This is a genomic window from Kitasatospora sp. NPDC004531 (assembly GCF_053602195.1).
The window spans coordinates 1-54,493 of the sequence record NZ_JBSGDD010000010.1; the positions used below are offsets into that span (position 1 = coordinate 1).

Genomic DNA, 54,493 nt, shown 5'->3' on the forward strand with positions numbered 1-54,493 from the left:
GGTCTGCCGGGTGCGGCGCAGCGCGCGGCGGACCGGGGCGGGGACCACCGACTCCGGTGGTTCCTGGTGGCCGTCGTGGGGCCGCCCCCCGCCATCGGCCGGACCCTCGGAGCCGGCCGGGCCGTCGGTGGCGGCCCGGGGTCTACCTCTGCTCCCCATGGCCACCGGTCCCCTCAATCGCGGCGAATGCCGCCGGGCGGTCGAGCGAGCTCGTCCGGTCGAGGGGGAACAGCAGCCAGTCGGCGCGTCCGATCACCCGGTCCACGGGGACGGTGCCGCCGCCGGGCTCGCCGAGGTGGTCCCGGGAGTCGCGGGACGCGCTGCGATGGTCGCCCATCACCCACAACTTGCCGGAAGGAACCACGATGTCGAAAGGTACCGCCGAGGGTGCGTCGCCGGGAAGCAGATAGTCGCTCTCGTCCAGCGGCACTCCATTGATCCGGAGTCGGCCGTCGGAGCCGCAGCACGTGACCCGGTCGCCGCCCACCCCGATCACCCGTTTCACGTAGACCGTGTCACCGGCGGGGGCCAGTCCGGCCCTGGTCAGCATGCGCTTCATCCCGGACGGTTCGTCCCGGTACGGCAGGAAGGAGCCGATGCCGTCGAAGACCACCACATCGCCCCGCTGGGGCTGCCCGCCGAAGGCGTAGGCGAGCTGGTTGACCAGGACCCGGTCGCCCGGCTGCAGAGTGCCCTCCATGGAGCCGGACGGCACCGCGAAGGGCCGGGCCACGAAGGCGTTCACCAGCAGCAGCGCGACCACGCACACCGCGCCGATCCACAGCAGGTCGCGCGACCACCGCCGCCCGGATCCGTCGTCGTCGGCGTCCGGGTCATCGCCAGCGTCCCCGGAGGCCCCGGCCACCCCGGTGCCCGGGCCGTCCCCCGCGCTGCCCGCGTCCCCCACGGCACCCGAGTCCGAATCCGCCGCCAGGCCCGAGCCCGCCCCGGAGTCCGCCGCGTCGCCGTTCCCAGCGGCGCCGCCCCCGCTGCCGCCCCCGGCCGCGGGCTCGGAGCCCGGCCCGAAGCCCGGCTCGCAGGTCGGCCCGGAAACGGCAACGGACCGCGCCGGTGTGTCCGTACCCGTGGGTGCGGGACTGCCGTCGCGGTCCGTCGGTGGCTCGTGCGTGCTCATCGGGGGTGAGCTTATCCTCCCGGCCTAAGCCGGTCGGAGGGCCTTCCCCCGTCGAGCCTGCGCGATCACGCGTCGCGCTTCTCCTTGATCTTCGCGGCCTTGCCGCGGAGGTCGCGCAGGTAGTACAGCTTGGCGCGGCGGACCGCACCGCGGGTCACGACCTCGATCTTCTCGACGACCGGGGTGTGCACCGGGAAGGTGCGCTCGACACCGACGTTGAAGCTGACCTTGCGGACGGTGAAGGTCTCACCGATGCCGGCGCCCTGACGACGGATGACGACGCCCTGGAAGACCTGGACGCGCGAGCGGTTGCCTTCGATGACTCGAACGTGCACCTTCAGGGTGTCGCCGGGGCGGAAGGCGGGGATGTCGTTGCGCAGCGAGGCCGCGTCGACAGCAGCGAGCTTGTTGCTCATCGTTGCTCTCCATCGCAGGCGCCACGGGCCGCCCACGGAAATTCGTCTCTACTGGGTGGTGCTGCGGGCCGCTTCGGCTGACGATGAACCCCCCGTGGCGGGGGCACCGGTCCACTGACCCCACGAGGGAGCCGGGCGACAGACAGCAGTCGCCTATTCTTCCACAGGCTCTACCGCAGACCGAAATCGGCCGGCGGCGTCGTCCCAGGCCAGGCCGAGGACGCTGAGCGCTTCGCGTTCCTTCTTGGTGAACGCGTCGCGCTGCCAACGGGCCACCAGGTCGGGCCGGTTGGCGAGGGTGCGGGCGAAGGCCTGCTCGCGCCGCCACTGGGCGATCTTCCCGTGGTGGCCGCTGAGCAGGATGTCCGGCACCTCGCGGCCGCGCCACTCGGCGGGCTTGGTGTACACCGGGCCCTCCAGCAGGTCGGCCATGGCGCCGGGGGCGAAGGAGTCGTCCCGGTGGGACTCGGCGTTGCCGAGCACGCCGGGCAGCAGCCGGGCGATCGCCTCGACCATCACCAGCACGGCGACCTCGCCGCCGGCCAGCACGTAGTCGCCGATGGAGGCTTCGACCACGGGCATCCGGGTCGCGGCTTCCTCGATGACCCGCCGGTCGATGCCCTCGTAGCGGGCGGGCGCGAAGGCCAGCCAGTTGCGGGAGGCCAGGTCCTGGGCGAGTTCCTGGGTGAAGGTCCGGCCGCTGGGGGTGGGCACCACCAGGGTCGGCACCTCGCCCTCGGGGCCGGCCGCGAGGACGGCGTCCAGCGCCGCGCCCCACGGTTCGGGCTTCATCACCATGCCGGGGCCACCGCCGTAGGGGGTGTCGTCCACGGTGCGGTGGATGTCGGTGGTCCACTGCCGCAGGTCGTGCAGGTGCACGTCGAGCTGTCCCCGGGCGCGCGCCTTGCCCACCAGCGAGACGTTCAGCGGCTCCAGGTACTCGGGGAAGATCGTGACGACGTCGATCCGCATGTCGGTCACACCGCACCCCCGGTCGAGCCGTCGGAGCCGTCGGAGCTGTCGGAGCTGTCGGTGCCCTCGGAGTCACCCGGGCCATCGGCATCACCAGAGCCGGCGGAGTCGGCCGCAGCACCCTCGCGCGAGGAGGCGACCACCGCGTCGGCGGGGTCGATCAGGCCGGGCGGCGGGGTGATCACGGCGCGCTGCTCGTCCAGGTCGATGACGGGGACGATCTGCTCGACGAACGGGATGAGCACCTCGGTGCCGTCGGGGCGCTGGACGGTGAGCAGGTCCTGGTAGGGGAGGTGGACCACCTCGGTGAGCTCGCCGATCAGGGTGCCGTCGGTGAGGACGACGTCCAGGCCGATCAGCTGGTGGTCGTAGTACTCGTCGGGGTCCTCGGGGGTCTCCTCCGGGTCGACCTCGGCGATCAGGAAGGTGCCGCGCAGCGCCTCGGCGGCGGTGCGGTCCTTGATGCCGGCGAAGCGCAGCAGCAGTCGGCCGCTGTGCACCTTGCCGGACTCGACGGTCAGCGGTCCGATGCCGGCGGGGTCGGTGAGGAGGACCGCGCCGGGGCCGAGCCGCAGTTCCGGCTCGTCGGTGCGGACCTCGACGCTGACGTCTCCGCGGATGCCGTGGGCGCGGCCGATCTTGCCGACGACGAGCTGCACGGTGATCGTTCTCCTGAGATGGGCCTGGGTGAGGCGAGCGTGGTGGTGGAGTTCAGAAGGACCCGGAAAAACGGGAAGGACCGGCCGGGACGGATGCGTCCCGGCCGGTCCGGAAACCCGGTGGTCGACCTGTCGGTTGACGTTGCCGGTCGAGCGAGGAGGTCAGCGAAGGCTGTCCACGTCGACCAGATCGACCCGGACATTGCGACCGCCGAGGGCGCCGACCACGGTGCGCAGTGCGCGCGCCGTGCGGCCGCCCCGGCCGATCACCTTGCCGAGGTCGTCGGGGTGCACCCGCACCTCGATGGTGTGACCGCGGCGCAGGTTCCGCGAGCGGACCTGCACCTCGTCGGGGTGCTCGACGATGCCCTTCACCAGGTGGTCGAGGGCTTCCTCGATCATGCTCAGGCCTCGGTGGAAGCGGCCTCGGCCTCGTCAGCCTTGTCCGACTTCTTGGCCTTCGGGGTGATGGCGACACCGGTGGTGGCGTCCTCGAAGCCGGCGACGGCCTTGGCGAACAGGTGCGAGAAGTCCTCGACCTTGGGCTCGGCGACCTTCAGCGGCTCCGGAGCCGGCAGGCCCTTGAACTTCTGCCAGTCGCCGGTCAGCTTGAGGATGGCGAGGACCGGCTCGGTCGGCTGGGCGCCGACGGACAGCCAGTACTGGGCGCGGTCGCTGTCGACCTCGATCTTCGAGGGGTTGTAGGTCGGCTGGTAGATGCCGATCTCCTCGATCGCGCGACCGTCACGCTTGGTGCGCGAGTCGGCGACGACGATGCGGTAGTGCGGGGAGCGGATCTTGCCCAGACGCTTCAGCTTGATCTTGACAGCCACGGGTGTGGATTCTCCTGGTTTTGACGTGGGTGAGCAGCGCTCCGCCGCGTGGGGCTGCGGCGCGAGGTGCCGTTCAAGGGACACGCCAGCCGGTTGGGAGAGAGGGTCCTGCCTGGCTGCCGAGTACTCAGCTGTCCATTCTGCCACACCGTGGACGACCCCCCGAACCGGCCCCCGACCGCCCCCGCGCCCCCGTCCGACCCCGGAAATCCCGCCCGCACCCCCGTCCGCCCCCGAAAAAGCCCCGCCCGCACTCCCGCCCGCGCCCGAAAAAAGTGATGTCGACCGCCCCCCGAAGGGGCCGGCCGACTCATGGCCGGTCCGCGGGCACCCCGCCCGCGGTCCGGATCAAGCGATCTTGAACGGCTGCTGGCAGGCTCCGCAGACGATCGAGGCCTGCGCGAGCACCGACGGGACGACGCGGACGTTGCGACCGCAGCCGCACACCGCCTTGACCCGAACGCCGCCGCCCGAGGACCCGTGCCGGGCGGCCGGTCCGCGGAAGGCGCGGTGGTTGCCCTCGCCGGCGACGGCGAGCTGGTGCGCCCCGAGCGCGCGGTCGAGACGCTCGATGGTCTCGGCGTAGCGCTCGCGGGTCTCGTGCCCCATCGTCACCTGGGAGAAGCCGCTGCTGGCGTGCGGCTCGACCGGGTGGGCCAGGCCCAGCTCGGACGCGAGCAGCAGGAAGCGCCGGTTGTGGTACCGCCCGGCCCGCGACGTGTCGCGGATCTCCCGGGCGGCGGCCAGGCCGTGCGCGGCCTCGTGCAGCAGGCGCTCGAAGTTGAGCCGGGTGCCGCAGGCCGACGAGGACTCGCCGATCAGCGCCTCGGGCGACGCCAGGTCGGGCAGATCCCGGTGGTGGGCCTGGATGTCGCTCCAGGCGGCGGCCAGTTCGGCCGCAAGGACGAGGGGCTGTGTCGTGCTCACGCTGTACCAACGATGGGGAGAGAGCCGATGTTCCGCTGCACCCGGTGGTTCGGGAATTCCCAGCGAACTCTCAGGAATACACTTCCGTACGCGAATTGCGCGCTTCCGAACTGACGCAAGACCAACCCCCTGCACGTTTGGGCCCGGCGGGCTCGCCGGGCTTTCGGCACCCGTCGCGGAGCCCAACATCCCCACGGCGGACGGCCCGCGTCCTGTCCGAAAATTGACAGGGCCACGGGCCGTATACCGTACCGCTTGTCAGGTACTGCCGGGAGTTGACTTGGCAGTAGTCTCAACTGCCAAGTTGTGAACCGGCGTTCACGCTTTGACCGGCCTCAACGGGAGCTTCCCAGCTCAGCGCGGTGATCACGCTCCGCAAGCGGTCCCCGGGCGCGGAGCCCGGGGACGCTCGCGGCAATCGGATCAGTAGGCGCGGGCCACCAGGGCGAGGTTGCCCTCCTGGTCGTCGGTGGCCGGCACGGTGCCGTCGGCGGCGACGATGCAGCGCACCGACACGCCCTGCTCGGCCAACTTCGCCTCGCCCTCGGGGCCGAGGTCGGCCCAGGAGATCCGGCCCCAGCCGGTGGCGGCGGCCTCGACGGCCTCGTCGATGGTCTTGACGTCCACGGTGCGGGCCTCGCGGCGCTCGCGGGACTCGCGCAGCAGCTGCGCCTGGTCCTCCTCCAGGATGCCGGGGACGATCGCGGCCAGGGAGTCGACCTGGACCGGCTCCTTGCCGCCGGCGATCCGGCGGGCCAGCATCGCGGTGCCGGCCTCCAGGTCGCGCGGGCCGACCTCGATGCGCAGCGGAACGCCCTTGAGCTCCCAGTCGACGGCGCGGCGGCCGAACGGGGTGTCGGTGCGGTCGTCGACGACCACGCGGACGCCGGCGGCCTCCAGCTGGGCGCCGATCTCTCGGACCTTGGCCAGCACCGCGTCCTCGCCCTTGATGGCCAGCACCACGACCTGGACGGCGGCCAGCCGCGGCGGGACCCGCAGGCCGTTGTCGTCGCCGTGGGACATGATCAGGCCGCCGACCATGCGGGTCGACACGCCCCAGGAGGTCTGCCAGACGAACTCGCGCTCGGCGCCCTGGAGCTGGTAGGTGGTGTTGAAGGCCTTGGCGAAGTTCTGGCCCAGCTCGTGGCTGGTGCCCATCTGCAGGGCCTTGCCGTCACGCATCATGCCTTCGAGCGTGAGGGTGTTGATGGCGCCGGCGAAGCGCTCCTTGGCGGTCTTGCGGCCGAGCACCACGTCGATGCCGAGCACGTTGGTCATGAAGTCGCCGTAGACGTCCGTGTGGATCCGCGAGGCGTAGTCGCGGGCGTCCTCGTAGGTGGCGTGGGCGGTGTGGCCCTCCTGCCAGAGGAACTCGGTGGTGCGCAGGAAGACGCGCGGGCGCAGCTCCCAACGGACCACGTTGGCCCACTGGTTGATCAGCAGCGGCAGGTCGCGGTGGCTCTGCACCCACTTGGAGAAGTACTCGTTGATGATCGTCTCGGAGGTGGGCCGGACGACCACCGGCTCCTCCAGCTCCTTGCCGCCGCCGTGGGTGACCACCGCGAGCTCGGGGGCGAAGCCCTCCACGTGCTCGGCTTCCTTGGTCAGGTACGACTGCGGGATGAACATCGGGAAGTACGCGTTCTGGGCGCCGGCCTTCTTGATCCGGGCGTCCATCTCCTGCTGCATCCGCTCCCACAGGCCGTAGCCGTACGGTCGGATGACCATGGTGCCCCGCACCGGACCGTTGTCGGCCAGCTCTGCCTTGTTGATGAGGTCCTGGTACCAGCGGGGGAAGTCTTCCGCCTGGGGGGTGAGAACGGGTGCCTTAGCCATGGGCCGAATGGTACGGGGAGCGGCGGCCGGACCGTGAATCCGATTCCCCGGCCCGGGCCCGCGGCGGGGTCCGCGGCACGCCCGCGCACACCCCGGGGCGCACACCCGCAGCGCGCGGATGCCTGCTCGCACCCCTCTGGACGACGGCGGCGACCCGCTGTTCGCTGAGAGGGCCGGGGGGTGCCGGGCTGCGGCAGGCGCAGCCGAATCCGAGGACCGACGTGGACCGATTGGGAGGCCCCGATGGCTTCAGCGCAGGTGACCGGCAGCACCGTGGACCGGGTCCGGGCGGACGATCCACCGGAGCGGCGCGGTCGGGCACGGGACTGGGCGGAGATCCAGGAGCGCATGCTCGTCCCCCTCTACCTGGACGTCTACCGGTGCCTGGAGGTCGGCGCGGCGACCAGCCTGCTCGGGGTGGGCTGCCGGTCGGGGCTGGCGCTGCTGCTCGCCGAGGGGCGCGGCGCGCAGGTCGCGGGGGTGGAGTGGGACGGCGAGCTGCGGGAGCTGGCGGCGGCCCGCGGGCTCCAGGTGGCGCCCGGCGGCGGCCTCACCCGTTCGGCGCACCCCCTCCCCCGGCCGGCGCACTCCCTGGTGACGGTTTTCGAGCAGTCGCCGACGCCCGCGCTGGTCGCCTGGTCGGCGCGGCGCACGCTCCCCGGCGGGCTGCTGGTGCTCGCGGACCGGGGCCCGGCGGAGCGCTGCCAGAGCACGGCGGTGCTGGAGGTGGCGCACCGGCACGCGCCGGCGGAGGACGGCGAGCGGCGGCCCGAGCTGGAGTCGCTGCTGGTCTCCGCCGGCCTGCGCCCGTCCGCCGCCGGCCGGGTGGTCTGCCCGTTCGCGTACCCGGGGCTGGACTCGGCGGTCCGCGGGATGCTCGCCACCGGCCTGTTCGACCGGGCGGAGCAGCGGGCCGGGGCGGCGCTGGTGGCCAAGGAGGTGGAGGAGGCGCTGCACCCGTTCCTGCTCCCGGACGGCTCGGTGCGGATGGTGGACGAGTTCCGCTGGGCGGCGGGCGTCCGGCCGGAGGGGGCTACTCGCGGGTGATGCCGGCGGCGGCGTAGGCGGCGTCCTCGTCGAGCGTCTCGGCCTCCAGCAGGGCGGTGGCGAGGGCGTCGAGCCGGTGGCGGTGGCGGTTGAGCAGGACGATCGCCTCCTCCCAGCACTCGGCGACGATCCGGCGGGCCTCCTCGTCGACCGCGTCCAGGGTGGTGGGCGCGGCCGACAGGCCGTACGGGGACTGGCTGTCGTTGGGGATGGCGGTGACCCGGCCGACCAGGCTGCTCATGCCCCAGCGGCCGGCCATCGACCGGGCGATGGTGGTGAGTTGTTCGAGGTCGCTCTCGGCGCCGGTGGTGACGACTCCGTAGACCACCTGCTCGGCCGCCATGCCGCCGAGCGCGCCGATGATCCGGCCGCGCAGGTAGGGCTCGGTGTAGGAGTAGCGGTCGGTGTCGGGGGTGGAGAGGGTGACGCCGAGGGCGCGGCCGCGCGGCACGATGGTGACCTTGCGGACGGGGTCGGCGCCGGGCTGGAGCATGCCGAGCAGGGCGTGCCCGGACTCGTGGTAGGCGGTGCGTTCGCGCTCCTGCTGGGGCATCACCAGGGGCCGCACCGCGCCGAGTTGGACCTTCTCCAGGGCCTCCGAGAGGTTCTCCTGGTCGACCGCGTCCTGCTGGTTCTTGACGGCCAGCAGCGCGGCCTCGTTGACCAGGTTGGCCAGATCGGCGCCGGTCATGCCGGGCGTGGTGCGGGCCACCGCGTCCAGGTCGGTGCCCTTGGCCAGCGGGACTTCGCGGGCGTGGATCCGCAGGATCTGTTCGCGGCCGGCCCGGTCGGGCGGGCTGACGGTGATCCGCCGGTCGAAGCGGCCGGGGCGCAGCAGGGCGGGGTCGAGGATCTCGGCCCGGTTGGTCGCGGCGATCACGATGACGCCCTCGGAGCCGGAGAAGCCGTCCATCTCGGTGAGGATCTGGTTGAGCGTCTGCTCGCGCTCGTCGTGGCCGCCCATGCCGCCACCGCCGCCGCGCTGGCGGCCGATGGTGTCGATCTCGTCGATGAAGATGATCGCGGGGGCGACCTTGCGGGCCTCGGCGAACAGGTCGCGGACCCGGCTGGCGCCGACGCCGACGATCATCTCGATGAACTCGGACGCGGACGCCGAGAAGAACGGGACGTCCGCCTCCCCGGCGACCGCGCGGGCCAGCAGGGTCTTGCCGGTGCCGGGCGGGCCGGACAGCAGGACGCCGCGCGGCATCTTCGCGCCGAGTCGGCGGTAGGCCTGCGGGTTCTTCAGGAAGTCGACCACCTCGCTGAGTTCGGCCTCCACCTCGTCGATGCCGGCCACGTCCTGGAACGTGGTGCGCCGGCCCTGGCTGGTGTCCACCGGCTTGGGCGGGGCCTTGCGGCCGAGTGCGCCGGCGCCCATGCCGCCGGCCATCCGGCGGGCGATGAAGATCCAGACCGCGATCAGCAGCAGCATCGGGGCGAGCGAGATCAGCAGGTTGGCCAGGAAGCTGCGCTGCTGCACCACCGGGCGGGCGGTCACCTCGACGTTCTGCGACTGCAGCGTGCCCCAGAGGTTGTCGGTGGCGAACGCCGGTCGCTGGGTGGTGAATTCGGTGTAGTCGCCCTTCGCGCCGTCCGGCTTGGGCTGCTTGTTCTTCAGGGTGCCCTCGATGGAGTCGCCCTTGGAGTAGATCTTGGTGATGTTGCCGCTGTTCAGCTGCTTGTCGAACTCGGTGTACGAGACGGTGGTGGACCCGCCGCCGCCGAAGAAGCTCAGCAGCAGGTCCGACAGCAGGAACACCACCAGGGCGGTGAGGATCAGGCCCGTCCAGCCGCCCGGCATCTTCTTCTTCGGCGGCGGCGGGGGCGGCGCCCCCTCGGAACGCCAGGGCTGATCGGGGGTCTGACGCGGCGGCACGGGGTTGCTCACCTGCCGGACGATACGGACATTCCGCCTGCCGGTCGGCGCGCAACGCCGCGACACCGGTCGGCGCGGGGGTCAGCGCACGGGGGTCGGCCACTCCTCCGCCGTCAGCGCGAACCGCTCGTGGTCGCGCCAGGCGTCCTGCAGGAACAGCATCCGCGGCGAGAAGCCCTCGTGCCGGAAGCCCAGCCGGCGGGCCATCGCCACCGAACGCTCGTTGTCCGGCTGCACGTTGATCTCCAGCCGGTGCAGCCCGAGGCCGCCCTCCTCGGCCGGCGCGAAGCAGCGCTCCACCACCAGCCGCATGCCCTCCGACATCCGGCCCGTCCCCTCGAACGGCACGTAGGAGTCGTAGCCGAGGACGCCGCAGCGGAACCGGGCCATCACGATGTTCGCCACGTTGCACTTGCCGACCAGGCCGCCGGTCTCCCGGTCCAGGATCAGGAACGTCCGCAGCCCGACCCCCTGACGGCTCAGCAGATCCGGCAGGCCGTCGGGCTCCACGGGGTTCCACCGCCCGATGTGCTCGGCGGAACGCCGCACCGCCTCGGCGTAGGGGACGACGTCATCTGGGCGGGGGGCTCGGATCGTTACGCGCATGCGAGCCATCATCGCGCAAAGGGTGGGACAGGCAGGGCGCGGAAGGGTGCGAAAACGGGGGCGCGGGGAACTGCGCGAAGCGGAAGGCACCCCATCCGCAAGATCGCGACGCAGGACAATGACCTGCACTCGATCGCGACCTTGCGGACAGGCCTTGCGCTTGTCGCGCAGTTCTCCCCCAGCCCTGGCGGGCCGGGAGGTGCCCCCACGCGCCCCCGGTTTCGCGCCCGCCTGCGTTCTCGCGCCCTACAGCAGGTCCTTGAACTCCTTGGGGAGCTCGAAGTCCGCCGCGCCCTTGCCCGCCGGCAGGCCGAACGCGTTGCCGTCCCGGCCCGGGCCGAGGGCCTTGCGCTCGGCGGCCGCCGCCTCTTCCTGCGCGCGCTTGAGCGGGTTGCCGCTCTTGCGCTTGCCCTTCGCGACGGGGGCCTTCTTGCCGGAGCGCTTGCCGCCGCCCCCCATGCCGGGGATGCCGGGCATGCCGGGGATGCCCTTGCCGGAGGCCATCGCGGACATCATCTTGCGGGCCTCGAAGAACCGCTCGACCAGGCTGGAGACCTCGCCGACCTGGACGCCGGCGCCCTTGGCGATGCGCAGCCGGCGCGAGCCGTTGATGAGCTTCGGCTCGCTGCGCTCGGCCGGGGTCATCGACTTGATGATCGCGCCGACCCGGTTGACGTCCTTGTCGTCGATGTTGTTGATCTGGTCGCGGATCTGGCCCATGCCGGGGAGCATGCCGAGGAGCTTGGAGATCGAGCCCATCTTCTGGACCTGCTCCAGCTGCGACAGGAAGTCGTCGAGCGTGAACTCCTTGCCGCCGCCCTGCAGCTTGGCGGCCATCTTCTCGGCCTCGGCCTGCGAGAAGGTCTGTTCGGCCTTCTCGATCAGGGAGAGGACGTCGCCCATGCCGAGGATGCGCGAGGCCATCCGGTCGGGGTGGAAGGCGTCGAAGTCGTCGACCTTCTCGCCGTTGGAGGCGAACATGATCTGGCGGCCGGTGACGTGCGCGACGGAGAGCGCGGCGCCGCCGCGGGCGTCGCCGTCGAGCTTGGAGAGCACGACGCCGGTGAAGTCGACGCCTTCGAGGAAGGCCTGCGCGGTGGTGACCGCGTCCTGGCCGACCATGGCGTCGACCACGAACAGGACTTCGTCGGGGTTGACCGCGGCACGGATGTCCGCGGCCTGCTGCATCAGTTCGGCGTCGATGCCGAGGCGGCCGGCGGTGTCGACGATCACCACGTCGTACTGCTTCTGCTTCGCGTACTCGATGGAGTCGCGGGCGACCTGCACCGGGTCGCCGACGCCGTTGCCGGGCTGCGGGCCGTAGAAGGCGACGCCGGCGCGCTCGGCGACGACGCCGAGCTGGGTGACGGCGTTGGGGCGCTGGAGGTCGCAGGCGACCAGCAGCGGGGTGTGCTTCTGGGCCTTGAGCCAGTGGCCGAGCTTTCCGGCCAGGGTGGTCTTGCCGGCGCCCTGGAGGCCGGCCAGCATGATCACGGTCGGGCCGGTCTTGGCGTACCGCAGGCGGCGGGTCTCGCCACCGAGGATGCCGATCAGCTCCTCGTTGACGATCTTGATGATCTGCTGGGCCGGGTTCAGCGCACCGGAGACCTCCGCGCCGAGGGCGCGCTCCTTGATCTGCTTGATGAACGCCCGGACCACGGGGAGCGCGACATCCGCCTCCAGCAGGGCGATCCGGATCTCGCGCGTGGTGGCGTCGATGTCCGCCTCGCTGAGGCGGCCCTTGCCCCGGAGGTTCTTGAACGTCGCTGCGAGGCGGTCGGAGAGAGTGTCGAACACGTCGGTCGCGGGTCCCTTGCGGCATCGAGTACGGGTACGGTCGTCGCCCCCAAGGGTAGCCGTACGCCCGGTGGACGGTCTGCGCCCCTGCGTGAACGCGCTACCGGGCGGTGTCCAGGGCGTCCTGGACGGCCCGTGCGACCTGCTGCGCGCGGGCCTCGTCGAGCGGTCGGCCGTCCTCGGCGGTCAGGTAGAACGCGTCCACCGCCTCGGCGCCCAGGGTGGAGACGTGCGCGGTGCGGACCCGCACGCCGGCGGTGTCCAGGGCGCGGCCGATCCGGTGCAGCAGGCCGGGTGCGTCGTGGGCGCGGACCTCCAGCACGGTGGCCGAGCGGGACGCGCCAGCGGGGGCGACGGCGACCAGCGGCGGCGGGGTGCGGATGCCGGGGCGGCGCGGTGCGGCGGCGTCGCGTTCGGCGAGCCTGCGGGCCACGTCCAGGGTGCCGTCCAGGGCGCGCCGCAGGTCGGCGCGGAGCCGGGCCGCCTCGGGGACGTCGCCGTACTGGGTGGCCACCGTCCAGTCGATCAGCAGGACGGGGCCGGCGCCGGCCGGGTCGAGTTCGCGGAGCACGGCCCGGCGGACGGTGAGGCGGTGCACGGCGAGCACGCCGGCGACGGTGCCGAGCAGGCCGGGGCGGTCGGGGACGGCGAGGGTCAGTTCGACGCCGACGGGTTCGGTGCCGTCGTCGGGTTCGGCGTGCGCGCGCAGGGTCAGCGCGGGTCCGCCGGTGCGGGCGGCCTCGACGGCGAGGCGTTCCTGCTCGACGGTGGGGGCGGCGTCGACGGCGGGCGGCGGCGAGCCGGCCAGTCGGGCGGCGGTGCGGGCGACCAGCTGGTCGACCAGCGAGGCCCGCCAGGCCGACCAGGCGGCGGGGCCGGTGGCGGTGGCGTCCGCCTCGGTGAGGGCGTGCAGCAGTTCCAGGTGGGTGCGGTCGCCGACCGCCGCGGCGATCAGGTCGGCGGTGGCCGGGTCGTCGGGGTCGCGGCGGGTGGCGGTGTCCACCAGCGTCAGGTGGTGGCGCACCAGCAGTCCGAGGGTGTCGGTGTCCCGCTTGTCGAAGCCCATCCGGGCGGCCAGGTCGCGGACGATCGCCTCGCCGGCCCGGGAGTGGTCGCCGGGCGAGCCCTTGCCGAGGTCGTGCAGCAGGGCGGCGACCAGCAGCAGATCGGGGCGGGCGGTGCGGCGGGTCAGCGCGGCGGCCCGCACCGCGGTCTCGATCAGGTGCCGGTCCACCGTCCAGCGGTGCACGGCGTTGCGCTGCGGGCGGCAGCGGACCCGCTCCCAGTCGGGCAGCAGCCGGCCGATCAGGCCCTCGGCGTCCAGCGCCTCCCACACCGGCAGGCAGGCCTCGCCGGCGCCGAGCAGGGCGACCAGCAGGTCGCGGGCCTCGTCGGGCCAGGGCACCGGCAGCGGCCCGGTCTCGGCGGCCAGCCGGCGGACGGTGGCGTGGGCGACGGGCAGTCCGGCCTGGGCGGCCGCGGCGGCCGCGCGCAGCGGCAGCACCGGGTCGGCGGCGAGCCGGGCGGCCTGGGCGAGCACCGCCTCGCCGTCCTGCTCGACCACGCCCTCGGCCAGCGGCCGGCGGTCGGCCCCGGCCCGGAGCCACCGCCGGCCGCGCCGGGTGCGGGCGGCCAGGACGCGTTCGACGGCCCGCCAGGTGACGTCGGAGGCGTACCCGACGGTGCGGGCGGCGCCGTAGACCCGGCGCAGCAGGGTGTCGGCGTCGGGCAGGCCGAGCTGTTCGGCGACCTGGTCCTGGTCCTGGAGGGCGAGCCGGTCGGTGGCCCGGCCGGCGGTCAGGTGAAGCGCGTCGCGGACGTCGGCGAGGGTGCGGGCGGCGGCGGCCAGGCCGTCCCGGGGGGCGTCGGCGAGCCAGCTGGCGGCGACCGCGTCCAGCGCGACCAGGTCGCGCAGGCCGCCGCGGGCCTCCTTCAGGTCGGGCTCCAGCAGGAACGACAGGTCGCCGTGGCGCTCCGCCCGGGCCCGGCCGAGGGCGCGCAGTTCGGGCAGCCGGGCGGGGGCGGCGGCGCGCCAGTCGGCGAGCACCCGGGTGCGCAGCGCGGCGGTCAGCGCCGGGTCGCCGGCCAGGTGGCGGGCGTCGAGCAGGCCCAGGGCGGCCCTGAGGTCGTCGGCGGCGACCCGGCGGGCCCCGTCGGGGGTGCGGACGGCGTGGTCGAGGGCCAGGCCGCTGTCCCAGACGGGGTACCAGATCCGGTCGGCGAGGCCGGGGGCGAGCGGTCCGTCGTGCAGCAGCAGCACGTCCAGGTCGCTGCGCGGGGAGAGTTCGCCCCGGCCGTAGCCGCCGACCGCGACCAGGGCGGTGCCGGCCGGCGCGCCGGCCGCCCGGTGCAGGCCGGCCAGCCAGTCGTCGGTGAGCCGGGCCAGCGCGGTGCGCCGTTCGCGCCCGGTGCGGGCGGGGTCGGCGAGCAGCCGGGCGCGTTCGGCGAGGTGGCCGCGGTCGGGGCTGGTCACGGCTGCTCCGGGCGGGGTCAGAGGGCGTCGGGGCCGCGTTCGCCGGTGCGGACCCGCACGGCGGTCTCCACCGGGACGGACCACACCTTGCCGTCGCCGATCTTCCCGGTGCGGGCGGCCCGGACCACCACGTCGATCACCTGCTCGGCGTCCTCGTCCTCGACCAGTATTTCCACCCGGGCCTTGGGCACCAGGTCGACGGTGTACTCGGCGCCCCGGTAGACCTCGGTGTGGCCGCGCTGCCGGCCGTAGCCGCTGGCCTCGGTGACGGTCAGTCCGTGCACCCCGAACGCCTGCAGGGCGTCCTTGACCTCGTCCAGGCGGTGGGGCTTGATGACGGCGGTGATGAGCTTCATCGGGCGTCGACCTCGGTCTTGTCTGCGATGGCGGTGGTGTGACTGGGAACGGTACGGCCCGGGCCGCCCCCGAGGGCGGTGAAGTCGTAGGCGGATTCGGCGTGTTCGGCCTGGTCGATGCCGGCGACCTCGACCTCCTCGGCGACCCGGAAGCCGATCGTCCGCTGGATGGCGGTGCCCAGCAGCCAGGAGAGCACGAACGAGTACGCCAGCACCACGACCACGCCGAGCGCCTGCTTGCCGAGCTGTCCGAGGCCGCCGCCGTAGAACAGGCCGGCCGTGCTCTGGCCGACGTGGCCGGTGGCGAACAGGCCGACCAGCAGCGAGCCGATCACGCCGCCGAGCAGGTGGACGCCCACCACGTCGAGCGAATCGTCCAGCCCGAAGCGGTACTTGAGGCCGATCGCGGCGGCGCAGGCGGCGCCCGCGACCAGGCCGACGGCGACCGCGCCGAGCGGCGACACCGAGCCGCAGGCGGGGGTGATGGCGACCAGTCCGGCGACCGCGCCGGAGGCCGCGCCGAGGGTGGTGAACGCGCCGTGCCGCAGCCGCTCGTACGCCAGCCAGCCGATCATCGCGGCGGCGGTGGCGACCTGGGTGTTCAGGAACGCCATGCCCGCGACGCCGTTGGCGGCCAGCGCCGAACCCGCGTTGAAGCCGAACCAGCCGAACCACAGCAGGCCGGAGCCGAGCATCACCAGCGGCAGGCTGTGCGGACGCATCGGGTCCTTGCGGAAGCCGATCCGCCGGCCCAGCACCAGCGCCAGCGCCAGGCCCGCCGCGCCGGCGTTGATGTGCACGGCGGTGCCGCCGGCGAAGTCGATCACGCCGTTGCGGTCGCCGAGCCAGCCGCCGCGGCCGCCGTCGAAGAAGAACACCCAGTGCGCGACCGGGAAGTAGACCACCGTCACCCAGAGCGCCACGAACAGGCTCCAGGACGCGAACCTGGCCCGGTCCGCGATCGCGCCGCTGATCAGCGCCGGGGTGATGACCGCGAACATCAGCTGGAACGCGGCGAACGCGGTGACCGGGATGCTGCCGGTGAGCGCGTTCAGGTCGATGCCGCGCAGGCCGACGAAGTCGAGGTTGCCGATCAGCCCGGCACCGGCGTCCGGCCCGAACGCCAGCGAGTAGCCGTAGAGCACCCAGAGCACGCTGACGATCGCCAGCGAGACGAAGCTCATGGCGAGCATGTTGAGGGTGCTCTTGACCCTGACCATGCCTCCGTAGAAGAAGGCCAGGCCCGGGGTCATCACCATGACCAGGGCCGCACTGATGAGTACGAAGGCGGTGTCGCCCGCGCTGAAGCCGTCCGGCATCGGCGTCTCCTCCGAGGGTGGGAGCCGCTCCATGCCGGGGCGTGCGAGCGGCCCGGCATGTCGGCGTTGGGAGGAGCGTGCCGAAGGCGGGTTTCCGCCGATGTGGCCCGGTGTTTCACCACGATGACGTGGTTCACGCGCCCGTTACGGGCGCGTGAACCCTCGGGGCCGGTCAGACCACCGAGACGAACTCCGGGATGTCCTGGACCACCCGCTCGGCGAGCCGGTCCACCTCGGCGACGCCGCGGAAGTCCCGGGTCGCGGCCTCGGAGGTCTTGCGGACCCGGGTGTTCAGCCGCTCGGAGCGCACCTTGCGGGCGATGTCCACCGCCGCCTCGCAGTACTCGGCGGCCTCCTCCGGCTCGCGCTGGAGCAGCCGCACCGAGGCCATGCCGACCAGGTTGAACGCGTAGGTGCGGACGTGGTCGCCGTCCTCCCGGAACATGTCGACGGCCTTGGTGATCATCGGCTCGGCGGACTTGGCCATCGCGTTGCCCCGGTCCGAGGTGTACGCCAGGTCGCGGAAGGAGTGGCCGTTCTCCGCGTTCAGCTCGGCCTCCGAGAAGAACCGCAGCCAATTCGGCGTCTCGTCACCGGCGTTGATGTCGCTGAAGGTGTCCTCGGCGAGCCGGACCGCCCGGGTGCAGCGGTTGACCTCGCCGATGGTGGCGTACGCGCGGGCCTCCATCGCGTACAGCAGCGACTGCTGGCGGGTGCTGGCGGTGTCCCGACTGCCGTACTGGGCCAGGTGGATCAGCTCCAGCGCGTCCTCGCCGCGGTTCAGGTGGATCATCTGGCGGCACATGTCGGTCAGCACGTGCGCGCCGAACGGCCGGTCCCCGGCCTCCTTGGCGGCGTGCAGCGCCAGCACGTAGTACTTCTGGGCGCTCGGGTGCATGCCCACGTCGTAGGACATGAAGCCGGCCAGGTGGGCCAGCCCGGCGGTGAGCCGGAACAGCCGCTTGGTGGTGCTCTCCGGGTAGGTCTCCTGCAGCAGGTCGGTGACCTCGTGGAGCTGGCCCACCACGGCCTTGCGGCGCAGCCCGCCGCCGTTCTGGGCGTCCCACTTCCGGAACATCTCGGTGGTCTGCTCCAGCAGCTGCATCTCCGGCTCGGACAGCCGGCCGGTGAACTGCTCGCCGTTGTTGGCCGCCGTCAGGATCGGCGTCGGCTCGCCGTTCGGGCCCGGCGTCAGCCAGCGCTGCATCGGCTCGATCAGCGCCGCGCCGGCCGTCAGCGCCAGTGAAGTGCCCAGGAAACCGCGGCGGTTGAGCATCAGGTCGCTGCGCGAGTACTCGCTGATCGCCTGCACCGTCTGCTGCGGGCTCCACGGCAGGTCCACCCCGCCGCCGACGGTGGTCACCGGGATGGCGGCCCGCAGCCCGAGATCCTCGATCGACACCACCGAGCCGAAGCGCTCGGAGAACAGCTCCGACATGATCTTCGGGATCGGCTCGCGCGGCTGCTCGCCGTCCAGCCACCGGCGCACGCGCGAGGTGTCGGTGGAGACGTGGTGCGCGCCGATCTGCCGTGCTCTCCGGTTCACTTGGCGCGCGAGCTCGCCCTTCGACCAGCCGCTGCGCGCGAACCAGGAGCCCAGCTTCTCGTTCGGCTGCTTCTCACCCATGGGACCGTCCCCATCCCGCCCCGAACCGGGGCTCCCGCTCGCCTTGACGACTCGTCATTTCGCCGACCGCTGTGACCGGTCCGCTGCATTCCGTATCCAGAACGTAGCGTCCCTCCGCCATCCGAGGGAGCAACGTCGGGGAAACGCCACCTTTCGCCACCCCCACGAGTGAACTACCGGGCGCGGAGCCGCGCTTCACTATGTGTCAGCTCGGCATGACCCCGGCACATGCCCGGAATCCCGACGGAGGCACGCGTGCGGCAACGACGATCCGGCATCCGAAGCGCGGGTGCAAGGCGCCTGCTCGCCCAGGCGGCCCGAATCGGTGTGCGCCGGTCCGCGCGCGCCTCCGGCGCACCACGCATCACGCGCCCACCAGGCGACGCACCGTCACCATCCCGTAACCAGCGGCAACCGGAACCGGTTGGGGGAGGCATGGACAAGCTGTTCGGCACTCTGCGACTCGCGCCCCTGGGCGCCCGCCGCCGCACCCGGCCCACCGCGCTCCGGACCGCCACCGAGTACTCCGAGCGCTGGGGTTGGACGCTTGCCGCCGGCAGCCCTCCCCCGCACACCTCGACCCGCTGCGACTGCGGCGTTCCGCTGTGCGCCGCGCCCAACCTGCACCACCTGGTCGGCCCGCTCGTCGCGCCCGGCACCGGCGCGGCCGAGATCGCCGCCCGCTGTCCGGCGGACGCCCCGCTGCTGCTGGCGACGGGCCACCAGTTCGACGTGCTGGACGTACCGGCCCAGCCCGGCCTGCAGGCGCTGGTCCGGCTCGAACGGATGGGCACCCAGGTCGGGCCGGTGCTCGCCTCCCCCACCGGCCGGCTGCTGCTCTTCGTCGCGCCCCGCACCGCCGAGCGCCTCCCCGACCTGCTCTACCGCATGGGCTGGGACGACGCCTCCCTCGACCTCGCCTGCCACGGCCTGGGCTCGTACGTCGCCGCCCCGCCGGTCCCGCTCGGCCCCCTCGGCCCGATGCGGTGGCTGCGCCGCCCCACCGCCGACACCCCTCCCCCGGAGGCCCGCCTGCTGCTGGGGACGCTGGCCTACGCCTGCCACCGCACCCGGGACCGCGAGACGTCCCTGGCGGGGTGAGGGGCGCACACACAACGAGGTCCGTCCGAGGAGACTCCTCGGACGGACCTCGCCGACGGACCGATCAACCCAGCAGCGCGTCCACGAACGCCCCCGGCTCGAACGGCGCGAGGTCGTCCGCGCCTTCGCCCAGGCCGATCAGCTTGACCGGGACGCCGAGTTCGCGCTGCACCGAGATGACGATGCCGCCCTTCGCGGTGCCGTCCAGCTTGGTGAGGACGATGCCGGTGATGTCGACGACCTCGGCGAAGACGCGGGCCTGGACGAGCCCGTTCTGACCGGTGGTGGCGTCGAGGACGAGCAGCACCTCGTCGACCGGGCCGTGCTTCTCGACGACGCGCTTGACCTTGCCGAGCTCGTCCATCAGGCCGGTCTTGGTGTGGAGCCGGCCGGCGGTGTCGACCAGGACGGTGTCGGCGCCGTCGGCGATGCCCTGCTTGACGGCGTCGAAGGCGACGGACGCCGGGTCGCCGCCCTCGGGGCCGCGCACGGTGTGGGCGCCGACGCGCTCGCCCCAGGTCTGGAGCTGGTCGGCGGCGGCGGCGCGGAAGGTGTCGGCGGCGCCGAGGACGACCTTGCGGCCGTCGGCGACCAGGACGCGGGCGAGCTTGCCGGTGGTGGTGGTCTTGCCGACGCCGTTGACGCCGACCACCAGGACCACGGCGGGGCCGCCGTCGGACTCGATGGAGTGCACGGTGCGGTCCAGCTCGGGGCCGATCAGCTTGATCAGCTCTTCGCGGAGCAGCCCGCGCAGTTCGTCGGGGGTGCGGGTGCCGAGGACCTTGACGCGGGTGCGCAGGTTGTCGACGAGCTCCTGGGTGGCGCCGACGCCGACGTCGGCGGTGAGGAGGGTCTCCTCGATCTCCTCCCAGGTGTCCTCGTCGAGGCGGTCGCGGGAGAGCAGGGTGAGCAGGCCCTTGCCGAGGGTGGACTGCGAGCGGGAGAGCCGCGAGCGCAGTCGGACCAGGCGTCCGGCGGTGGGTTCGGGGACCTCGATCGCGGGGGCGGCCTCGGCCTCCTCGACCAGCACCTCCTCCACTGCGGGCTGCTCGACCGGGGCCTGCTCGGCGACGGGCTCCTCGACCGCCGGCTTGTCGGCCTCGGGCGTCTCGACCGCGGGCTTCTCGACCGGTGGCGCCGCGGCGGTCCCGGCCGACTCGGCGGGCGCGCCCGGGCGGTCGGCCTTGGGCGGCGCGGTGATCGTCGGGGTCTGGCTCGGCCGGTCCAGTTCTTTGCGTCGTTTGCCGGAAACGACGAGTCCGGTGATCGCGCCGATGGCGACCACCGCGATGACAACGGCAAGGATCACGTATTCCATAACCCGTCCAGTATCACTTAGCGCCTACGCGGGCCCGGGTTGTGCGGGCTCCGGCCTTTCCGTCCTGTGCTGTCGCCGCCGCTCCGGCATCCGCAGGCGCTGGCTGATCACCTGGGAGATGCCGTCGCCCTTCATGGTCACGCCGTACAGGGCGTCGGCGGATTCCATGGTGAGCTTCTGGTGGGTGATGACGATCAGCTGGGAGCTCTCCCGCAGTTCTTCCATGATCGCGATCAGCCGGCGCAGATTGGTCTCGTCCAGCGCGGCCTCGACCTCGTCCATGACGTAGAACGGGCTGGGCCGGGCCTTGAAGATCGCCACCAGCAGGGCGACGGCGGTCAGCGAGCGTTCGCCGCCGGAGAGCAGGGAGAGCCGCTTGACCTTCTTGCCGGGCGGCCGGGCCTCGACCTCGACGCCGGTGGTGAGCATGTTCTCGGGGTCGGTGAGGACGAGCCGGCCCTCGCCGCCGGGGAACAGCCGCGCGAAGACGCCTTCGAACTGGGCGGCGGTGTCCTGGTAGGCGGCGGTGAACAGCTGCTCGACGCGGGCGTCGACGTCGCGGACGATGTCGAGCAGGTCGCGGCGGCTCTTGCGGAGGTCGTCGAGCTGTTCGCCGAGGAACTGGTGGCGGGCCTCCAGCGCGGCGAACTCCTCCAGCGCGAGCGGGTTGACCTTGCCGAGCTGCTGGTAGGCGCGTTCGGCGGCCTTGAGCCGCTTCTCCACCTCCGCCCGGACGTACGGGCGGGGCGCGGCGGGCTCCTCGCCGTCCTGGCCGTCCTCGCGCGGCGGCGCCGGAACGGGCTGGTCGGGGCCGTAGCCGGCCAGCAGCTCGGCGCCCTCGATGCCGAACTCCTCCAGCGCCCTGGCCTCCAACTGCTCGATCCGCAGCCGCTTCTCGGCGCGCAGGACTTCGTCGCGGTGCCCGGCGTCGACCAACCGGTCCAGCTCGGCCTGGAGTTCGCGGCCGTGCTCGCGGAACTGGCGCAGTTCGCTCTCGCGGGCGGCCCGGTCGGCCTCGACGGCGGCGCGTTCGGTCTCGGCGGTGGCGAGGGTCTCCTCGATCCGGCCGAGCAGTTGGCGGGCGGCAGTGGCGACGGCTCCGGCGACGGCGGCTTCCCGGCGGGCGCGGGCGCGGCGTTCGGCGGCGCGGGCCCGGGCTTCGCGTTCGGCGCGGGCGGCGCGGTCCAACTGGTCGGCGCGGCCCGCCAGTCCGCGCACCCGCTCCTCGTGGGTGCGGACGGCGAGGCGGGCTTCCATCTCGGTCTGCCGGGCGGCGGCCGCTGCGGCGGCCAGCCGGTCGCGTTCGGCGCCGTCCGGTTCGTCCTCGCCGCTGTCGGCCAACTCCTGCGCGGTGGCGAGGCGTTCGGCGAGTTCGTCGGCGGCGGCGCGGGCCTCGGCGAGGCCGCTCTCGGCCTTGCCGGCGGCGGTGGCGGTGCGTTCGGCTTCGCCGGCGGCGGCCCGGGCGGCGCCGGCGGACCGGCCGAGCGCACCGGCGAGTTCGGCGCGCCGCTTCTCGCCCTGCCGGCGCAGCGCGGCCAACTGCTCGACCTCGGCGGCGAGTTCGCGGCGCTGTTCCTGTGCCTCGGCCAGCCGTTCGGTCAATTCCTCGCAGCGGCCGTCGAGTTCTTCGATGCCGCGGGCCGCCTCGGCGACGGCGGCCCGGGTCTCCAGCGCGCTGGGGGCGCCGGGCGAGCCGCCGTGCGCGAAGGCGCCGGAGAGCAGGTCGCCGTCGGGGGTGACGGCCGTCCACTGCGGGTGGCGCTCGATCAACTGCCGTGCGGCGTCGAGGTTTTCCACCACGGTGGTGCGGCGCAGCAGGCGGCGGGCGGCCGCGGCCAGCGGGCCGTCGACCAACTGCCCTGCCCAGCGGGCTCCTTCGGGCGGCGGGTCGGCGGTTTCGGTGCCGGCGGCGGCGATCAGCAGGGCGGCCCGGCCGCCGTCCTCGGCGCGCAGGTCGGCGAGTGCGGCGGCGGCGGTGGCCGGGTCCTGGACGGCGACGGCGTCCGCGGCGGCGCCGAGTCCGGCGGTGACGGCGAGTTCGAACCCGGGCTCGATGTGCAGCAGTTCGGCGGCGGGGCCGAGGACGCCGGGGCGGCCGAGCAGGGTGGCGCTGCCGTCCTTGCGGCGCAGGGCGAGGGCGAGGGTGTCGTGCCGGGCGGTGAGTGCGGCGCGTTCCTGCTCGGCGGCGGCGAGTGCCTCGCGGGCGGCGCCGGCGGCCCGTTCGGCGTCGGCCAGGGCGGCGCGGGCCAGGTCGTGGCGGCGCTCGGTCTCCTCGTCGCCGGCTTCGGTCCGCTCGCTGCGTTCGAGGAGTTCCCGGTATTCGGCCTGGGCGGCTTCGGCGCGCAGCTGGGCTTCGTCGCGTGCGGTGGCGAGTCGTTCGATCTCGGCTTCGGCGGCGCCGGCCCGGGAGCGGGCGGCGGCGGCCCGGCCCTGGAGGCGGGCGAGGCCTTCGCGGCGGTCGGCGATCGCCCGGGCGGCCGCCCTGAGGCGCAACTCCTCCTCGGCGTGGGCGCGTTCGAGTGCGGTGCGCTCCTCGACGGTTTCGGCCAGGGCGCCCTGGGCCTGTTCGAGGGCGGCTTCGAGGGCGGCTTCCTGCTCGCGGATCCGGGCGGCTTCGCGTTCCAGCTCCTCGGGGTCGCGGCCGCGCCGTTCGTCCGGCTGTCCGGCGGTGGCGGCGGCGCGGATCCGGGCTTCGGCAAGTCCGACGGTGCCGCGGGTGCGTTCGGCGAGCGCGGACAGCCGGTACCAGGTCTGCCGGGCCTCCTCCAGGGCCGGGCCGAGCTGTTCGACCTGGGCTTCCAGGACGGCTTCGCGCTGGACGGCGGCGGCGAGCTGCTGTTCGACGGTGGTGCGGCGCAGTTTCAGCGCCAACTCGTCGGCGACTTCCGCCTCGACGGCCCGGCGCAGGGCGAGCAGGTCGTCGGCGAGCAGCCGCAGCCGGGCGTCGCGCAGTTCGGCCTGGATGCCGGCGGCCCGCCGGGCGATCTTCGCCTGGCGTCCCAACGGGCCGAGCTGGCGGCGGAGTTCGGCGACCAGGTCCTGCACGCGGTTCAGGTTGGCCTGCATCGCGTCGATCTTCCGCAGCGCCTTCTCCTTGCGCTTGCGGTGCTTGAGGACGCCCGCGGCCTCCTCGATGAAGGCGCGGCGCCCCATCGGGTCGGCGTGCAGCACGGAGTCGAGTTGGCCCTGGCCGACGATGACGTGCATCTCGCGGCCGATGCCGGAGTCGGACAGCAGTTCCTGGATGTCGAGGAGCCGGCAGACGGTGCCGTTGAGCGCGTACTCGCTGCCGCCGTTGCGGAACATCGTCCGGGTGATGGTGACTTCGGTGTAGTCGATGGGCAGCGCGCCGTCGGTGTTGTCGATGGTGAGGCTGACTTCGGCGCGGCCGAGCGGGGGGCGCCCGCTGGTGCCGGCGAAGATGACGTCCTCCATCTTGCCGCCGCGCAGCGACTTGGCGCCCTGTTCGCCCATCACCCAGGACAGCGCGTCGACGACGTTGGACTTTCCCGAGCCGTTGGGGCCGACCACGCAGGTGATGCCGGGTTCGAAGCGCAGGGTGGTCGCCGAGGCGAAGGACTTGAACCCGCGCAGGGTGAGGCTCTTCAGATGCACCCGGCCGTCCTCCTCCGCCCCGCCGTCGTCGCCGTGTTCCGGCGGGCCCGTCCGGTGCGGAGGCCCACCGCTGGCGACTGTATCCGGCCGGGCCGCCCGGCTGCCCCCAGGTGGCGGTTTGGCCACGCCGCGCGCTGGGCATGTTGCCGCACAAGAACGTTTCGGACACGACGAAGGGACGTCCGCCTCGGACGTCCCTTGCAGGCTGCCATCCCCTTGCCGGGGAAGCTCAGTGCGTCACAGCGTCGATCGTGAGGACCACGAGCGATCAGTTGATCAGGTCGATCGGGATCGTTTCGATCAGGTGAGGGCCGGCTCGCGCTGGTCCAGGTCGATGCTGTTGAGCAGCGAGTGCTCGTCAGCGACAGCGATCAGCGCATCATTTTCGGCCTGGAGCTTGATGAGCTCGTTCTCCAGGTCCTGGACGCGCTGCTGCAGCCGTCGCATCTCGGAGAGCATTCGCGGGTCGGGGCCGCCGACGTAACCGAGAAGCGCCTTTGCCATGATGTGTGGTCCTCCACGCTGAGTGACCGAACCGTGTACGGTGTGGGTCTTGGGGGAAGGGGTACGCACGCGCCTGCGCGCCGGACGTGCTGGCTGGGCACTACGGGACTGCCGCTGGTGAGTGGCATGCTCACACGGCGGAGCCTCGCCGGTAAACTCAGACCTGTGCGCGGGTTTCCAGCGTCTCACCAAAGACCGTACGGGTCAACACGATCACCGCACGCTACCGCGCCCCTGTCACCTGCATGGCGGGATCGTCACGCCATCGGCCGGGGTAGTGGATCACTACGCTTGCGGAGTCAACCACGAGTCTGCCCGGATGGCAACCGCATGACACCGGCAGTTGCCGGCGGCTCTCCTCCGACCGGCAACCGCGGTGTGTTCATCGGATCGCGAAGCCCTCGTACCCGTCGCCCACGGCGGTCCAGATTTCCGTGACTCCGCTGACCCGACCTGGCGTTCCGGGCCCGCGCAGCGCGGCGAGCAGCCGCTCGCAGTCCGCGCGCGGCCCCTCGGCGACCACCTGGACACGGCCGTCGCCGAGGTTGCTCGTGTAGCCCGTCAGCCCGATCTCCAGGGCCCTGGCCCTGGTCCACCAGCGGAACCCCACCTGCTGGACACGCCCACGCACCCAGATGGTGGCGCGGACGGGACGGTGACTGTCGTGACCTTGCATGCGTCGACCATAGTCGGGCACTTCAGGGGCGCACGGAACGGGTTTCACGCCCCTTCCACTGTGCCTCCTCACCTGCCCGCGCGCATTCACGCCACCGGCATCGCCCCCTGCACACCGGCCTGGCCCTCAGTGGCGCGGCTCGGCGAGCCGGTGCAGCGTCCAGCCGCGCCCGGCCGGGTCCAGCGGGGCGGTGGCGGCGGTGAACAGCTCGGCGGCGCGGCGGTAGGAGAGGCGGGCCCGGCCGGTGAGCGGGCAGCGGTCGCGCTCCGGGGTGCCGGCCGGGGCGCGGCGGTCGGTGAGGAACAGCGGGCCGGCGCTGCGGCCGGCGATCAGCAGCGGCAGCAGCCGGGCGGTGCCGCCGCGCCAGCGCAGCGGGCGCTCGCCGGCCGCGGGCCGGGCCAGCCGGTCGGCGGGGTCGAGCCGGTCCACGTCCAGCGCCAGCAGCCGTTCGATCGGTGCGCCGGTCTCCCGCACCAGGTGCCACAACACCTTCTCCCGCAGCGGCACCCGCAGCGCGAGGACGGCCCGCACCTGGGCGTCGGTGAGCGCGGGCCCGGGCGCGGCGGCGGGCAGCGGGCGCAGCCCCTCGGCGGGGTCGGCGGCCAGCCAGCCGTGCTCGCACCACCGGCGGGCGGCGGCCCGCAGCACGGACAGTTCGCGGTTGGCGGTGCGCGCGCCGACGGACGCGGCCCGGGCGGCGAACGCCTCGGCCACCCGGCGGGGAGCGTCCGGCCCGTCCAGCAGGGCGAGCGGCACGACCGGCGGCGCGGCCCGCCGCCGGTCGGCTCCGACCGGCGGGGTGCGTCCGACCAGCAGCCAGGCCCAGGTGTGCAGGGCGATCCGGTAGACCCGCCGGGAGCCCTCCGAGAGTCGGGCCTCCGCCAGGTAGTGCTCGGCCGCGACGGCGAACTCCACGGGTGTCATATCCGCAGTAAACCGCCGAGCCGATGCGGCGTCAACATACGCTCCCACAGCGGTAAATGCTCGATTTACTGCGGCCATTTCGAAGCTGCCGAAAATTGATGCCCCCACACTCAACTTTTTCGCCGGAAGCCCTTGTCGCAGGCCTCGGCGGCGGGGCACTCTGCCGTCCATGACGCTGACCTCACGGCGGCTCGCCGTCCTGCGCGGGCGGGAGTTCCGCCTCTTCTTCATCGGCTTCGCCGTCTCGCTGTTCGGATCGTCGATGGCCTCGGTGGCCGTGGCGTTCGCCGTGCTCGACGGCGGGGGCGGCGGCTCCGGGCTCGGCGTGGTGATGACCGCGCGGATCCTGCCGATCGTGCTGCTGCTGGTGCTCGGCGGCGCGGCCGCGGACCGGCTGGGCCCGCGCCCGGTGATGCTCGGCTCGGACGGGCTGCGCTTCGCGACCCAGGCGGCGATGGCGGTGCTGATGTTCACCGCGCACGCCGGGGTGTGGACGATGGCCGCGCTGATGGCGCTCTGGGGGCTGGCCGAGGCGGTCTTCATGCCGGCCCAGGACGCACTGCTGCCCCGGCTCGTCCCGGCCGGTCGACTCTCCGACGCCAACGCCCTGGTGGGGATCGCCCGGAACGGCGCCGCGGTGGCCGGGCCGGCCGTCGCCGGTGCGCTGACCGCCGTCGCGGGCCCCGGCTGGGTCCTGCTCGTGGACGCCCTCAGCTACGCGGTCGGCGGCGTGGCGCTCGCCCTGCTCCGGCTGCCCGCCGTCTCCCGCACGAACCTCGGCGAGCCCTCGCTGCTGGCCGAACTGCGGGCCGGCTGGGGCGAGTTCAGCTCCCGCCGGTGGCAGTGGGTGAGCACCGTGCAGGCCTGCCTGTTCAACCTGCTGGTCTGGGCGCCGTTCCTGATCCTCGGCCCGGTGGTCGCCGACCGGCGCCTCGGCGGGGCCGGCGGCTGGGGCGTGGTGATGGGCGCGTACGGGGCGGGCGCGGTGCTCGGCGGGCTGCTGCTGCTCGGCCGCCGGCCCGCCCGGCCGCTGCGCACGGCGGTCGCGGTGACGGCGGGCTGGGCACTGCCCTCGGGTGCGCTGGCGCTGGGCTGGCCGCTGCCGGCGGTGGCGCTCGCGGCGGCCGGCGCGGGGGTGACGTCGATCGTCTGCGGCACGCTGTTCGCCACCCTGACCCAGCGCCACGTCCCGCCGGAGGCGCTGGGCCGGGTCAGCGCGTACGGGACGCTCGGCGCGTTCGCCTTCGGGCCGGTCGGGCTGGCCCTGGCCGGGCCGATCGCGGACCGGGTCGGCGCCGGGTCGGTGCTGGGCTTCGGCGCGCTCTGGCAGCTGGCGTCCTGCGCGCTGACCCTGCTCGTCCTGGGCCGCCGCGAGCCCGCCGAGCCCGCCGCCGTCGGGGCCGCCGCCGAAGCGCCCGCCGCCGCCCGGGCATGACAGCGGCCCCCGGTCCGCAGACGGGACCGGGGGCCGGGCAGCCGGGAGGCGGGGCGTCAGTCGCCGAAGCCACCGCCGAAGTCGCCGCCACCGAAATCGCCGCCGCCGAAGTCCCCGCCGCCGAAGTCGCCGGAGAAGTCGGAGGAGTTGAAGTCGCCGCCCGAGTACTCGCCGGCGTCCGCGCCGCCGTTGTAGTCGCCGCCGCCGTAGCCGTGGTGGTCGGCCGCGTACGCGTAGCTCGGGGTGGACAGCATCGAGCCCAGCATGGTGCCGACCAGCAGGCCGGGGAGCATGCCGCCGCCGAAGTAGCCGCCCGCCCAGGGGCTGTAGGCCGGGCCGGCGTTCCAGTACGGCTGGTGGCCGTGCTCGGTCTGCACGGTGCGGATGTACGGGTCCTGGCCGACGGCCAGCCGGGACGCGTCGTCGGCGCAGGCCGGAACGGTGCGCGGCGCACCGCCGGGCGGCGCCCACTGGACGTCGACGGTGGAGGGGCCGTGCCGCGGGTCGAAGAAGCACGGCACCCGGCGCTCGGGCAGCGGGCGGCCCTCGCGGCGGGCGGCGAGGGTGGCCAGCGCGAACCGGCCGTCCTCCAGCGCCTCGGTGACCGGGCGGACGTCGTCGGGCTTGGTGGCCTCGTCCATGGTCCGCTTGGCGCGGTCGTAGGAGTCCAGCGCCCGCGTGTAGTCGGCGCGCTGGACGTCGTCCGCGCCGGGGGCGCCGGGGTTGAAGTCGAGCCGGTCGAGCTCCTCGCCGAAGGCGGTGATGTCCTCGTCGACCACGGTGCGCAGCTGGGCGAGTTCGGCGCGGGCCTTGTCCTGCTTGCGCTTCTTGGCGCGGCGGAACAGCAGGAACACGCCGCCGCCGGCCAGCACCAGCAGCACCACCGGGACGACGACCCAGGCCGCGGAGGCGCTGTGGTTCGGGCCGTTGCCCTTGGCCTGCTTGACGGCCTGGTCGACGAACTCGTTGACGGTGGCGTTGATGTCGCCGTTGTTGGAGCGGAAGGCCGCGCCGGCGATGTTCTTCGCGGAGGCGTTCGGCATGGCCTTGGCGTCGGAGCCGACGTCGAAGGCGTTGCCGCGCCACACGCCGTAGACGCCGACGATGCCGACCTTGGAACGCAGGTCCCGCAGCAGGGTCTTCGGGGCGTAGGCGTCGCTGTCCGGCAGCACCGCGACGAAGACCGGCTTGTCCGCCTTCTTCAGCTTCTTGGCCAGCGCGTCCGCCTGGTCCTTGGAGAACCGGCCGGTCATCGCCGGGTCGACGTACACCTGGGTCGACTTCAGGGAGCTGGCCGCGTCGTTCAACCCGGCCGCCTGGGCGGGCGCGGACAGTCCGAGGACCATCAACAGACCGAGCAGAGCGGCCAGCACGGCGGCCGGCCCGGTGGCTCGGGAGCGGCGAAGCACAGTTCTCATACCCAGACCGTACCGGTCCCGACCTGGGATCCACGCCCTACCCGGGGACGGTCCGACCCTGAGATCTCCCCCTACCTCGGGACGAGCCCGGCGGTCCGCACCCCCGCCGACCGGCCGGAGTTGGGGCCCGGGCGGCCGTGTCGGCGCCGCGAGCAGGCATAGTGGTGCCGATCTTCCCTCCCCCGACAGGAGCCACCAGCGTGATCCTCGGCCTCGTCACCGCCGTCGCCGCGTCCGTCTGCTACGGCACCGGATCGGTGCTGCAAGCCGTCGGCGCCCGGCGTTCGGCCCGGCAGGAGGCGGCCGACGGCACCGTCACCGCGCACGGCGGGCCTAGCCTGGCCTCGACCGCGAAGGCCGCCGTCACCTGGGAGTTCATCCTCGGCACGGTGCTGGACTTCATCGGTTTCGGGCTGGGCGCGCTGGCCGCGCGGCTGCTGCCGCTGTTCCTGTCGCAGACCATCATCAGCGCCAACCTGGTGATCACCGCGGTGCTGTCGATCAAGCTGCTCGGGCTGCGGCTGCGCCAGCTGGAATGGCTGTCCATCGGCATCCTGTGCAGCGCCCTGGTGCTGCTCGCCGTCGCCGCCGGGCCGGAGGGCGGCCACCACGCCGCGAGGAGCTTCCACTGGGCGCTGCTGATCGGCTCCGCGGTGCTGATCGCCGGCGGCTCGCTGCTGGTGCGCCGGCTCGGCTCCAGCGGTGCGATCGTGGCCGGCCTGCTGTCCGGTCTCGGCTTCGGCGCGCTCGGCATCGGCGTGCGGATCCTGGACGGCATCGAGCCGTTCTCGATCACCGCGCTGCTCGCCGACCCGGCCCTGTACGCCATTCTGATCGCCGGCATCGGCGGCATGTACCTGCACACCGTGGCCCTGCAGGTCGGCTCGGTGAACGGCGCGACCGCCGCCCTGGTGGTCGGCGAGACCGTCGTCCCGGGCGCGGTCGGCGTCCTGTGGCTCGGCGACTCCTCCCGCCCGGGCCTGGCCTGGCTCGCCGTCCTCGGCTTCCTGCTCGCGGTGGTCAGCGCCGTCGGCGTCGCCTACTTCGGCGAGGACGGCGGCGCGATCCAGGCCGCGGCGGAGGAGGAGAAGGCCGCCGCCGGGAAATCGGTCTGACGGTGCCGGGCCCGCAAGGTCAGCCTCGCGGGCGGCGCTGGCACTTCGGGCAGTAGTAGCTGGAGCGGTTCATCCAGGCGTCGCGGCGCATCGGGGTGGCGCAGCGGCGGCAGGGCTGCCCCTCGCGGCCGTAGGCGTCGAGGTCGCGGGAGAAGTAGCCGCTCTCGCCGTTGACGTTGACGTACAGCGAGTCGAAGCTGGTGCCGCCGACGGCGAGCGCGGCGGTCATCACCTCGCGGGCGTGCCCGAGCAGGGCGAGCGCGGCGGGGCGGGTCAGGCCGGCGGTGGGGCGGTCGTAGTGCAACCGGCTGCGCCACAGCGCCTCGTCGGCGTAGATGTTGCCGACGCCGCTGATCAGGGTCTGGTCGAGCAGCGCCCGCTTGACGGTGGTGCGCTTCGCCCTGAGCGCGGCGGCGAACGCGGCGTCGTCGAAACGCGCGTCGAGCGGGTCGCGGGCGATGTGGGCGAGCGAGAGCGGCGTGGCCTCGGGGTCGTCGGGCTCGGTCTCCTCGACGGCCAGGCCGCCGAAGGTGCGCTGGTCGACGAAGCGCAGCTCGGTGCCGCCGTCGGCGAACCGGAGCCGCACCCGCAGGTGCACCGAGTCCGCCATGTCGGCTTCCTGGACGAGGAGTTGGCCGCTCATGCCGAGGTGGCCGATCATCGACAGGCCGTAGCCGAGCGGCACCCACAGATACTTTCCGCGCCGCTGCGGCTCGCCGAGCGTGCGGCCGCGCAGCAGAGCGGTGAACTCCTCGGCGCCGCCGGCCTGTCGGCGGACGGCGCGCGGGTGCAGCACCTCGATGTCGCTGACGGTCCGGCCGGCGGCCCAGCGGGCCAGGCCGCGGCGGACGACTTCGACTTCGGGGAGCTCGGGCACGGGCGGTCAGGCGGCCGCGGTCGGCCGACCGCCGTCGCCGTCCTGCTTGGCCTTGATGGCGCGCCAGGCGGATTCGGCGGCCTTCTGCTCGGCTTCCTTCTTGGAGCGTCCGCTCCCGGAGCCGTAGTCCTGGCCGGCCACCCGGGCGGCGGCGGTGAAGGTCTTCTCGTGGTCCGGTCCGGACTCGCTGACCACGTACTCGGGAACACCGATGCCGACGGCGGCGGTGAGTTCCTGGAGGCTGGTCTTCCAGTCGAGGCCGGCGCCGAGCAGCGCGGACTCCGCGATCAGCGGGTCGAACAGCCGGTGGACGAAGTCCGTGGCCGAGTCGAGGCCCTGGTCGAGGTAGATGGCGCCGATCACGGCTTCGACGGTGTCGGCGAGGATCGACGACTTGTCGCGGCCGCCGGTCCCTTCCTCACCCTTGCCGAGCCGGATGAAGGCTCCGAGGTCCAGGCCGCGGCCGACCTCGGCGAGCGCGCGGGAATTGACCACCGCGGCACGGAGTTTGGCGAGCGTCCCCTCGGCGACCTCCGGGTGGAGGCGGTAGAGGGTGTCGGTCACCACCAGGCCCAGCACCGAGTCGCCGAGGAACTCCAGGCGCTCGTTGGTGGGCAGCCCGCCGTTCTCGTACGCGTACGAGCGGTGGGTCAGGGCACGTACCAGAAGGGCGCGCTCAAGTGGGTACCCGAGGCGCCCTTCCAGGACGTCGTATTCGGTCGAAGCCGGCCCGCCGCCCTTACCCCCGTTGGTCCCGGGGTTCGGCTTGCGAGAGGAATTGCTGCCGTCCGACATCGATCCGTGCACCCCGCCGATCAGACCGAGAGGACCTGGCGACGGTTGTACGTGCCGCAGCTCGGGCACGCGATGTGCGCAAGCTTCGGCTCGTGGCAGCGGTCGCACGCGACGAGCGCGGGCACGACGGCCTTCCAGTTGGAACGCCGGTGACGCGTGTTGCTGCGCGACATCTTCCGCTTCGGAACAGCCACGGCTAAATCTCCTGGTTCTCGGCGAGACCCTCACGGGTACCGCTGTGTCTTATTCCTCGTCACCCTCGTCGCCGGGGGCGGCGGAGAGTCCCTGCAGAGCCGCCCACCGGGGGTCGGCGGCGTCGTGGTGGTGCGACGGGTCGTCGCTCAGCCGTGCTCCGCATTCGGAACACAGGCCGAGGCAGTCGTCCTGGCACACCGGCTGCAGCGGCAGTGCGAGCACCACCGCGTCACGCAGCACCGGCTGGAGGTCGAAGAGCTCGCCCTCCAGGCGGTAAGTCTCGTCCTCGGACTCCTCGTCGAAGTCGTCCCCCGCGATCGCGCGGTGACGCTCCTCGGACTCCGGGTAGTAGTACAGCTCCTGGAAGTCGACCTCCAGGTCGTCCTCCACCGGCTCCAGGCAGCGGGAGCACTCGCCGGTCACGTGGGCCTGGGCGGTGCCGGTGACCAGCACGCCCTCGACCACGGACTCCAGGCGGAGCTCCAGCTTGATCTCGCTCTTCTCCGGGACGCCGATCACATCCGCGATGCCCAGCTCCGCCGGGGCCTCCAGGGTGCGGGAGACCTTGCGCAGCGAGCCGGGGCGACGGCCGAGCTCGTGCGTGTCGAACACGAGGGGGTCGCGGTGGTCGAGGCGGTTCAAGGTTTCCTGACTTCCTGGCGGCGGCACGCATCCCTGCGTGGCGCGGATGTGGTTCCTGCGGTGCGCGGCCCGAACGCGGGCACGCGGCGAACCCGGCACAAGCAGGCCGGAGTGGTCAGACTACCCGAGAGTCCGGGTCTGACCCAACTCGCCCGTTCACCGGCCGCCGAGCTCCCGCAGCCGGGTCATGTCGATCATGCTGGTGTCGAAGAAGCTGGTCTCGTCCAGCCCGGCCTGCTGCTGCTGGGGCAGCTGCGGCACCTGCTGGGGCTGCGGCGGCACCTGCTGGTAGCCGTTCGGGTCGGCGGGCAGCGGGTTGCCCCACTGGTCGTAGCCGGGCTGCTGGTACGGCTGCTGCTGGTAGTACGCCGGGTCGGCCGGCTGCTGGTAGCCGTAGGGCTGCCCGTACGGGTCGGTCTGCGGGGCCGCCGCCGGGTCGTAGCCGCCGCCGTACACCTCGGCGTACTGCGGGGCCTGCGGCTGCCCGTACTGGTCCTCGGCGGGGTTCTGCCAGCCCGCCGCGGCCGGGGTCTGCTCCGGCCAGGTCTGCTGCTGCGGGACGTCCGCGTACCAGGACTGCTCGCCGTCGGCGGCGAAGCCGGCGGCCACCGCCTCGGCGCGGTCCTTCAGCTGCTGGGCCTCGTCGGCGGCGGCCAGGTAGGCGCCCAGCTCGTCGATCGGGGCCTTGCCGAGCAGCTTGTCGCGGCCCTTGCCGACCGCCTCCAGGGTCGCCGACAGCACCGCCTCCAGGGTGGCGAGCTTCACATCGACGTACTCGTCGGCCTCCGGGCTGGGGCTGATCCGCTGCGGCCGGAACTCCTCGCCGTCCTCGGCGCCGTCGCCCTCCGGCTGGTACACCCCGGCCTCGCCGCGCAGCTTCTGCCGGCCGCGGCCGACCGCGCCGAGCGTCTTGGTGAGCACCACCTCGAAGTTGGCGAGCTTGGAGTCGACGTAGTCGTCCGCCTCGGCGAGCTTGGTGCGCTCCTCGGCGCGTGCCTCGGCCAGGATCCGGTCCGCCTCGGCCTGGGCCTTGCGCACCACCTCGGTGTCCGAGATCAGCGAGCCGCGCTCGTCGTGCGCGCCGCGGATGATCTGGTCGGCCTGCGCCTGGGCGTCGGCCACCATCTGCTGATGGTCCGCCACCACCGACTGCGCCTTGGCGAGTTCGGCGGGCATCGCCTCGCGCAGTTCGCGCAGCAGGCCGGTCAGTTCGGCACGGTTGACCACGCAGGAGGCCGACATCGGCATCGCCTTGGCCTTCTCGACCACGGCGATGATCTCGTCGAGTTTCTGCTGCACGTCCACGGGCGTCTTCAGTCTTTCCGTGTGCCGCCGAGGTGCGGCGGAGGCAGTGCCACGGAATCGCGAACGGCGGTCCCGGGGCCGGGAGTACAGACTGTACGGCCACCCACCCCGCCGCTCACAACACCCCTGGCGTCACTTGCGGCGTTCGGCGATCCGCTCGACCAGTCGCCGGTGCACCACGTCGGGCAGCAGGTGGGAGACGTCGCCGCCCAGCGTGGCCACCTCCTTGACCAGGCTGGAGGACAGGAAGCTGTACGTCGGCGAGGTCGGCACGAACAGCGTCTCCACGCCGGTCAGGCCGTGGTTCATCTGGGCCATCTGGAGCTCGTAGTCGAAGTCGCTGACCGCGCGCAGGCCCTTGATGATCGCCGGGATGCCGCGCTCGCGGCAGTAGTCCACCAGCAGGCCGGTGTGCGGCTCCACCTGGATGTTGCCCAGGTGCGCGGTGGTCTCCTCGATCAGGCCGATCCGCTCCTCGGTGGAGAACATCCCCTGCTTGTTGGGGTTCACCGCCACCACCACGTGCACCACGTCGACCAGCTTCGAGGCCCGCTCGATGATGTCGATGTGGCCCTTGGTGACGGGGTCGAAGGACCCCGGGCAGACGGCGCGGCGCATGGATGTGCTCCCTCGTGGGGCGGGTGTTCTGCTACGAGTCTTGGTCAGCCCCGGCAGCGGCGCGACCGTACCAGAGCGTGCCCTCGCCGTAACGGCGCGAGCGCAGCCCTTCGAAGCCGTCCGGCCAGCCGAACTCGCCCCCTCGGGTGCTGCGTTCCACGGTGACGAGAACGTGCTCGGACAGCCAGCCCCCCGACCGGAGTGTGACCAGCATCTCCCGCAGCACGGCGTCCTCCACGGCGTACGGCGGATCCAGGAACACCAGGTCGTACGGCTCGGCCGGCGGCGGGCCCGCGATCACCTTCTCCGCCTTGTCCGCCCGCACCTCCGCGCCCGGCAGCCCCAGCGTCCGGACGTTCTCCCGCACCGTCCGCACCGCGCTCGCGTCCGCCTCCACCAGCAGCGCGTGCGCCGCGCCCCGGGACAGCGCCTCCAGCCCGACCGCGCCGCTGCCCGCGAACAGGTCCAGCATCCGCGTCCCGCCGATCGGCCCGAACAGCGCCTCGACGGTGGAGAACATCGCCTCCCGCGCCTTGTCGGACGTCGGACGGGTGTTCCGGCCGGGCGGCACGGCGAGACGGCGGCCTCCGGCACGGCCGGCAATGACGCGGGGCATGTCGTTCCTTAGGTGGGAGGGGGTGCGCGCCCGACCATAGCCGACAAATCGCAGCCGGCCGGGCGCGCACCCCCGTCAGCGCCTACTCGTTGGAAGCCGCCCCCAGCAGCGTGGGCGACGCGTAGCGCGACCAGGACAGGCACCCGTCCGGCGGGCAGTACTCCGGGCGGCGCGGGTCGTGGCCGAGTTCGCGCAGCTTGGTGCGGACGGAGTCGGGCGTGCGGCCGTAGCGGGCGGCGATGCGGGCGATGGTGTCGCCGTCGTGGAAGCGGCGGACCAGCTCTTCCTCGTGCTGCGGCACCCAGGGCGCGCCGTGGCCGGGGTAGAGCTCGCGCAGCACGTCGCGGTCGGGGATGGGCTCGGAGACGTCGGCGACGATCGCCAGTGCGCGCAGGGCGCGGTTGAGCGCGATGCGCAGCGAGGCGACGTCCTCCACCGGGAGGCGGAGCTTGCCGGAGGCGACCGGGTTGGCGGAGTTGCCCTCGCGCCAGCCGGTCAGGGTGAGGGTGACTTCGCGGTCGTCTTCGCTGGCGACCTCGATCCGGAAGACCTTGTCGCCGAGCGGGAGCTCGTTGAGGTGACGGAATGCCATGCAATGACCCCCAAATCTCGTGCCGGGGACGCCACTTGGAGTGCGCCCCGAACAAGTACATTCTCTCTCGGGGCACTGACAATCGGGCCTGATCACACCGGCCGTCAGCCCTTCTCCAGGTACTCCGCGCGGTCCTCGTCGAGCAGGCTCTCCAGGGCGGTGCGCAGCTCGGGGTGGGCGGCGAGCTCGGGGTCGGCGGCGACCAGCCGGGTGGCCTCGGCGCGGGCGGTGGCGATGACCTCCTCGTCGTCGAGGACGGACAGCACCTTGAGCGAGGACTTCACGCCGGACTGGGCCTGGCCCAGCACGTCGCCCTCGCGGCGCTGTTCGAGGTCGATCCGGGAGAGCGCGAAGCCGTCCAGGGTGCCGGCCACGGCGTCCAGGCGGGCGCGGGCGGCGCTGGCGGCTGGCATGTCGCTGACCAGCAGGCACAGGCCGGCGGCGGAGCCCCGGCCGACCCGGCCGCGCAGCTGGTGCAGTTGGGAGACGCCGAACCGGTCCGCGTCCATGATCACCATGACGGTGGAGTTGGGGACGTTGACGCCGACCTCGATCACGGTGGTGGCGACCAGCACGTCGACCTCGCCGGCGGCGAAGCGGCGCATCACGTCGTCCTTGGTGTCGGGGGCGAGTCGGCCGTGCAGGATCTCCACCCGCAGCCCGGCCAGCGGGCCCTTGGCGAGCTTCTCGGCGGTCTCCACCACGGCCAGCGGCGGCCGGCGCTCCTCGCTGTCGGCTCCCCCGCCGTCGACCTCCTCCAGCTCCTGCTTGCGCTTCTTCTTCCCCTTCGGTTGGTCGTCCTCGTCGCCGATCCGCGGGCAGACCACGTACGCCTGGTGGCCCTTGCCGACCTCCTCGCGGACGCGTTCCCAGGCCCGGGCGAGGAAGTTGGGCTTCTCCAGGGCGGGGACGACGTGGGTGGAGATCGGGGAGCGGCCGGAGGGCAGCTGGTCGAGGACGGAGGTCTCCAGGTCGCCGAAGACGGTCATCGCGACGGTGCGCGGGATCGGGGTGGCGGTCATCACCAGCAGGTGCGGGGGCTGTTCGCCCTTGGCGCGCAGCGCGTCGCGCTGTTCGACGCCGAACCGGTGCTGTTCGTCGACGACGACCAGGCCGAGGTCGGCGAACTGCACCTTGTCCTCGATCAGGGCGTGCGTGCCGATGGTGATGCCGGCCTTGCCGGACGCCATGTCGAGCATCGCGCCGCGTCGGGCGGCGGCGCCCATCGAGCCGGTGAGCAGCGCGACCCGGGTGCCGATCTCGGAGCCGCCGATCATCCCGGCCTCGGCGAGGTCGCCCATCATCTCCACGATCGAGCGGTGGTGCTGCTGGGCGAGCACCTCGGTGGGCGCGAGCAGCACGGCCTGGCCGCCGGTGTCGACCACGGCGAGCATGGCGCGCAGCGCGACCAGGGTCTTCCCGGAGCCGACCTCGCCCTGCAGCAGGCGGTGCATGGGGTGTTCGGTGGCGAGGTCGGCGAAGATCTCGGCGCAGACCTTCTGCTGGCCGTCCGTGAGGGTGAACGGCAGCCGGGCGTCGAAGGCGTCCAGCACGCCGCCGGGGACGGCGCGGCGGGGAACGGCGGGCAGCGCGGAGTCGGCGGCGCGGCGCTGGGCCAGGGCGACCTGGAGGACGAAGGCCTCGTCCCAGCGCAGCCGGTTCTGGGCGCGTTCCTTCTCGACCTGGTTGCGCGGGCGGTGGATCAGTTCGAGCGCCTCGGGCAGCGGGATCAGGTCGTGCTCGGCGCGCAGGTCGGCGGGCAGTGGTTCGCCGACGTCGGCCAGGTGCTTGGTGAGGGCCATCTCGACGCACAGCGACAGCTTCCAGCTGGGCAGCTGGGCGCTGGCCGGGTAGACCGGGATGAGCCGCCCGGCGAACTGCGCGGCCGCCGAGGACCCTTCCTCGTCGTCGATCAACTGGTAGTCGGGCGAGGCGAGTTGGCGGGTGCGGTTGAACATGCCGACCTTGCCGGCGAACAGGCCCTGCCGGCCGGGCGTGAGTTCCTTCTGCCGCCAGCCCTGGTTGAAGAACACCAGCGACAGCCGGGAGCGGCCGTCGGTGACCACCACCTCCAGCCGGTCGCCCTTGCGGCCGCGGAACGGGATCAGCGTGACCTTCTCGATCCGGGCCAGCACGGTGACGTGCTCGTCCACCTCCAGCTCGTCCAGGCTGGTGAGTTGGCCGCGCTCGACGTACCGGCGCGGGTAGTGGTGCAGCAGGTCGCCGACCGTGCGCAGCTTGAGGGAGTCGGCCAGCACCTTCGCGGTGCGGTCGCCGACCAGGTCCTTCAGTGGTTCATCGAGAGCGCCCATCGGGTCCCATTTCACACCACCGGTCGGACGTCGCGGCTCACTCGACACCGATCAGCAGCGGCGCGGCCTCCTGGCCGCCCCGGTAGGCGACGGTGTCGACCTCGGGGCGGGTGCGCCTGGCGTGCGCGATCAGGCGGTCGGCGAGTTCGGCGGGGGCGTCCTCGCCGAGCACCAGGGTGACGAGTTCGCCGGACGCGGCGATCATCCGGTCCAGCACGGCGAGCGCGGTCTCGGTGAGGTCGCGGCCGATCACCACCACGTCGCCGTCGATCAGGCCGAGCACGTCGCCGGCCTGGCAGACCCCGGCCATCGTCCAGGACTCGCCCTCGGCGACGGCGAGTTCGGCGTACCGGGTGGCGCCGGCGGCGGAGGTCATGGCGACCACGTCCTCGTCGAACCGGCGGCCGGCGTCGTGCACGGCGAGCGCGGCCAGGCCCTGCACCGGGGAACGGGTGGGCAGCACGGCGATCCGCACGCCCTCCTCGCGCAGCTGGTCGGCGGCGGCGCCGGCGGCGGCCCGCAGTTCGGGGTCGTTGAGCAGCACGATCACCTCGCGGGCCGCGCAGCGGTGCACGGCTGCGACCAGTTCGGCGCTGGCGGGGGCCCGGTCCGGGTCGGCGGCGAGCACCACCGAGCCGGCCTGCTCGCACAGCTGGGCCAGTCCGCTGCCGGTCACCACGCTGAGCACGGCCCGGCCGTGCGAGACGGTCTCCTCGCGCTCGCCCGAGCGGGCCGCCGCCTCCGCGAAGTGCGTGATCCGGATCCGGTACGGCCGGCCCGCCTCGACGCCCGCCTCGACGGCCGCGCCCGCGTCGTCCACGTGCACGTGGACGTTCCACAGGCCGTCGCCGCCGCCGATCACCAGCGAGTCGCCCAGCCGTCCCAGCCGCTCGCGCAGCCGGGGCAGCTGCCCGTCCTCGGCCTCCAGCAGGTAGATCACCTCGAACGCCGGGTGGCCGGGGCCCGGCGGCCGCTCGTGGCCCTCGCAGCCGGCCACCAGCACCGGGTCCACCTCGCGCCGCAGCGCGACCGGGCCCATCGGCTGCTGCCCCGACACCGCGTCCACCAGCGCGCCCAGCACGGCCACCAGGCCGCGGCCGCCGGCGTCCACCACGCCCGCCTCGGCGAGCACCGTCAGCTGGTCCGGGGTGAGCAGCAGCGCCTGCCGGGCCGCCCGGTACGCCTCGCGCGCCTGGCCGGTCAGCCCGTCCGCGGCCTTCGCGGCCGCGGCGGCGGCCGCGGCGACCGTCAGCAGGGTGCCCTCGACCGGCTGCGCGACGGCCAGGTACGCGGAGCGCGCGCCGTTGTCGAGCGCCTCCGCCAGCCCGCCGCCGTGGGCCAGCGCCTCGGCGAGGCCGCGCAGCCACTGCGCGAGGATCACTCCGGAGTTGCCGCGGGCCCCGATCAGCGCTCCGCGGGCGGCGGCGGTCGCGGCGGCCGCCACCGCGGGCCGCTCCTCCCGCGCGAACAGCTCGTCCAGCGCCTCGGCCGCCGACTCCAGGGTCAGGTACAGGTTGGTGCCGGTGTCGCCGTCCGGAACCGGGTACACGTTCAGCGCGTCGATCTCCTCGCGGGCCTGCCCGAGGGCCGCCAGCGCGAGCCGGCACCAGGTGCGGACGGCCGGGGCGTCGAGGGTGTCCAGCACCAGGTCTCCTCCGGGTGAACGCCACGAGAACGCGACGGGACGCGGTGGCGAGGGGCGATGTTGGCAGGTTATCGGCCCCCGGGACACCGCCTGCGGCACCCTCCGGCCCAGGTCGGGGGAACGATCACCCTCGCAGCCGTGGTAGTTTCGTTGAGCGGGAGTCACCGTTGTATGCTCTCCCGGTTGCCTGGAACACCCCGGGCTGTTCAAGTTCCTGATCTGAAGTCTTGGAGTGACTCCTGTGGCTGCCAACTGCGACGTCTGCGGCAAGGGCCCGGGCTTCGGCAACAGCATCTCCCACTCGCACCGCCGCACCCCCCGTCGTTGGAACCCCAACATCCAGACGGTGCGCGCTGTGGTTGGGCGCACGCCGAAGCGCCTGAACGTCTGCACCTCGTGCATCAAGGCCGGTAAGGTCTCGCGCTGACGCGTAACCGGTACGCCGGTCACCTTCTCGCTCGGTGAAAGCCGATCACGCCCCTCCGGGGGATCGTGGTCGGCTTTCACCTTTTTTGCGCCGCGGAGCGCCCCGCCAGGGGCTCGTGGGAGGTACCCCCAGGAGCCCCTGGCGGGCTCGGCTTCAGCTTCGTTGCTGCCAGAAGTGGTCGACCGGGCCGATGCCGGTGCCGAGGGGGAAGCCGTGTGCGATGGCGCCCGTCACGTAGGACTTGGCGTTCGCGACGGCCGTCGGCATCTCGTCGCCTTTGGCGAGCTGCGCGGCGATGGCGCTGGCGAGGGTGCAGCCGGTGCCGTGGGTGTGGCGGTTGTCGTGGCGGGGGGCGCGGTACCAGTGGGTTTCGCCGGTGGGGGCGAGCAGCAGGTCGGCGGCTTCGCCTTCGAGGTGGCCGCCCTTGATGAGGGTCCAGCGCGGGCCGAGGTCGCGGAGCGCCTTCGCGGCGTCGAGCATCTCGTGCTCGGAGCCGACCGTGCGCCCGGTGAGTTGGGTCACTTCGTGCAGGTTGGGGGTGACCAGCGTGGCGACCGGCAGGAGGCGCTCGCGGACGGTGGCGGCGGCTTCCGCGGCCAGCAGCGCGTCGCCGTGCTTGGAGACGCCGACGGGGTCGACGACGACGGGTGCGGGGGCGTCGGCGAGGAGCGCGGAGACGCTTTCGACGAGCTCGACGGAGGCCAGCATGCCGGTCTTGATCGCCTGGACGCCGATGTCGTCGACGACGCTGCGGTACTGGGCGCGGACGGCTTCGGCGGGCAGTTCCCAGTAGCCCTGGACGCCGAGCGAGTTCTGCGCGGTGACGGCGGTGATGACGCTCATGCCGTGGACGCCGAGGGCGAGCATCGCCTTGAGGTCGGCCTGGATGCCGGCACCGCCGCCGCTGTCGGAGCCGGCGACGGTGAGCACCCGGGGCGGGGCGGTGTTGGTGGTCATGCGCCCCAACCTACCTACCGGGCCGGAGCGGCTCAGAGGACGGCCTCGGATTCGATCCAGCGGTCCTGCGGGACGGTCTTGAGCCGGACGACGCCCTCGGCCATCGGGGCGAGGTGGATCTCGGTGCGGCGCAGCGCGGTGAAGTGGCCGTAGGCGCCCTTGTGGACGGCTTCGACGGCGTGCCAGCCGAAGCGGGTGGCGAGGACGCGGTCGAGGGCGGTGGGGATGCCGCCGCGCTGGGTGTGGCCGAGGATGACCGGTCGGGCCTCCTTGCCGAGCAGGTTCTCCAGTTCGATGGCGAGCCGTGTGCCGATGCCGCCGAAGGTCTGGTGGCCGAAGCGGTCGACTTCGCCGTGTTCGAAGCGCAGGGTGCCGGGCAGCGGCTGGGCGCCTTCGGCGACGGCGATGATGGCGAACTTCTTGCCGCGCCGGAAGCGGTCCTCGATCATGCGGGCGACGGCTTCGATGTCGAAGGGCTTCTCGGGGATGAGGATGCCGTGGGCGCCGCCGGCCATGCCCGCGGTGAGGGTGATCCAGCCGGTGTGGCGGCCCATCAACTCGACGACCATGACGCGCTGGTGGGACTCGGCGGTGGTCTTGAGGCGGTCGATGGCCTCGGTGGCGACGTGCACGGCGGTGTCGAAGCCGAAGGTGACGTCGGTGGCGTCGATGTCGTTGTCGATGGTCTTGGGGACGCCGACGACGGGCAGTCCGGCGTCGCTGAACAGTTTGGCGGCGGTGAGGGTGCCTTCGCCGCCGATCGCGATCAGGGCGTCGATGCCGAGCCGGGCGGCGAGTTCGGCGTTGTTCTCGACCGCCCAGCGGATCCGTTCGCGCTGCACCCGGGCGGAGCCGAGGATGGTGCCGCCGAGGGTGAGCAGGCCGGTGACGTCGTCGTGCGAGATCGGGCGGGCGCGGCCCTCGATCAGGCCGAGGAAGCCGTCCTCGATGCCGATGATCTCGTCGCCGTGGACGTCGGTGCCGCGGTGCACGACGGAGCGGATCACCGCGTTGAGTCCGGGGCAGTCGCCGCCGCTGGTGAGAACGCCGATACGCATGGTGGCTGTGCTCTCCTGCTCCCGGGGGCCGCGGGCCCCCGCGTAGGTGGACCGGACCGCCGACGCTGCCGGTCCGCCCGACAGTCGCCACCCTACGCGGTCGGGCCGCTACCGCGGAGTAGCCACGGGCGGCCTACTGCTCGGCGAAGTGGTCCCAGCCGGCGGTGCGGTCCCAGGGCGCGCCGTCGACGGTGACGACTCCCCCGCGGCCGGGCCGGGCGGGGCGGACGACCTCGCCGATCTTCCGCCAGCGGGACGGGAGTTGGGTGCTCTTGGGGAAGGTCGCGACGATCGCGTGGTCCTCGCCGCCGGACAGCACCCACACCAGCGGGTCGACGCCGACGGCCTGGCCGATGTCGGCCATCTGCGCGGGGATGTCGAAGTCGGCGGCGCGCAGGTCGATGTCCGCGCCGCTGGCCCGGGCGACGTGGCCGAGGTCGGCGACCAGCCCGTCGGAGACGTCGACCATGGCGGTGGCGCCGAGGTCGCTGGCGGCGGGGCCCGCGTGGTACGGCGGTTCGGGGCGGCGGTGGGCCTCGACGAAGGCGCGCGGGGAACGGAAGCCGCGCTGCAGGACGGTCAGCCCGGCGGCGGACCAGCCGAGCCAGCCGGTGACGGCGACCACGTCGCCGACCTGGGCGCCGGAGCGCACCACGGGCTTGCGGCCCTGGAGGTCGCCGAGGGCGGTGATCGCCAGGGTGATGGTGTCGCCGCGGACCACGTCGCCGCCGACCACGGTCGCGCCGGCGACCTGGCACTCGTCGCGCAGGCCGTCCATCAGTTCGGTGGCCCAGGTGGTGGGCAGGTCGGCGGGGGCGACCAGGCCGAGCAGCAGGGCGGTGGGGACGGCGCCCATGGCGGCGATGTCGGCGAGGTTCTGCGCGGCGCACTTGCGGCCCACGTCGTACGCGGTGGACCAGTCGCGCCGGAAGTGCCGGCCCTCGATGAGCACGTCGGTGGTGGCGACCACCCGCCCGTCGGGGGCCTTGACCACCGCCGCGTCGTCGCCGGGGCCGAGTTCCACCGCCGGCGTCATCGGCAGCCGTGCGGTCAGCTCCCGGATGAGCCCGAACTCGCCGAGCTCGCCCACGGTCCCCTGCATCAGCCCGTCCTCCCGCGTTCTTCACGTGTCGTCCGTCCGGGGGTGCGCCCCCGCGCGGCAGCGTACGCCCTCGGAGGGTGCGAGGGTCTCCCCTGTGCCGCTGTCGCGCGGTAGCGTGGTGATCAGACTGCCGGTCAGCAACTCCCCCACCCAGCCGCCTGGAGGTCCACCGTGGTGCAGGCGTACATCCTGATCCAGACCGAGGTGGGCAAGGCCACCGCGGTCGCCGAGTCCATCGCCAAGATCCCCGGGGTGCTCACCGCCGAGGACGTCACCGGGCCGTACGACGTGATCGTCCGGGCCGAGGCGGAGACGATCGACGAACTGGGCCGCCTGGTGGTGGCGAAGGTGCAGCAGGTGGAGGGGATCACGCGGACCCTCACCTGTCCGGTGGTGCGCCTGTAAGGGCGCTTACCATCGGCGGGTGACCGCTACCGAGCTCCTGAACCGCCTTCCCGCGCCGGTCCGCTGGTTCGGACCCCCCGCCGTCCTGCTCGCCGTGACGGCGGGGCTGGTCGCCTTCTGGAGCGGCGACCCGGACGTGAAGCCGCCGACGCCCACCGCCCAGGTAGCGCAGTACTGCGAGGCGCTGGACGCCAAGCTGCCGGCCGACGTGCTCGGCCACCCGCGCAAGGACCCGGCCCCGGCCTCGCCGTACACCGCGGCCTGGGCGTCCTCGCCGCGCACCGTGCTGACCTGCGGCGGGGAGCGGCCGGAGTACCTGAGCATCGCCGACCGGAAGGGCCCGTGCATCGACGAGGTCAGCTGGGGCATGGACGCGGACGGCGACGGCGGCTACTGGTTCGCCACCGGTGCGCGCAAGGCGTACGTGGAGGTGCACGTCCCCGCGGGCGCGTACACCAACTACGCGGACCCGCTGAGCTCGTTCACCGAAGCCATCCGGTCGACCGTCCCGACCTGGGACGGGAAGGCCGACTCGGACTGCTTCGACAGCGGCGCCTAGGAACTACCGCAGGCCGGTGGAGCGGCGCAGCGCGGCCGCCAGCAGGCGGTCGATCAGCTCGGCGTAGGGCACGCCGGTGGCCTCCCACATCTTGGGGTAGGCCGAGATCGGCGTGAAGCCGGGCATGGTGTTGATCTCGTTGACCATCCACCGGCCGTCGTTCAGCAGGAAGAAGTCGACCCGAGCCAGGCCCTCGCAGCCGAGGCCCTCGAAGACCTCGACGGCCTGCCGCTGGAGTTCGGTGCGCTCGGCGTCGGTGAGCTTCGCGGGGATCTCGACCTCGGAGGAGTCGATGTACTTGGCCTCGAAGTCGTAGAACTCGAAGTCGGCGTCGACCAGCACCTCGGCGGGCACCGAGGCGCGCGGGCCGTCCTCGAACTCCAGCACGCCGCACTCGATCTCGCGGCCCTCGACGCCCTTCTCCACGATCACCTTGGGGTCGTGGCGGCGGGCCTCGTCGATCGCGGCGTCGAGGTCGGCGAGGTCCTTGACCTTGGTGATGCCGATCGAGGAGCCGGCCCGGCAGGGCTTGACGAACAGCGGCAGGCCGAGCGCGGCGATCCGCTCCCGGGCGGCGGCGCGGCCGTCCTCGGTCTGCCACTCGCGCGGCTTGAGCACCGTGTACTCGCCCGCGTACAGGCCGAGCGACTCGATGATGCGCTTGGTGAACTCCTTGTCCATGCCGACCGAGCTGGCCAGCACGCCGGAGCCGACGTACGGCACCCCGGAGAGCTCCAGCAGGCCCTGCAGGGTGCCGTCCTCGCCCCAGGGGCCGTGCAGCAGCGGCAGCACCACGTCGACCTCGCCGAGCACCTTGGGGGCGGCGCCGGGCTCGCTCCACACCACGTCCCGGTTGCCGGGCGCGAGGGGCAGCGCGACCTGGCCCTCGGCGGACTCGGCGACCTGGTCGACGTCGGGCATCCGGCCGTCGGTGATCGCCATCCGGGCGGGTTCGTCGCCGACCAGGGCCCAGCGGCCCTCGTGGGTGATGCCGATCGGCAGCACCTCGTACTTGCTGCGGTCGATCGAGCGCAGCACGCTGGCGGCGGTGACCACGGACACGCCGTGCTCGGAGCTCCGGCCGCCGAAGACGATCGCGACGCGCGGCTTGGCCGACTGGTTCGGGGAGGTGTGTTCGATGCTCATATCGGCGTTGAGACTACCGTCCGATTCCGGTCACCGGCGCTCCGGCTTGGCCGAACGGGCCATCAGGCCCTTCAGCACTTCCTGGGTCGGCCGGCCGTTGTGCACCACGTCGACCACGGCTTCGACGATCGGCATGTCGACGCCGTTGCGCCGCGCCAGGTCGAGCACCGACTCGCAGGACTTCACGCCCTCCGCGGTCTGGCTGGTCGCCGCGATGGTCTCGGCGAGCGTCATGCCGCGGCCCAGGTTGGTGCCGAAGGTGTTGTTCCGGGACAGCGGCGAGGAGCAGGTCGCCACCAGGTCGCCCATGCCCGCCAGGCCCGCGAAGGTGTGCGCGTCGGCGCCCAGGCGCAGGCCCAGCCGGGTGGTCTCGGCCAGGCCGCGGGTGATCAGGGTGGCCTTGGTGTTGTCGCCCAGGCCCATGCCGTTGGCCATGCCGACCGCCAGGCCGATGACGTTCTTCACCGCGCCGCCGAGTTCGCAGCCCACCACGTCGGTGTTGGTGTAGGGGCGGAAGTACGGCGTGTGGCAGGCCTTCTGGAAGCGCTTGGCGACCTCCTCGTCGGTGCAGGCGACGACGGTGGCGGCGGGCTGCCGGTTGGCGATCTCGCCGGCCAGGTTGGGGCCGGAGACCACCACGACGCGCTCCGGGCCGACCTGCGCGACCTCCTCGATGACCTCGCTCATCCGCTTCGCGGTGCCGAGTTCGATGCCCTTCATCAGGCTGACCAGCACGGTGTCCGGGCCCAGCAGCGGCCCCCACAGCGCGAGGTTGTCGCGCAGCGTCTGGGACGGCACGGAGAGCACCGCGAAGTCCGCGCCGGCCAGCGCGGCGGCCGCGTCGGTGGTCGCGGTGATCGACGGCGGGAGGTCCAGGCCGGGCAGGTAGTCCCGGTTGACGTGCTCCTTGTTGATGGCGTCGACCAGGTCCTGGCGGCGGCCCCACAGGGTCACCTCGCAGCCGGCGTCGGCCAGGATCATCGCGAAGGCGGTGCCCCAGGAGCCCGTCCCCATCACGGCGCAGCGGGTCACCGGTCGCCCTCCTTGGCGGCGCGCTCGCGCTTGGCCTCGGCGGCCGTGGCGCGGTCCTTGGCGGCCTTGCGCATGTCGTAGCGCTCGGCGGGGGCCTTCTCGCCGCGGATCTCCTCCAGCACGGCGGTGATCGCCGCCATGATGTCGTCGGTGGCCTCCCGCAGCACCTGGGCGGTGATCTCCTGGCCCTGGTACTTGCTGAGGTCGACGGCGGGGCCGGCCGCGACGATCACCTTGTGCCGGGGGAACAGGTGGTACTTGCCCTTCCCGCCCTTGCCGTACGGCGGGATGATCTCCTGCGCGCCCCAGTGCGCGACCGGGATCACCGGCGCGCCCGTCATCAGCGCGACCCGGGCGGCGCCGCTCTTGCCGGTCATCGGCCACATGTCCGGGTCCCGGGTGAGGGTGCCCTCCGGGTAGAACTGCACGCACTGCCCGGACTTGACCGCGTCGATCGCGGCGCGGAACGCGTCGGCGGCGTCGGTGGAGTCCCGGAACACCGGGATCTGGCCGGTCTTGCGCAGCATGAAGCCGATGAACGGCACCGAGAACAGTGAGGACTTGGCGAGTATCCGCGGCGGGCGGCCCGAGTTGTACTGCCAGTGCCCGTAGAACACCGGGTCGATCACCGAGTTGTGGTTCACCGCGGCGATGAAGCCGCCCTTCTCGGGCAGATGCTCCCAGCCCCGCCAGTCCGTCGTCGCCAGGGCGTTGTTCACCGGCTTCACGAGCACTGCCGCCAGGCGGTACCAGATTCCGTAATCGGCGTTTCCGAACCTGGCGTTAGAGCGGCGGGCCACCCCAGCTCCTCCTCATTCGCGCGGCGTCCCGCCCGAGCGGTGCCGCTGGTCTCTCTCCCTCGCCGGGGGCCGGGCAGCGGCTCCGAGGCGCCGACCAGTCTCACCCGCGAGGGAAGTCCGTGTCGAGCAGCCACCACCGCCACCGGCCGTCCGGTGCCCCGCCGACCGCCCCGGACGACCCGGAGCCGGTGGCCAAGCTTCCCCGGCGGACGCCACAATGACGCCGATGACAGAGGACACCGTACGCCCCGCCACCGTCCGCCCGTCCGCCCCGGGGCCGGGCGCGGGCGACCGGTCCGAGCTGCGGCCGGACGACGCCCCGCCGCCGCCCGGCTGGACGGTGGTCGTCCCGGTCAAGCCGCTCGCCGAGGCGAAGAGCCGGCTGTCCGCGCTCGGCGAGCTGCGGCCCCGGCTCGCCCTGGCCTTCGCCCTCGACACCGTCGCCGCGGCGCTCGCCTGCCCCTCGGTCGGACAGGTCCTGGTGGTCGGCCGGGACCCGCGCGCCACCCGGGCGCTGCGCGCGCTGGGGGCGACCGTCCTCGACGACGAACCCGGCGACGGGCTCAACCCGGCGTTCCTGCACGGCACTCGCGCCGCGCACCGGCTGCACCCGCGCTCCCCCGTCGCCACGCTCTGCGCCGACCTGCCGGCGCTGCGGCCCCGCGAACTCGCCCGCGTACTGGCCGCCGTACCCGCGCAGGGCCGGGCCTTCCTGGCGGACGCCGTCGGCACCGGGACGGCGCTGCTCGCCGCGCCGCCCGGCGTCCCGCTGCAGCCGGCCTTCGGGCCCGGCTCCCGGGAGCGCCACGCGGCCGGCGGGGCGGGCGAACTCCGGCTGGCCGACGTGCTGTCCGTCCGGCACGACGTGGACACCCCCGCGGACCTGGCCGCCGCCCACCGGCTCGGCCTCGGCCCGGCCACCGCCGTCCTGCTCCGAAGCCCTATGCTGCTTCCCATGCAGGCCACCGCGTTCACCTTCGACCCCACGACCCGCTCCGGCTCGGTCCTGCTCGACGACGGCACGCCCCTCCCCTTCGACGCCCCCGCCTTCGACGCCGGCGGCCTGCGTCTGGTGCGCCCCGGCCAGCGCCTGCGGATCCGCACCGCCGGCGAGGGCCAGGGGCGCCGGGTCACCTTCCTCACGCTGGCCACCTTCCCGGACGCGGACGCCGTCTGACGCCCGCGCGGCCGGGGGGTCGTGGTCAGGCGGAGCGCGGCAGCTTCGGCTCCGGGTCGAAGTGGCCGCGCCCGTCGTGCAGGCAGAGCGCCATGACGGCCGGCGTGTTCAGCAACTCCAGCCGCCTGGGCCCGACTTGCAGCGGCCCGGCGGCGGTCGGGACCACCCTGATCAGCCGGGTCGTCCCGAGCAGCGCGAAGCTCAGCAGCAGGTGGCCGTCCCGCGCGAGGAAGCCCTCGGTGCGCTGCGCGGCGTCCGGCCCGAAGAAGTAGCGGTAGGCCTCGTACTGCGTCCACCCCAGCGGGAGCGTCCGGAGGGTGCCCCAGAGCGAGGCCAGCGCATCGGCGAGGGTGAGGAACGAGGCCGGTTCGGTGAGGCCTTCGATGGTGACGGCGAATCCGGACTGCTGGCCCTTCACGGCGGCTCCTGGGGCGGGTCGAGTTCGGCCCAGATGGTGTGGGACCGGGCGGAGTGGCGATGACCGAAGCGGTCGGCCTCGGTGAGGACGTCGAGGATCACCAAGTGCGCCTCGGCGTCCGGGTTTCCGGGGAGGGTGGCCTCGATCCGGTGGCCGCCGCCGGGGAGGCGGCGGATCCGGGCCTCGGCCCCGGCGGCGGCGGCGAGCCTGGAGGCAAGGTCGAACACCCTGGTGGTTCGCACGTCACGCCCCTCCCCCGAAGTCGGCCGATCACGCAAAGTGAATCTAAGCCATTAGATTCCACCTGATGCATTAGATTGTCAAGCTGAATCACCCGTCCTGCCGCAGCCCCGGCAGGTCTCGCCTTCCGCCGGGAGATGCCAGATGCCTTCACAGGACCCGCCGTACCTCCGCATCGCGGACCATCTGCGCCGTCGGGTGGAGAGCGGGGAGTGGACCGTCGGCGAGCGACTGCCGTCCCGCGCGCAACTGGCCGTGGACTACGGCGTGGGGGCCAACGTGCTCCAGCGCGCGATGGAAGTCCTCATCTCCGAGCGGCTGTTGGAGGGCAAGGCCGGTTCCGGCACCTACCTGCGCGAGCCGACCGAGCGCCTCCCGATGCGCCGCGCCCGCGCGGTCGCCGCGTTCCCGGTCTCCGCCGTGCCGGACGGGACGTACGAGTCGCACAGCCGGGCCCGGGTGGAGCCGCCGGCCGCGGTGGCGCGCCGACTCGGCCTCGCGCCGGGCGAGTTGACGGTCCACACCCGCTACGAGTTCCTGCTGGAGCACAAGCCGGTCCAACTCGCCGAGTCCTGGGAGCCGATGGCGATCACCGCCGAAACCCCGGTCCTGATGCCGGAGTTGGGCCCGCTGGCCGGACGGGGCGTGGTGGAGCGGATGGCGTCGATCGGCGTCCGGGTGGTGCGCGCGGAGGAGCGGCCGCGCCCCGGGCGGGCCACGCCGGAGCAGGCGCAGCTGCTGGGGATCGCCAACGGAGACCCCGTGCTGCTGATCGAGCGGACCTATCTCGACGACTCCGGGCGTGCGGTGGAGACCGCGCTTGTGGTCATTCCGGATTCCCGCTGGGAGATCGTCTATGACCTGCCGGTGGAACAGCCGGAGTAATTTCCTCCGGTCCCGCGCAATTCCCCGGCGCTTCGCCGGGCGGGCGTCGGACGGACCCTGACGCGGGCCGTGCCGCAGGCCTCACCGGAGCCGTGACGGGGGCGGCGACGGGGGCGGCGACGGGACGCGAAAAGGCCGCGACGGCCCCGTCCCGGGTCTCCGGAGGTCCGGGTTCCCTGGCATGGGGCCGTCGCGGCCTGGCGGCCCCGGCGCCGGCTGGTCCGGCACCGGGATCGGCGGTGACTACTTGGCGGTGGACTTGCGCGCCGTGGTCTTGCGCGCGGTGGTCTTCTTCGCCGGAGCGGTCTTCTTGGCGGCGGCGGCCTTCTTGGTGGCGGCCGCGGTGGTGGTCTTCTTCGCCGGGGTGGCCTTGGCGGTGGTGGCCTTCTTGGTGGCGGTGGTGGCCTTCTTGGTCGCCGTGGTGGCCGTCTTCTTGGCCGCGGTGGTCGCGGTCTTCTTCGCGGCGGTCTTCTTGGTCGCCGTGGCGGAGGCGGCGGCAGCGCGCTTGGTGGCGGCGCGCTTGGCGGCCGGGGTGGCGGCACCCGACTTGCCCGGGGTCAGCGAGCCCTTGGGGGCCTTCTTGACGGACGGGCCGTCCTTCGGGAGCTTCTTGCTGCCGGAGACGAGGTCCTTGAAGCCCTGGCCCGGGCGGAACCGCGGCACGGCGGTCTTCTTGACCTTGACCCGCTCACCGGTCTGCGGGTTGCGGGCGAAGCGCGCCGAGCGCTCCACCTTCTCGAAGGTGCCGAAGCCGGTGACCGACACCCGGTCACCCGCCACGACGGCACGCACCATGGTGTCGAGCACTGCGTCGACGGCCTCTGCGGCAGCCTTGCGACCGCCCAGCTGCTCGGCCACCGCTTCGACAAGCTGAGCCTTGTTCACGTCTTCCCCTTCGGAAACGGGCGCCGGATGATTCCATCCGTTCTTTTCGCACGTTAGGTATGTATCTGCGGACTTTCAATTACCAAACGCGTGAATCACCCTAGTGTCGCAATGGATTTGCGCATGGAGGAGCTCACCGGGGAGGCATCCGCCCCTCGTCGAGGTCCTGCACAAAGCGACTCAACCGCCGTGCCGCCTCCGGGAGATCACGCTTGGCGGTCTCGGTGACGATCAGCAGTTGTCGGGTGAGAGCGGTCTTTGCGTCCGTCGACACGTTCAGCGCGTGAACGCGGGCGTGGGCTTGCTTCAACCGCTCGGCCACCAGTGCGTGGAGCAGGGTGACTTCCGAGTCGGCAGCACCGTCCCGGCCGTCCGCAGACGCGGGTTCGCCACCCGGGTACGGCGGTTCGGGACTGTGGTGCATGCAACGATTGTGCCATCTGTACGCAGTTGCGCTGAACCAGGGTCTATTCACGGGTGACGAACTCCCCTGCGAACAACGAAGACCCGCCCCGGAGGGGGGCGGGTCTTGTTGTCGGACGGTGTTGTCCGAGTGTCAGAAAGCGACGACTCAGGCGACCGGGAGCGTACGCGGCTTGAAGCTCGGTCGCTTCGCTTCGAACGCGGCGACATCCGCCTCGTTCTGCAGCGTGATGCTGATGTCGTCCAGGCCGTTCAACAGCCGCCAACGCACGTTGTCGTCCAGCTCGAACGGCGCGGTGACGCCCTCGGCGCGCACCTCGCGGGCCTCCAGGTCGACGGTGACCTCCGCGGTCGGGTCGGCCTCCGTCAACTCCCAGAGCCGCTCCACGGTCTCCTGCGGCAGCACCACCGTCAGCAGGCCGTTCTTCAGCGAGTTCCCGCGGAAGATGTCGGCGAAACGGGAGGAGATCACGGCCTGGAAACCGTAGTTCTGCAGCGCCCACACGGCGTGCTCGCGGGACGAGCCGGTGCCGAACTCGGGGCCGGCCACCAGGACCGTCGCGCCCTTGCGCTCCGGGCGGTTGAGGACGAACTCCTCGTCCTTGCGCCAGGCCTCGAACAGGCCGTCCTCGAAACCGGAACGGGTGACCTTCTTCAACCAGTGCGCCGGGATGATCTGGTCGGTGTCCACGTTGGAGCGGCGCAGCGGGACGGCGCGGCCGGTGTGGGTGGTGAACTTCTCCATGACTCAGGCCTCCACGGCGACGTTGTTGGCCGGCAGATCGGACGGTGCGGCCAGGCGGCCCAGCAGGGCGGTGGCGGCGGCGACCTGGGGCGACACCAGGTGGGTGCGGCCGCCCTTGCCCTGGCGGCCCTCGAAGTTGCGGTTCGAGGTGGACGCGCAGCGCTCGCCCGGGGCCAGCTGGTCGGGGTTCATGCCCAGGCACATCGAGCAGCCCGCGTGCCGCCACTCGGCGCCCGCCGCGGTGAACACCTTGTCCAGGCCCTCCTCGACGGCCTGCAGGGCGACCCGGACCGAGCCCGGAACCACCAGCATCCGTACGGTGTCGGCGATCTGACGACCCTCCAGGACGGCGGCCGCGGCGCGCAGGTCCTCGATCCGGCCGTTGGTGCAGGAGCCGACGAACACCGCGTCGACCTTGACCTCGCGCAGCGGGGTGCCGGCCTGGAGGCCCATGTACTTCAGGGCGTTCTCGGCGGCGGTCCGCTCCTGCGGGTCCTCGAAGTCGGCCGGGTCCGGCACGTTCGCGCCCAGCGGCGCGCCCTGGCCCGGGTTGGTGCCCCAGGTGACGAACGGGGTCAGCTCGGCGGCGTCGATGAACACCTCGGCGTCGAACACCGCGTCCTCGTCGGTGGCCAGGGTCTCCCAATAGGCCACCGCGGCGTCCCAGTCCGCGCCCTGCGGGGCGTGCGGGCGGCCCTGCAGATAGTCGAAGGTGGTGCGGTCCGGGGCGATCATGCCGGCCCGGGCGCCCGCCTCGATGGACATGTTGCAGATCGTCATCCGGGCCTCCATGGAGAGGCTGCGGATCGCCGAACCCCGGTACTCCAGGACGTAGCCCTGGCCGCCGCCGGTACCGATCTTGGCGATCACGGCCAGGATCAGGTCCTTGGCGGTGACGCCCTCCGGCAGCTCGCCCTCGACGGTGATCGCCATCGTCCGGAACGGCGCCAGCGGCAGCGTCTGGGTGGCGAGCACGTGCTCGACCTGGCTGGTGCCGATGCCGAACGCCAGTGCGCCGAAAGCGCCGTGGGTGGAGGTGTGGGAGTCGCCGCAGACCACCGTCATGCCCGGCTGGGTCAGGCCCAGCTGCGGGCCGACCACGTGCACCACGCCCTGCTCGACGTCGCCCAGCGAGTGGATGCGCACGCCGAACTCCTCGGCGTTCTTGCGCAGCGTCTCCAGCTGGACCCGGGAGACCGGGTCGGCGATCGGCTTGTCGATGTCCAGGGTCGGGGTGTTGTGGTCCTCGGTGGCGATCGTCAGATCGGTGCGGCGCACCTGGCGGCCGGCCAGCCGGAGGCCGTCGAACGCCTGCGGGCTGGTCACCTCGTGCAGCAGGTGCAGGTCGATGTAGAGCAGGTCGGGCTCGCCCTCGGCGCGCCGGACGACGTGGTCGTCCCAGACCTTCTCTGCGAGTGTCCGTCCCATCGGATTCCCTCCAGCCGGCCGCTCTGCCGGCCTTCTCGTGATCGTCGAGGTCTTGTCCCGTGCCGCCCTGTGAGGCTCGCTCGGCATCGTGACCTGCACGCCGGACCGTCCAGCATGCGGACACCGGGTACGGGTCCGCGCTGGGTGTTCTCCCGGGCTGCTGACACCAAGAGTGGCGCTTTTCTCGGAAGATTGAACTTGCGTCTCGCTGATTGAGACTGCAGTATCGAGACATGGACAACACTAGCGGCGTCGGCGTTCTCGACAAGGCCGCTCTGGTGCTCAGCGCACTGGAGTCGGGCCCCGCCACGCTGGCGGGGCTGGTCGCCGCCACCGGTCTGGCACGGCCCACCGCCCACCGACTCGCCGTCGCACTCGAACACCACCGCCTGGTCACCAGGGACATGCAGGGCCGGTTCATTCTCGGCCCCCGCCTGGCCGAACTCTCCGCCGCCGCCGGCGAGGACCGCCTGCTGGCCGCCGCCGGCCCGGTCCTCACCCACCTGCGCGACGTGACGGGCGAGAGCGCCCAGCTCTACCGCCGCCAGGGCGAGATGCGGATCTGCGTGGCCGCCGCCGAGCGGCTCTCCGGCCTGCGGGACACCGTGCCGGTGGGCTCCACCCTCCCGATGAAGGCAGGCTCCGCCGCGCAGGTCCTGCTCGCCTGGGAGGAGCCGGAGCGCCTGCACCGCGGCCTCCAGGGCGCCCGGTTCACCGCCACCGCGCTCAGCGGCGTGCGCCGCCGCGGCTGGGCCCAGTCCATCGGCGAACGGGAGCCCGGCGTCGCCTCGGTGTCCGCCCCCGTCCGCGGCCCCTCCAACCGGGTCGTCGCCGCGGTCTCGGTCTCCGGCCCGATCGAACGACTCACCCGCCACCCGGGCCGCCTGCACGCCCAGGCCATCATCGAGGCCGCCAACCGCCTCACCGAGGCCCTCCGCCGCAGCTGACCCCTCAGCCACCACCTGCCCCCGGGCCCCACCCGGGGGCAGCCCCATGCCGCGCACTCAACCGGCCGCCGGCCACGCCCAGTTGACGCCACCAACGCCCTCGCAGACCGGCGAGACACACCAACCGGGACCCACCACACCCGGCACACAGACAGACGAAAGCGAAGCGCCGCAGGCAGGCGAAGCGCCGCAGGCAGGCGAAGCGCCGCAGGCAGGCGAAGCGCCGCAGGCAGGCGAAGCGCCGCAGGCAGGCGAAGCGCCGCAGGCAGGCGAA

At 73.0% G+C, this 54,493-nt stretch carries 52 protein-coding genes and 2 pseudogenes; 11 read left to right on the top strand and 43 right to left on the bottom strand.

From position 1 onward, the window contains the following. Nucleotides 1-142: 142 nt before the first annotated feature. From lepB to proS, 8 genes are all read right to left on the bottom strand, one after another. Nucleotides 143-907, bottom strand: coding sequence for a signal peptidase I (lepB, locus tag ACWEMJ_RS07070; protein ID WP_452135950.1), 765 nt, complete (start codon nucleotides 905-907; stop codon nucleotides 143-145). Nucleotides 908-1,200: 293 nt separating this feature from the next. Further along, nucleotides 1,201-1,551 (bottom strand): 50S ribosomal protein L19, encoded by a 351-nt coding sequence (gene rplS / locus ACWEMJ_RS07075; RefSeq protein ID WP_452135951.1) that lies wholly within the window; start codon nucleotides 1,549-1,551, stop codon nucleotides 1,201-1,203. Between the two features lie 153 nt (nucleotides 1,552-1,704). Next, entirely contained in the window at nucleotides 1,705-2,523 is an 819-nt protein-coding gene (gene trmD / locus ACWEMJ_RS07080) for a tRNA (guanosine(37)-N1)-methyltransferase TrmD (RefSeq protein WP_452136036.1), read from the bottom strand. Nucleotides 2,524-2,528: 5 nt separating this feature from the next. After that, nucleotides 2,529-3,182 carry a ribosome maturation factor RimM gene (gene rimM / locus ACWEMJ_RS07085; protein ID WP_452135952.1) on the bottom strand — a complete coding sequence of 218 codons (654 nt, stop codon included), beginning with the start codon at nucleotides 3,180-3,182 and terminating at the stop codon, nucleotides 2,529-2,531. Between the two features lie 162 nt (nucleotides 3,183-3,344). After that, a complete protein-coding gene (locus tag ACWEMJ_RS07090) occupies nucleotides 3,345-3,584 on the bottom strand; it encodes an RNA-binding protein (RefSeq protein WP_014138265.1) in 240 nt (79 codons plus the stop codon). 2 nt (nucleotides 3,585-3,586) lie between these two features. Next, nucleotides 3,587-4,015, bottom strand: coding sequence for a 30S ribosomal protein S16 (gene rpsP, locus ACWEMJ_RS07095; protein ID WP_345699129.1), 429 nt, complete (start codon nucleotides 4,013-4,015; stop codon nucleotides 3,587-3,589). Between the two features lie 348 nt (nucleotides 4,016-4,363). Beyond that, a complete protein-coding gene (locus ACWEMJ_RS07100) occupies nucleotides 4,364-4,942 on the bottom strand; it encodes a hypothetical protein (protein WP_043916169.1) in 579 nt (192 codons plus the stop codon). Between the two features lie 423 nt (nucleotides 4,943-5,365). Then, complete coding sequence (gene proS, locus ACWEMJ_RS07105; protein WP_452135953.1) at nucleotides 5,366-6,778, bottom strand: proline--tRNA ligase; 1,413 nt, start codon at nucleotides 6,776-6,778, stop codon at nucleotides 5,366-5,368. Nucleotides 6,779-7,021: 243 nt separating this feature from the next. Here proS and ACWEMJ_RS07110 point away from each other — a divergent pair, with 243 nt between their 5' ends. Continuing rightward, on the top strand, nucleotides 7,022-7,825 hold the full coding sequence (locus ACWEMJ_RS07110; RefSeq protein ID WP_452135954.1) for an SAM-dependent methyltransferase: 804 nt from the start codon (nucleotides 7,022-7,024) through the stop codon (nucleotides 7,823-7,825). Here ACWEMJ_RS07110 and ftsH read toward each other — a convergent pair. The 7 genes from ftsH to nsdA all read right to left on the bottom strand — a co-directional run bounded on the left by ftsH (nucleotide 7,812) and on the right by nsdA (nucleotide 17,882). Next, a complete protein-coding gene (ftsH, locus tag ACWEMJ_RS07115) occupies nucleotides 7,812-9,716 on the bottom strand; it encodes an ATP-dependent zinc metalloprotease FtsH (protein ID WP_452135955.1) in 1,905 nt (634 codons plus the stop codon). The two genes, ACWEMJ_RS07110 and ftsH, sit on opposite strands and share 14 nt — an antisense overlap. 69 nt (nucleotides 9,717-9,785) lie before the next feature. Continuing rightward, nucleotides 9,786-10,310, bottom strand: a complete 525-nt coding sequence (locus ACWEMJ_RS07120) for a GNAT family N-acetyltransferase (RefSeq protein WP_452135956.1) — start codon at nucleotides 10,308-10,310, stop codon at nucleotides 9,786-9,788. A 246-nt stretch (nucleotides 10,311-10,556) separates the two neighbouring features. Beyond that, complete coding sequence (ffh, locus tag ACWEMJ_RS07125; RefSeq protein WP_452135957.1) at nucleotides 10,557-12,107, bottom strand: signal recognition particle protein; 1,551 nt, start codon at nucleotides 12,105-12,107, stop codon at nucleotides 10,557-10,559. A 100-nt stretch (nucleotides 12,108-12,207) separates the two neighbouring features. Beyond that, a complete protein-coding gene (locus ACWEMJ_RS07130; protein WP_452135958.1) occupies nucleotides 12,208-14,580 on the bottom strand; it encodes a [protein-PII] uridylyltransferase in 2,373 nt (790 codons plus the stop codon). A 17-nt stretch (nucleotides 14,581-14,597) separates the two neighbouring features. Further along, nucleotides 14,598-14,936: a P-II family nitrogen regulator gene (locus ACWEMJ_RS07135; protein WP_452135959.1), complete on the bottom strand. Its 339-nt coding sequence runs from the start codon at nucleotides 14,934-14,936 to the stop codon at nucleotides 14,598-14,600. Next, a complete protein-coding gene (locus ACWEMJ_RS07140) occupies nucleotides 14,933-16,255 on the bottom strand; it encodes an ammonium transporter (protein ID WP_452135960.1) in 1,323 nt (440 codons plus the stop codon). Before ACWEMJ_RS07140 ends, ACWEMJ_RS07135 begins: the two co-directional genes overlap by 4 nt. 172 nt (nucleotides 16,256-16,427) lie before the next feature. Beyond that, complete coding sequence (gene nsdA / locus ACWEMJ_RS07145) at nucleotides 16,428-17,882, bottom strand: transcriptional repressor NsdA (protein WP_452135961.1); 1,455 nt, start codon at nucleotides 17,880-17,882, stop codon at nucleotides 16,428-16,430. A gap of 435 nt (nucleotides 17,883-18,317) precedes the next feature. Between nsdA and ACWEMJ_RS07150 the strand changes: the two genes are divergently transcribed. After that, nucleotides 18,318-18,983: a bifunctional DNA primase/polymerase gene (locus ACWEMJ_RS07150; protein ID WP_452135962.1), complete on the top strand. Its 666-nt coding sequence runs from the start codon at nucleotides 18,318-18,320 to the stop codon at nucleotides 18,981-18,983. 64 nt (nucleotides 18,984-19,047) lie between these two features. Here ACWEMJ_RS07150 and ftsY read toward each other — a convergent pair whose 3' ends face one another. The 5 genes from ftsY to ACWEMJ_RS07175 form a co-directional block, all read right to left on the bottom strand. Then, nucleotides 19,048-20,301, bottom strand: coding sequence for a signal recognition particle-docking protein FtsY (gene ftsY / locus ACWEMJ_RS07155; RefSeq protein WP_452135963.1), 1,254 nt, complete (start codon nucleotides 20,299-20,301; stop codon nucleotides 19,048-19,050). A gap of 24 nt (nucleotides 20,302-20,325) precedes the next feature. Then, nucleotides 20,326-23,916 (bottom strand): chromosome segregation protein SMC, encoded by a 3,591-nt coding sequence (smc, locus tag ACWEMJ_RS07160; RefSeq protein WP_452135964.1) that lies wholly within the window; start codon nucleotides 23,914-23,916, stop codon nucleotides 20,326-20,328. A gap of 300 nt (nucleotides 23,917-24,216) precedes the next feature. Beyond that, a complete protein-coding gene (locus ACWEMJ_RS07165; protein ID WP_400893773.1) occupies nucleotides 24,217-24,420 on the bottom strand; it encodes a hypothetical protein in 204 nt (67 codons plus the stop codon). 382 nt (nucleotides 24,421-24,802) lie between these two features. Then, nucleotides 24,803-25,096, bottom strand: a complete 294-nt coding sequence (locus tag ACWEMJ_RS07170) for an acylphosphatase (RefSeq protein ID WP_452135965.1) — start codon at nucleotides 25,094-25,096, stop codon at nucleotides 24,803-24,805. A 126-nt stretch (nucleotides 25,097-25,222) separates the two neighbouring features. After that, nucleotides 25,223-26,020 carry a hypothetical protein gene (locus ACWEMJ_RS07175; RefSeq protein WP_452135966.1) on the bottom strand — a complete coding sequence of 266 codons (798 nt, stop codon included), beginning with the start codon at nucleotides 26,018-26,020 and terminating at the stop codon, nucleotides 25,223-25,225. Nucleotides 26,021-26,189: 169 nt separating this feature from the next. On the opposite strand from ACWEMJ_RS07175, the gene ACWEMJ_RS07180 reads away from it, so the two are divergent. Beyond that, complete coding sequence (locus ACWEMJ_RS07180; RefSeq protein WP_452135967.1) at nucleotides 26,190-27,455, top strand: MFS transporter; 1,266 nt, start codon at nucleotides 26,190-26,192, stop codon at nucleotides 27,453-27,455. Nucleotides 27,456-27,511: 56 nt separating this feature from the next. Here the strand turns inward: ACWEMJ_RS07180 and ACWEMJ_RS07185 are convergent, their stop codons facing one another. Next, nucleotides 27,512-28,873, bottom strand: a complete 1,362-nt coding sequence (locus ACWEMJ_RS07185; protein WP_452135968.1) for a hypothetical protein — start codon at nucleotides 28,871-28,873, stop codon at nucleotides 27,512-27,514. Nucleotides 28,874-29,073: 200 nt separating this feature from the next. On the opposite strand from ACWEMJ_RS07185, the gene ACWEMJ_RS07190 reads away from it, so the two are divergent. After that, entirely contained in the window at nucleotides 29,074-29,988 is a 915-nt protein-coding gene (locus ACWEMJ_RS07190; RefSeq protein ID WP_452135969.1) for a hypothetical protein, read from the top strand. Between the two features lie 19 nt (nucleotides 29,989-30,007). Here the strand turns inward: ACWEMJ_RS07190 and mutM are convergent, their stop codons facing one another. The 10 genes from mutM to ACWEMJ_RS07240 all read right to left on the bottom strand — a co-directional run bounded on the left by mutM (nucleotide 30,008) and on the right by ACWEMJ_RS07240 (nucleotide 39,585). Beyond that, entirely contained in the window at nucleotides 30,008-30,865 is an 858-nt protein-coding gene (mutM, locus tag ACWEMJ_RS07195; protein WP_452135970.1) for a bifunctional DNA-formamidopyrimidine glycosylase/DNA-(apurinic or apyrimidinic site) lyase, read from the bottom strand. Between the two features lie 6 nt (nucleotides 30,866-30,871). Continuing rightward, nucleotides 30,872-31,660 carry a ribonuclease III gene (gene rnc, locus ACWEMJ_RS07200; RefSeq protein WP_452135971.1) on the bottom strand — a complete coding sequence of 263 codons (789 nt, stop codon included), beginning with the start codon at nucleotides 31,658-31,660 and terminating at the stop codon, nucleotides 30,872-30,874. A gap of 20 nt (nucleotides 31,661-31,680) precedes the next feature. Further along, nucleotides 31,681-31,854, bottom strand: coding sequence for a 50S ribosomal protein L32 (gene rpmF, locus ACWEMJ_RS07205; RefSeq protein ID WP_035866499.1), 174 nt, complete (start codon nucleotides 31,852-31,854; stop codon nucleotides 31,681-31,683). 49 nt (nucleotides 31,855-31,903) lie between these two features. Beyond that, nucleotides 31,904-32,497 (bottom strand): YceD family protein, encoded by a 594-nt coding sequence (locus tag ACWEMJ_RS07210; protein ID WP_452135972.1) that lies wholly within the window; start codon nucleotides 32,495-32,497, stop codon nucleotides 31,904-31,906. Nucleotides 32,498-32,653: 156 nt separating this feature from the next. Beyond that, the gene (locus ACWEMJ_RS07215) at nucleotides 32,654-33,802 is read right to left on the bottom strand and encodes an ATP synthase F0 subunit B (RefSeq protein WP_452135973.1); all 1,149 of its coding nucleotides are present in this window, start codon (nucleotides 33,800-33,802) and stop codon (nucleotides 32,654-32,656) included. 132 nt (nucleotides 33,803-33,934) lie between these two features. Further along, nucleotides 33,935-34,420, bottom strand: a complete 486-nt coding sequence (coaD, locus tag ACWEMJ_RS07220) for a pantetheine-phosphate adenylyltransferase (RefSeq protein ID WP_452135974.1) — start codon at nucleotides 34,418-34,420, stop codon at nucleotides 33,935-33,937. Nucleotides 34,421-34,451: 31 nt separating this feature from the next. Continuing rightward, a complete protein-coding gene (gene rsmD / locus ACWEMJ_RS07225; protein ID WP_452135975.1) occupies nucleotides 34,452-35,036 on the bottom strand; it encodes a 16S rRNA (guanine(966)-N(2))-methyltransferase RsmD in 585 nt (194 codons plus the stop codon). 82 nt (nucleotides 35,037-35,118) lie between these two features. Beyond that, entirely contained in the window at nucleotides 35,119-35,628 is a 510-nt protein-coding gene (locus ACWEMJ_RS07230; protein WP_043916146.1) for a hypothetical protein, read from the bottom strand. A gap of 104 nt (nucleotides 35,629-35,732) precedes the next feature. Next, nucleotides 35,733-37,940, bottom strand: a complete 2,208-nt coding sequence (gene recG / locus ACWEMJ_RS07235; protein ID WP_452135976.1) for an ATP-dependent DNA helicase RecG — start codon at nucleotides 37,938-37,940, stop codon at nucleotides 35,733-35,735. A 37-nt stretch (nucleotides 37,941-37,977) separates the two neighbouring features. After that, entirely contained in the window at nucleotides 37,978-39,585 is a 1,608-nt protein-coding gene (locus ACWEMJ_RS07240; RefSeq protein ID WP_452135977.1) for a DAK2 domain-containing protein, read from the bottom strand. Between the two features lie 241 nt (nucleotides 39,586-39,826). Here ACWEMJ_RS07240 and rpmB point away from each other — a divergent pair, with 241 nt between their 5' ends. Beyond that, nucleotides 39,827-40,012: a 50S ribosomal protein L28 gene (rpmB, locus tag ACWEMJ_RS07245; RefSeq protein WP_073813963.1), complete on the top strand. Its 186-nt coding sequence runs from the start codon at nucleotides 39,827-39,829 to the stop codon at nucleotides 40,010-40,012. A gap of 153 nt (nucleotides 40,013-40,165) precedes the next feature. Here the strand turns inward: rpmB and thiD are convergent, their stop codons facing one another. The 3 genes from thiD to ACWEMJ_RS07260 all read right to left on the bottom strand — a co-directional run bounded on the left by thiD (nucleotide 40,166) and on the right by ACWEMJ_RS07260 (nucleotide 43,129). Continuing rightward, nucleotides 40,166-40,969: a bifunctional hydroxymethylpyrimidine kinase/phosphomethylpyrimidine kinase gene (gene thiD, locus ACWEMJ_RS07250; protein WP_452135978.1), complete on the bottom strand. Its 804-nt coding sequence runs from the start codon at nucleotides 40,967-40,969 to the stop codon at nucleotides 40,166-40,168. A 32-nt stretch (nucleotides 40,970-41,001) separates the two neighbouring features. Continuing rightward, a complete protein-coding gene (locus tag ACWEMJ_RS07255; protein WP_452135979.1) occupies nucleotides 41,002-42,027 on the bottom strand; it encodes an ATP-dependent 6-phosphofructokinase in 1,026 nt (341 codons plus the stop codon). A gap of 133 nt (nucleotides 42,028-42,160) precedes the next feature. Continuing rightward, complete coding sequence (locus tag ACWEMJ_RS07260) at nucleotides 42,161-43,129, bottom strand: thiamine-phosphate kinase (RefSeq protein WP_452135980.1); 969 nt, start codon at nucleotides 43,127-43,129, stop codon at nucleotides 42,161-42,163. A gap of 171 nt (nucleotides 43,130-43,300) precedes the next feature. On the opposite strand from ACWEMJ_RS07260, the gene ACWEMJ_RS07265 reads away from it, so the two are divergent. Further along, complete coding sequence (locus ACWEMJ_RS07265) at nucleotides 43,301-43,534, top strand: Lrp/AsnC family transcriptional regulator (RefSeq protein ID WP_452135981.1); 234 nt, start codon at nucleotides 43,301-43,303, stop codon at nucleotides 43,532-43,534. Nucleotides 43,535-43,553: 19 nt separating this feature from the next. Next, on the top strand, nucleotides 43,554-44,093 hold the full coding sequence (locus ACWEMJ_RS07270) for a DUF3515 domain-containing protein (protein ID WP_452135982.1): 540 nt from the start codon (nucleotides 43,554-43,556) through the stop codon (nucleotides 44,091-44,093). Between the two features lie 3 nt (nucleotides 44,094-44,096). Here ACWEMJ_RS07270 and ACWEMJ_RS07275 read toward each other — a convergent pair whose 3' ends face one another. From ACWEMJ_RS07275 to ACWEMJ_RS07285, 3 genes are read right to left on the bottom strand one after another with little or no spacing between them, the layout of a single operon-like run. Continuing rightward, the gene (locus ACWEMJ_RS07275) at nucleotides 44,097-45,239 is read right to left on the bottom strand and encodes a D-alanine--D-alanine ligase family protein (RefSeq protein WP_452135983.1); all 1,143 of its coding nucleotides are present in this window, start codon (nucleotides 45,237-45,239) and stop codon (nucleotides 44,097-44,099) included. 30 nt (nucleotides 45,240-45,269) lie between these two features. Continuing rightward, complete coding sequence (locus ACWEMJ_RS07280) at nucleotides 45,270-46,271, bottom strand: NAD(P)H-dependent glycerol-3-phosphate dehydrogenase (protein WP_452135984.1); 1,002 nt, start codon at nucleotides 46,269-46,271, stop codon at nucleotides 45,270-45,272. Continuing rightward, nucleotides 46,268-47,071: a lysophospholipid acyltransferase family protein gene (locus ACWEMJ_RS07285; RefSeq protein WP_452135985.1), complete on the bottom strand. Its 804-nt coding sequence runs from the start codon at nucleotides 47,069-47,071 to the stop codon at nucleotides 46,268-46,270. Before ACWEMJ_RS07285 ends, ACWEMJ_RS07280 begins: the two co-directional genes overlap by 4 nt. A 226-nt stretch (nucleotides 47,072-47,297) precedes the next feature. Between ACWEMJ_RS07285 and cofC the strand changes: the two are divergent. After that, nucleotides 47,298-48,032: pseudogene (cofC, locus tag ACWEMJ_RS07290) on the top strand (2-phospho-L-lactate guanylyltransferase); the annotation flags it as partial. Between the two features lie 241 nt (nucleotides 48,033-48,273). On the opposite strand, the gene ACWEMJ_RS07295 reads toward cofC, so the two are convergent. Both ACWEMJ_RS07295 and ACWEMJ_RS07300 read right to left on the bottom strand, forming a co-directional pair. Beyond that, nucleotides 48,274-48,666, bottom strand: coding sequence for a hypothetical protein (locus tag ACWEMJ_RS07295; protein WP_452135986.1), 393 nt, complete (start codon nucleotides 48,664-48,666; stop codon nucleotides 48,274-48,276). Then, nucleotides 48,663-48,908 carry a hypothetical protein gene (locus ACWEMJ_RS07300; protein ID WP_452135987.1) on the bottom strand — a complete coding sequence of 82 codons (246 nt, stop codon included), beginning with the start codon at nucleotides 48,906-48,908 and terminating at the stop codon, nucleotides 48,663-48,665. The genes ACWEMJ_RS07295 and ACWEMJ_RS07300 overlap by 4 nt, the downstream gene beginning before the upstream one ends. A gap of 142 nt (nucleotides 48,909-49,050) precedes the next feature. Here ACWEMJ_RS07300 and ACWEMJ_RS07305 point away from each other — a divergent pair, with 142 nt between their 5' ends. Continuing rightward, nucleotides 49,051-49,791, top strand: coding sequence for a GntR family transcriptional regulator (locus ACWEMJ_RS07305; protein WP_452135988.1), 741 nt, complete (start codon nucleotides 49,051-49,053; stop codon nucleotides 49,789-49,791). Nucleotides 49,792-50,034: 243 nt separating this feature from the next. Here ACWEMJ_RS07305 and ACWEMJ_RS07310 read toward each other — a convergent pair whose 3' ends face one another. From ACWEMJ_RS07310 to leuC, 4 genes are all read right to left on the bottom strand, one after another. Beyond that, a complete protein-coding gene (locus tag ACWEMJ_RS07310) occupies nucleotides 50,035-50,676 on the bottom strand; it encodes an HU family DNA-binding protein (protein ID WP_452135989.1) in 642 nt (213 codons plus the stop codon). 133 nt (nucleotides 50,677-50,809) lie between these two features. After that, the gene (locus tag ACWEMJ_RS07315; RefSeq protein ID WP_452135990.1) at nucleotides 50,810-51,100 is read right to left on the bottom strand and encodes an SCO5555 family protein; all 291 of its coding nucleotides are present in this window, start codon (nucleotides 51,098-51,100) and stop codon (nucleotides 50,810-50,812) included. A gap of 147 nt (nucleotides 51,101-51,247) precedes the next feature. Further along, a complete protein-coding gene (gene leuD / locus ACWEMJ_RS07320; RefSeq protein ID WP_452135991.1) occupies nucleotides 51,248-51,844 on the bottom strand; it encodes a 3-isopropylmalate dehydratase small subunit in 597 nt (198 codons plus the stop codon). A gap of 3 nt (nucleotides 51,845-51,847) precedes the next feature. Beyond that, on the bottom strand, nucleotides 51,848-53,272 hold the full coding sequence (leuC, locus tag ACWEMJ_RS07325; protein WP_452135992.1) for a 3-isopropylmalate dehydratase large subunit: 1,425 nt from the start codon (nucleotides 53,270-53,272) through the stop codon (nucleotides 51,848-51,850). A gap of 233 nt (nucleotides 53,273-53,505) precedes the next feature. On the opposite strand from leuC, the gene ACWEMJ_RS07330 reads away from it, so the two are divergent. After that, on the top strand, nucleotides 53,506-54,219 hold the full coding sequence (locus tag ACWEMJ_RS07330; RefSeq protein ID WP_035866446.1) for an IclR family transcriptional regulator: 714 nt from the start codon (nucleotides 53,506-53,508) through the stop codon (nucleotides 54,217-54,219). Nucleotides 54,220-54,265: 46 nt separating this feature from the next. Then, nucleotides 54,266-54,493: pseudogene (locus ACWEMJ_RS07335) on the top strand (hypothetical protein); the annotation flags it as partial.

What these genes read in the sequence shown, in the direction of transcription:
- rplS (WP_452135951.1), bottom strand. Translation starts at nt 1,551, where the DNA reads ATGAGCAACAAGCTCGCTGCTGTCGACGCGGCCTCGCTGCGCAACGAC.
- trmD (WP_452136036.1), bottom strand. Translation starts at nt 2,523, where the DNA reads ATGCGGATCGACGTCGTCACGATCTTCCCCGAGTACCTGGAGCCGCTG.
- ACWEMJ_RS07090 (WP_014138265.1), bottom strand. Translation starts at nt 3,584, where the DNA reads ATGATCGAGGAAGCCCTCGACCACCTGGTGAAGGGCATCGTCGAGCAC.
- proS (WP_452135953.1), bottom strand. Translation starts at nt 6,778, where the DNA reads ATGGCTAAGGCACCCGTTCTCACCCCCCAGGCGGAAGACTTCCCCCGC.
- ACWEMJ_RS07110 (WP_452135954.1), top strand. Translation starts at nt 7,022, where the DNA reads ATGGCTTCAGCGCAGGTGACCGGCAGCACCGTGGACCGGGTCCGGGCG.
- ACWEMJ_RS07120 (WP_452135956.1), bottom strand. Translation starts at nt 10,310, where the DNA reads ATGCGCGTAACGATCCGAGCCCCCCGCCCAGATGACGTCGTCCCCTAC.
- ACWEMJ_RS07135 (WP_452135959.1), bottom strand. Translation starts at nt 14,936, where the DNA reads ATGAAGCTCATCACCGCCGTCATCAAGCCCCACCGCCTGGACGAGGTC.
- ACWEMJ_RS07140 (WP_452135960.1), bottom strand. Translation starts at nt 16,255, where the DNA reads ATGCCGGACGGCTTCAGCGCGGGCGACACCGCCTTCGTACTCATCAGT.
- nsdA (WP_452135961.1), bottom strand. Translation starts at nt 17,882, where the DNA reads ATGGGTGAGAAGCAGCCGAACGAGAAGCTGGGCTCCTGGTTCGCGCGC.
- ACWEMJ_RS07150 (WP_452135962.1), top strand. Translation starts at nt 18,318, where the DNA reads ATGGACAAGCTGTTCGGCACTCTGCGACTCGCGCCCCTGGGCGCCCGC.
- ftsY (WP_452135963.1), bottom strand. Translation starts at nt 20,301, where the DNA reads ATGGAATACGTGATCCTTGCCGTTGTCATCGCGGTGGTCGCCATCGGC.
- ACWEMJ_RS07165 (WP_400893773.1), bottom strand. Translation starts at nt 24,420, where the DNA reads ATGGCAAAGGCGCTTCTCGGTTACGTCGGCGGCCCCGACCCGCGAATG.
- ACWEMJ_RS07170 (WP_452135965.1), bottom strand. Translation starts at nt 25,096, where the DNA reads ATGCAAGGTCACGACAGTCACCGTCCCGTCCGCGCCACCATCTGGGTG.
- ACWEMJ_RS07175 (WP_452135966.1), bottom strand. Translation starts at nt 26,020, where the DNA reads ATGACACCCGTGGAGTTCGCCGTCGCGGCCGAGCACTACCTGGCGGAG.
- ACWEMJ_RS07180 (WP_452135967.1), top strand. Translation starts at nt 26,190, where the DNA reads ATGACGCTGACCTCACGGCGGCTCGCCGTCCTGCGCGGGCGGGAGTTC.
- ACWEMJ_RS07185 (WP_452135968.1), bottom strand. Translation starts at nt 28,873, where the DNA reads ATGAGAACTGTGCTTCGCCGCTCCCGAGCCACCGGGCCGGCCGCCGTG.
- rnc (WP_452135971.1), bottom strand. Translation starts at nt 31,660, where the DNA reads ATGTCGGACGGCAGCAATTCCTCTCGCAAGCCGAACCCCGGGACCAAC.
- coaD (WP_452135974.1), bottom strand. Translation starts at nt 34,420, where the DNA reads ATGCGCCGCGCCGTCTGCCCGGGGTCCTTCGACCCCGTCACCAAGGGC.
- rsmD (WP_452135975.1), bottom strand. Translation starts at nt 35,036, where the DNA reads ATGCCCCGCGTCATTGCCGGCCGTGCCGGAGGCCGCCGTCTCGCCGTG.
- ACWEMJ_RS07230 (WP_043916146.1), bottom strand. Translation starts at nt 35,628, where the DNA reads ATGGCATTCCGTCACCTCAACGAGCTCCCGCTCGGCGACAAGGTCTTC.
- recG (WP_452135976.1), bottom strand. Translation starts at nt 37,940, where the DNA reads ATGGGCGCTCTCGATGAACCACTGAAGGACCTGGTCGGCGACCGCACC.
- thiD (WP_452135978.1), bottom strand. Translation starts at nt 40,969, where the DNA reads ATGACCACCAACACCGCCCCGCCCCGGGTGCTCACCGTCGCCGGCTCC.
- ACWEMJ_RS07255 (WP_452135979.1), bottom strand. Translation starts at nt 42,027, where the DNA reads ATGCGTATCGGCGTTCTCACCAGCGGCGGCGACTGCCCCGGACTCAAC.
- ACWEMJ_RS07260 (WP_452135980.1), bottom strand. Translation starts at nt 43,129, where the DNA reads ATGCAGGGGACCGTGGGCGAGCTCGGCGAGTTCGGGCTCATCCGGGAG.
- ACWEMJ_RS07275 (WP_452135983.1), bottom strand. Translation starts at nt 45,239, where the DNA reads ATGAGCATCGAACACACCTCCCCGAACCAGTCGGCCAAGCCGCGCGTC.
- ACWEMJ_RS07305 (WP_452135988.1), top strand. Translation starts at nt 49,051, where the DNA reads ATGCCTTCACAGGACCCGCCGTACCTCCGCATCGCGGACCATCTGCGC.
- ACWEMJ_RS07315 (WP_452135990.1), bottom strand. Translation starts at nt 51,100, where the DNA reads ATGCACCACAGTCCCGAACCGCCGTACCCGGGTGGCGAACCCGCGTCT.
- leuD (WP_452135991.1), bottom strand. Translation starts at nt 51,844, where the DNA reads ATGGAGAAGTTCACCACCCACACCGGCCGCGCCGTCCCGCTGCGCCGC.
- leuC (WP_452135992.1), bottom strand. Translation starts at nt 53,272, where the DNA reads ATGGGACGGACACTCGCAGAGAAGGTCTGGGACGACCACGTCGTCCGG.
- ACWEMJ_RS07330 (WP_035866446.1), top strand. Translation starts at nt 53,506, where the DNA reads ATGGACAACACTAGCGGCGTCGGCGTTCTCGACAAGGCCGCTCTGGTG.